This is a genomic window from Streptomyces gottesmaniae (assembly GCF_031845845.1).
GTDB lineage: Bacteria > Actinomycetota > Actinomycetes > Streptomycetales > Streptomycetaceae > Streptomyces > Streptomyces akebiae.
Genome location: NZ_JAVRFJ010000004.1, coordinates 1 through 55308 on the forward strand (window position 1 = coordinate 1; position 55308 = coordinate 55308).

A 55308-nucleotide genomic window follows, 5' to 3' on the forward strand; every position below is an offset into this window, starting at 1 on the left:
CAGACAGCCACCGCCGCACCCAACCCCACACACCGAGGACCCGACCCACCAGGAGGACCCCACCCACAAAACTGAGAAACCCCAGCTCATAGCCACAACAGCCACTCAGAACCACTAGGCGACGACAGTCGCGGGCCGGCTATGGGGTGGGCGGGCTGAGCCGGGAGCGGCGCCGGGCGCTGGAGGAGATCGATCCCGCGTGGTGTCCGGCGTGGCCGGTGGCGTGGCAGCGGTGCTTTCACCTCGCCCGCATGCACCGGCAGGGCGGAGGTTCACTGCCGGAGCGGGAGGGTGTGTTGTTGGTGCAGGGCGAGGACATCGGGCGCTGGGTGCAGGTGCAGCGGCAGGAGTGGAGTGCGCTGAGTGGCGTGCAGCAGTGGCTGCTCCGCGAGGTGTTGCGCATCGAACCCCGTGCGGAGAAGCTGGCTGCGTCTGCGGTCGTCCCTCGGCGCAGCCGGGCCCAGAAGTGGGAAGCGAATCTGGCGGCGGCCCGCCAGTACCGCACCCGAGAAGGGCATCTGAACGTACCCCGATCGCACATCGAAACCGTTGACGGGGCCGAGCTGATGCTTGGTGTGTTCGTCGCCAACTCCCGTGCGCGTAAAGGCATGCTCGCGGTGGAACGCGTCGAGGAGTTGTCGGCTCTCGGTATGCGCTGGGACTGAATGAGCGGATCCGCGTGCCTTCAAGGGATCAGACGGCGCCTGGGGTAGCGAGCCGGTCGACCGACTCGTCAAAGGACCTTCATCAGCTGCCAGGGCGCCGGCCAGGAGACCGGCGCCCCTTCCGGAAGGGGAAGCTTCAGGAAAAGTGGTTGGTCTGGGTATTGCGGTCGCCGACCTGAATACCCTTCGAATCTCTCGCGTCGACGTAGCGGTCGCTGCGGATACCCGGCGGCTCAAGGAGCTCGAGTAGCCGATCCGCGTCAGCGAGCACGGCTTCGTCCTGATCCGCACCGGAGCCGACGAGCGCGGCACTGAGCCGGACCCGCCACAGTTCCGTATCCGCGCTGGTGTCGGGAGCGGGACCGTCCAAGTCTGGCGCGGCGCGTTCCTCCCGTGCGGCAATCCGGTCCCGCAGGCCGTCGCGAAGCCCTCTGTACGCGTCGCCGATGGCACCGCTGGTGGTCTCCGTGATCCCCGCGCTCGCACCGGCCGCGAGTGCGGCCAGGATCAGCTCCACACCTGTCACAAACCCCTCCTACTGCCACATCTTTTGCCGCTTCAGGAAGGTATCCACTTTCCCATAGAACTGAGTGGGTTTCGCCCCCTATTTCGACCCTGTATACCGTGTATGGGGAGCCTGCAGCGTTCCCTAACTCGCATCCAGGGAGGCCGTGTTGCGCAAAATAGGCCTTGTGATTGCTGTGATTCTTGCTATCCGCATCGCCACGTGGGCGGGGCCAGCCTTCGGATCCGGAGTACATCAGACACGAAATTTCATGAGCTCTGTTGCGGTCCACACGGTCAATGGTCTGATCATGTGTGGCGTGTTCCTCGGCATCCTGCTTGGGCTGCTGATCGCAGGGGGCATCGTGCTCTGGATCGCGGTCGTCATCTCCGACACATGGAGCCAACGGCATGCGCCGCATGCGGGGTCCGTCCCGGCTCAGGCCATGGCCGCCACGAACAGGCCCGCTCCAGTCTCGGTGAGGACGCAAGCCGCGCAGAACGGCGGCAGGAAGGTTGCAGAACCCCTACCGCTGAGCCCGCCTCCGCTGCAGTACATCTCCCAGCGGCACGATCCAGTGAGCGACGAGACGATTGTGACTGTCCTTGCCCAGTCGCCGCAACACGCTTCGTCTGGACCTCCTACGATCGAACCACTGCTGGCCTGGGCCCCCACACCACCCAGGCCCAGCACCACCGACACAGACTCCGACCAGCCCGACGTCGAACCACTGCTGACCTGGATCCCCACACCACCCAGGCCCAGCACCACCGACACAGACTCCGACCAGCCCGACGTCGAACCACTGCTGACCTGGATCCCCACACCACCCAGGCCCAGCACCACCGACATCCCAGAGATGGCATCGTCTGCTCCGGCTGAGCCGGCTCTCGAAATAGCTCTGCCGCAGAAGACCGTCCTGATCATTGGTTGCCGCGGGGTGCAGGTGGGAGATGACAACCAGCAGTACAACCGCTACGTCTACCATCTGCGCATCAAAGAACCGGACTTCGCGGCTGTACTCAGCCGCAACGGGGTACGGGAGGCACTGGCCGAGTTGGCACTGGATCCTGCAAATAAAACGCTCCGCGACCGGGCAATGAAGGAACTGTGCGCGACCCAATTCTCTCTGCTGCACAAAGACACGCTGGATCTGGGAAAACTCGAGCGTCAGGCGGCTCGGCCAGCTGGCTCGAGGACTTCCCCGGACAGCGAGGCCCTGCGGCTAGTGCACGGGGAGGACGCAACGATTTTGATCCGACACTGCCAGGGTGTGCAGATCGGGGACCACAATGTGCAGACCAACGAATTCGCCTACACCTGCAAGCGGCCCCAGGTGAACGAACGGGCGCTGCTTCGAGAGCATCCTGCGCTGGCCGAAGCTCTCATCGACGCGGTCGTCGGCCTTGAGGCCCCCAACCGGGACAAGCTGCGCAGCCTAGTCGACAGCGCACTGCAGACAACTGCGTTCAAGCGCCCGAGTGCCGGGCGTATCGAGTATGCGAACGGCGTGAAGACGGTCACGGCCGCCGACGGGGTCACCCATGGCCGCCGCAACAGGGTGGAGGCCACCCATGAGGTCTCTCCCGCGCTGAACGGCAGAAGGCTGACCAACGAGGTCAAGGACCAGGCGCGTCGCGTTAGTGCCGCCCGGCGACGACAGGCCGCGGAGCGTGAGCAAATGGCTGCACCGTATGTCGACGCCCCATACCGGTCTAGCGCGTCAACCTATTCACCTCAGGCAGAGACGCCGCAAGCTGACATGCCAGACCCCTCCGACCGCGGCATCGGGGGGATCAGCTTTCCCTGAAGCACCCAGGCAGGGCGTGCGGGTCCGATGCCTGCTGCCCGCAGGAGCGGCAGAGTCAGTGCACCGAACCAGCCAATCCTTGAGTCGGGGAGTCAGGCTGTGGAACCCAGACGGCCGGAACGAGATCCACCGCATTGAGGTTCCCCCGTCCACAACAGCTTGCCCTCGCACAGGACAGCGGCTCGGCACTGCTGGCCGCCGGGACCGCCAGCGGCCTGAGCCTGTGGGGCTCCCGGACGGGACGGCTGGTCCGCTCCCTGATCACAGCAGCACCCGTTACCAGCATCGTGCACGCCACCTCGGCCGGTCACCGGCTGCACATCGGCGGCCCCGCCGGCGAGGCTGTCGCGTCCAGGGACAGCTCGCCGGTGTCATCGCCATGATCGAGGCCGGCCGCGACTGCAAGGACGTCGTCACTCAGCTCGCCGCCGTTTCCCGCGCCCTGGACCGCGCCGGCTTCAAAATCGTCGCCAGTGGCATGCGCCAGTGAGGACACACCCCCGATGAGCGAAGCCGAACTCGAAAAACTCTTCCTCGCCCTCGCCTGACACACCTCGACCGCACCACGACCATCAGTTCGTCCGCCGTGCAGAGCCGACCGCCGGCGGCGCTGTGGCGTGATGCGCCCGGCGCCCGGGTGAACCGTTCGCCGTGCCGCCCGATACCGGCGGCGGGATACCCATGCGGCAGCTGAGCTGCCCTGCCCGGCAGCCGCTCCCGGCGTTACCCGTCATACCGGGGCGGCTGCCCTCCTCGTCCTGCGGGCTGCGCCGGCCGGGCACCGTCGGCCGGACGGGCAGGTGCGGTTCTTGGCCTGGAGTTCGTGCAGAGGCGGGGCGGGAAGTACAGGGCTGCGAAACGGGCCGGGGGTGTGGCCGCTCAGAGTGCAGGAACCGGTGAGAGCACGGACACCTGCGCGCCCGCTCGGCCAGCCGGCGAGGAGCCCATGGCCCGCGTTGTCGGGCGGGTCCGGCCGTCGGCGAAGACGAACAGGCGCAGCACCAGGAAACGGCCGATACCGGCGAGCCCGGCGGCGCCGAGGTAGACGGCTTGCTCGTAGAGAGTTGCGGCCGACGGTTGCACCAGGTGCAGGACGAACACCGCGGCGGAGGTCACCGCGTAGGCGGCCGTGGCCGACCCCGCCGACTGCCAGTGCTGGCGCCATCCGGCACGCCCTGTCCCGAAGGTGAAGCGTGCGTGGAGCTCCGTGCCGAGCGCAGTGGAGGCGACGGTGATCAGCGCGTTCGCCACAGCCCAAGGCATCAGTCCTGCGAGCACCGCCACGGCGGCGCTGGACGCGACCCCGACACCGCCGCCGAACAGAACGAACCGGGCAAAAGAGGCGAGTGGACCGGAGGCACCCAGGCCATGTCGCGCCGCAGCCGCATCGACCTTCGCCTGCCCCGCCTCCCGCGATTCACCCGCCGTTGCCGGCGTCGGCTTCGATGCGACCAGCGACTTCGCAGGAAGTCCCTTTCGGATGGGGAGGGTGAACCTCCTGGACCGGCGGGGCTCGCACAACTCTGCCGCCCGACCGCTTCCGCTTCTTTGCCTTACGACCATACGACTACAGTTGCCGACCCCTCGGCAAGGGTTTGGCCGATTTTGAATTATGACCGTACTCACACGGGGGACGGGCGGGTAGAACACGGCTCGTCGACCACCGCCTCCATCAGTTGGTGGCGGAAGCAGACGCGGTCGTCCGCTCGTGTGGTGAGCAGGCCCGAGTGCATCGCCTCGTCCCACGCGATTGCGTCGAGGCCGAGCACAAGTGCGGCCTGGCGCATGGTGCTGCGATCGCTGCGGTCATCGGCGGCGGCGAGAAGGAGCGCGGTGCGGGCGGACGCGGACAGCTTCTCGATCCGGGCCCGGAAAGCCGGGCGCAGGCGTGGCCCGACGGCGATCCGAACGTCGGAAGTCTCCGTGACCGATCCGATGACCGATCCGATGACCGATCCGCTTGCGGCTCACTGTCCGTAGCGTCGGGCTGGTCAGCGCACTCGCGCGTACGCGGAAGACGACATGGCGACCGCGATCATCGAAACCGGAAGCGAGGACAGGACGTTGGCGGATCTGGTGGTGCGGGGGTCAAAAGCACCGCTCTTCAGCATTACGTATCTCCGCGACCGGTCCAGGGCCTCGTCCCATCGCCATCCAGCCGGCGAAGCGTCTCGGTGCGAGCGTGGCCACGACCGCGAGCGCGACGAAGACCGCCCTGGTGAAGAGCCTCGGCGCGGATGTCGTCATCGACTGCCGGAAGCAGGCGTTCGGGTCGGGGCGGTACGACTACGACGTCGTCATCGGCACGGTCGGGGACGAAACCCTCGGCACGTCATGGCGGGTGCCGAAGCCGGGCGGGACCGTCATCGGTATCACCGGGCCACCCGACCGCACCTTCGCCCGGGAGATCGGCGCCGATCCCGCCGTCGGGCCGGCCATGGCCGCCCCGAGCCACCGGATGTGCCGACGTGCCCGCCGACACCAGGTGACGTACGGTGCATGAAGGCCAGCGGCGACCAGCTCCGCGAACGAGCCGCCCTCGTCGACGCCGAGGTCATCCGGCCGGTCGTGGACTTCCCGTTTTCGACTTCGGCCAGACCCATGAAGCCATGGCCCGCCCCGAGCAAGGACGCACCAAGCCGGCAACGTCGTCATCCGCGTGACATGACCGCGCCCGACCTGCCGCCCCCGTCACCGGGCCAGCACGCCCCGCCCCCTGCGCACAGAATGCGTCTCCATCTGGTGGGCACGCCCGCGGGCGAACGGCCGGCACTGGTGCGGATCGCACCGTCCGGGCACCGCACGGTGCTGGTCACCGGGCAGAAGGGCGACGGAATCACCGGCAACACTCGCGGCCACGACGGCACCGTCTACTACAACGTGTGGTCCTCCGACGCCTCCCGGAACGGGGTGTGGAAGCTGCCGCCCGGCGGCACTCCTCACCGCATCGCGGCATTGCCCGCGGGCGGAGTCCCCAACGGTCTGGCCATCGATCCGGCCGGACGCACCTTGTACGTCGCCGACAGCCAGAAGGGCGCTGTCTGGGCCGTACCGGTCGCAGGCGGCCCCGCGACCGCGTGGCTGGTCGACCCCGCCCTCGCGATCGAGGAGTCCGCGCCCGTGCCGTACGGCGCGAACGGACTCCGCTTCCACAACGGCGCCGTATGGGTCTCCAACCTCAGCAAGGGCACCCTGCTGCGGGTCCCCGTCACCGCCACCGGAACTCCGGGCCGGATCCACACGGTCGCCGACGGCCTCACTGGCATCGATGACTTCAACTTCCTCAGCGACCACTCCAACGTCGTGTTCGCCGCGCTGAACACACAGAACAAGATCGCGGTCGTCTACCCGAACGGGTCCACCAGGACCGTGCTGACCGCCTCGGACGGCCTCGCCTCGCCCACCGCCACCGCAGTGCGCGGGAAGCGGCTGTACATCACCGACGGCGGACTCAACGAGCCCCACGACGCGCAAGTGCAGAGCGGGAAGATCGACCTCGGCGCGCTGCTCTCACACTGAGCGTCCAGCAGTTCCCAGTGGTGCAAAGGGCGTGGCCTGCGGGGATGCCAGCTGGGGGTCCCTGCAGGTACCCCTCACAACCGAGACTCCCACGTCATCACCATTGCCGGTTGCATGGTCAGTGCCCCACTTCCTCGGGGGATGGGACACCACGGCAAGGGCCCAGTGATCACGCTGGACAGCGCCGCCGAGACGTCCACCCCGAGCCTCGACGCCCGCCACAGCGCGCCCGCCCAGACCAACACCGTGACGACTCCGTGAGGAGAACAACAGCGTGACCACAGCTATGCGCGACGTGCCCCGTACCGGGAACCGGGACGAGCGCCAGGGCGCCGCCATCGTCGTCGGTGCATCTCTCGCGGGTCTGATGAGCGCATTGGCCCTGTCGCACGCCGGAGTCGACGTGACGATGCTGGAGCGATCGGGGGCCGCCCCTCGGGCCCGGAAGGCCCGCCCGGTTCCGGAGCCGATCTCCACGGCGGGTGTGGCGCCCGCCAGCTGGGCCAGTAATCGGATCTGCGCGGCTGGCGGCACGAAGTCGCTGTAGAGGGCGTCGTACTCGTCGGCGGTGCGGTCGCCGTAGGTGTCGCTGCGGTACGTCATGGCATTCCCTTCGTCGGACGGTGGGGAGATGGCGGTCTTCGAGGCCCGTTAGACAGCGCCCCGGCGGCTACTGGGGAAACGCCGCCACGCGCCGGTCACGGTGCACTCTCCTGCGGTGTCTCGCTTCGTGCTTGACGACGGCGGCGCCGCTGAACGGCGTGTGCGCTGCCCTCGCCGTCTTCGACCCGAGCCCGGTAGTCCGCCCAGTCGCGGGCGGTCCAGTCGTCCAGCCCGGCCGGGAAGTCGTCGGTGCCGGCGCGGGTCACTGGTTCGCCTCCATGGCCGGGACTCCGTACATGGACGCGCAGGGGGTGCAGGCGTACAGGGCGTCACCGCGCAGTATCGGCACCGGAAACCTGGGGTCCGGAGTTCCGCTGCACCAGCAGCACGAGCGGCCTGAGATCTGCTGTGTGCTCAGCCGTTCGCGGTGAATCGCCGGGGCGTCCACGTAGGCCCCGGCAACTGGCTTGGGCGGCGTGCTGCGCGTCGTCATGTTGGGGTGCCTCGCGCTCGCGGTCGGGAAGCTTGTGGCGGCCATCTCCCACGGGGGAACGAGAGACGGCCGCCGGCGCCTGTGGCGTTCACCGGGGCGCATGTCCAGTCCAACGCCGGAGCGAGGTCAACGGTTAGGAAAAGTGCGCCCGTTGCTACTCGCGGTGACCGGAAATTTCTGAGGGGCGGGAATCTCCCAACCCCTCCACGCTGCATGATCACGCGGCTACGGTGAGTGTGTGGAAGGAAATTTCCGGTTGCAGGCCCACATGACCGAACACGCCTTCAACCAGGGGGCGTTGGCCGACAGGGTGAACGAGGAGCTGAAGGCGGCCGGTCACAAGGGGACGGTCGGTGACCGCACGGTCCGCAACTGGGTAACCGGAAAATCTCGCTGGCCGCACCAGCGCCAGCGAGACGCCCTGACGGCAGTATTCGGATGCACACCCGTCTGCCTTGGCTTCTATCCCCCCGGCACGCCCGCACCGCCCTACGAGGACCCCTCAGCCATGCTCCGCCGCCGCTTTTGCACCGCCGCCACGTCCGCGCTCGCAGTCACCGCCCTGCCGGCCGCCAGCACCCGTTCCACCACGGTGGGCACCTCCGATGTGATCCGCCTGCGGGACGGCCTGGACCGGCTCACCCTGCTCGATCAGAAACGCGGCGGACACGCCGCTCTCGAACGCGCCGCGCTTGCCGGCGCAGCCGAGGCTGTCGGCCTCCAGGACCACTCCGCCTCGCAGACGATCCGGCAACGGTTATTCGGTGTCGCCGCCGACTACACCACGGCCGCCGCCTGGTCGTGCATCGACGCCCGCCAGCTCGATCGCGCCCGCAGCCACGTGAACGAGGCGCTGAGGCTGGCCGGGCTGTCGCAGGACCCTGTGGCACAGATGCGGGTGTGGAACTCCACCTCGATCCTTGCGCACCAGCTCGGTCACCACGCCGAAGGTGTCGCAGCGGCACAGGCGGCTCAGTCCTGCGCGATCACGCGCCGCGATCCGCTGTTCGGATCCCTCGCGCACGCCCGGGCCGCAATCGGGCACGCCTACCAGGGCGACCGGCAGGCCACCATCCGCTCGATCGGATACGCCGAAGAGGCCCTCGTGCGAGCCGAGGCCCGCCCCCGGCCGTCCTGGATCGCCTTCTACGGGCCCGCAGAGCTCCACGCTCTGACCGGGATCGTCCGCAGCCGTCTCGGTCAGCCCGTGGAGGCGGAAGCGGCCTCGCACCGCGCCCTGTCCGCGCTGCCGGCCTCCTTCCGGCGCAACCGCGCCATGACCACCGTGGACCTCGCCATCGCCCAGCTCCGCCAGGGCGACGCCGAACAAGCCTGCGCCACGACCGAGGACGCCTTCACCCTGATGTCCGGAAGCCCGTTGCCCGGCCGACTGCGCGTCCTGCTGGGCGACTTCTACCGTGATCTCCTCACGCTCGCGCCCTCCACCACCGTGGCGCGCGAGTGGGCCGACCGTTACCGATCCGAATGGAGCCCCGCGTGACCACGGCACCCGCCATCGACCTGCGCCGCTACGGACACGACGACCTGCCCGACATCCGGCCCACCCTGCTCGATGTCCACGCAGACGCCTACTTCGAGCGGCGGCACGAAGAGTTCGTACAGCGCTTCCCCTGGTTCGTGGACCACTGGGGCGGGCGTGAAGGATTCGCGTGCGTGGTCGCCTACGCGGGCGGTGAACCCATCGGGTTCACCTACGGGGCGCCGGGCGAGCCGGGCCGCGAATGGTGGCGTGAGTACCTGGCCGAAGAGCCGGCGGACCCGTCGACGTTCTCCGTCTCGGAGCTGATGCTCAGGCAGAAATGGCGCAAGCAGGGTCTTGGGGAGCGGCTGCACGCCGCGCTGCTCGCCGACCGGCCCGAAGCCCTGGCCGTGCTCACGGTGGACACCAAGCGGCCCCGGCTCCAGGCGATGTACGAGGGCTGGGGATACAAGAAGGTCGGCGAGCGCCAGCCATTCCCAGACTCCCCGCTGTATGCCGTGATGCTGCTCGACCGCACGCACACGGCCTGACCGGGACCACCAGCTTACGGCCCGCTCCCACCCGGAGCGGGCCGTCGTCGTGTACGAGGCGATCCCCGCAAAGCACGACCGGGAGCGTGCCGTACGGGAACTACGCGACGTCCTGGTCGGCTGAGAACGACGGCTTCCACAGCGGGCGGGCCAGGCCCCTCCCGCCGCAGTGAGAGCAGTTCCCCTCTCCGGGGCCGCTGCCCGCGCCGATGGTGCCGATGGCGTCCCGCAGGAGCCGGGTGAGGCCTTCGACGTGGGCGTTGTGCAGCGGCAGTTCCTGCCGCACGCCGATCATGAGCTCCAGCGCGACGTCGGGCACGAGCGCGTACTCGCCGAGCCCGCCGTCCCCGGCGAGGCGGCGCGACACCGATTCGATCACGTCGTGAAGACGGCTTACCGGCTCATCCTCGAACAGTTCCACCCGCGCCGAGCGGAGGGGCGCTGCCTTGAGGCGGGGTGCAGGCACCGGGCCCGGTTCTCGCCTGGCGTGTTCCGCTGCTTCGAGGTGTGGAAGGACGCTATCGATCTGACCGCGTTCGTACGCGCGCTACTCGCGGTTGAGCTGGGTGACACCGGGCTCAGGAACTGCTGAAACTCGACCTCTGCTGAGTGGGAATCCCGCGCTGGAGTACGGAAATCCTCAACGGACCTCCCCTGTTGATCGTGCTCGGCGACTCGTCGACGCCCGGCCACGAGTGGCTCGGCGGGCTCCCCGGGGCGCGGTCCGCGTGCGACTCCTCTACGACGGCACCGACGCGTGCATCGTGATGCAGGACATCGAGGGCAACGAGTTCTGTCTCGACTGAGTCGTTCTCGCCTACCCGGCAGCCCCTTCCGCGAGGGGAACCTCCCAGGGGCGGGGGCCGGTGCCGTCCGTCCATGCGCGCAGGGCCTCCCCGCCCATGCAGACGATCCCGCACTGTTCGGCGTACTCCAGAGCCGGCGCGGTGAAGTCGCTGGTGGTGACCAGTACGGCCACATCGGCCTCGTGGACGGTGAAGCAGGTCCCGCCGAAGCGCTGCAGATCCTGCGAACCGACCCGGTGCGATGCGCCGTACTGCTTGCACTGGACGACGATCCGGCTCCCGTCGGGTGCCGCGGCGACCACGTCGGCGCCGAGGTCTCCTGCCCCGCCGACGACCTCGACGGCGGTGCAGCCGTCACGTTCGCAGAGGGCGGCGACCGCCTCCTCGAACTCCTCGGGTGTCAGGGCGTCGTAGTCGGCATCGACGGTCTCGACGGTGTGGTCGGCGGCCGGACGCGGACGGGGAACCGTCGGCGCCTCGGTCCCGGTTTCGGCCCGGGCTTCGACCTCGGCCTCCAGGCAGTCGGCCGCTTCCCTCGCCGCCCGGTCGAGTGCCGCCGCCGCTCGGCGTGCCGCGCTCGCCACGTGCCACCGGCGCCGCAGGCGCAGGGAACCCGCGAGACCCGCGACAGCCACCACGATTAGGACGAACACCCAGGCGGGGCGCCGCTCCAGAGCGCCGGCCACGGTGTGGACCGCGAAGCCCACCATGCTGACGACCATGGCGAGAAGGACGAAGAATAGGGCGGTGGAGCGGAGGTCGAACCCTCGTCGGCGGTTCGCAGGCGCTGTACGTCGCGCGGGTGTGGTCACGGCATGCCCCCTCGTAGGACCGATGGGAAGATCAACTCACCGTGTGCCCAAGATCGAGAAGTTCACCGTTCCGCCGCCGCACCGGGCGACGGCGGGTGCTCCTCCGGCCTCGTCTCCGAGTCAACTCAGCGCCCATATACGGACGGTGTCGCCGGTGTCGGAGGTAACCGGACGCCGGCCCGCAGGACTGAGCAACCACACTGAGCCGCCGACTGGACTTTTACAAGAACAACGACTTCGGTGACCAGTTCGGCAAGCAGCAAGCCCAGCGCATCCTGCAGGACCTGAGCAGCGCAGGACTGTTGGAGCGGGACGTCATCCTGGGAGCGCTCTGGCAGCCAAGGGCGCCTCCGATCGTGCGGTGCGGAACCGAGCTTGGCTGCATCGTGGCATCGAGCGCCTGCCTGGCTCTGCGGGCCTCCGAGAAGCCCATCAGCTACTGCGAAACGCCCGCCCGGGGACGGCACACACGAGACCGTGGTGGAGGGACCCATCATCCCGGCCTACTGCGAACCGCTCTTCTGCAAGGGGAGACAACCTCGTCACTGATCTGCCGCGTCGCACCAGTTCAGGTGGGCTTCGGAGTGCTGAGGAAGCCGTTCGCTCAGCGCGACCTTTCTGGCCTGGGCCGGATCGGCGCGGTGAAGGCGCCGCGCTTGACCCGAGCGTGACGGGACGGGCCGGGCCGGTCTCCGGGCCCGGGGGCGCGATGCCCCCGACCGGGACGGTGGTCACCGTCCGGGCCGGGGGCGGGCGGTCAGTCGCCCAGGCTGGGCAGGAAGGAGACCATCCTGCTGCCGCTCCGGGCGATCAGTACGTCCCCGTGGAGCAGGGCCTGGGGCATGGCTCCGTGCTTGCCGGCGTCGACGTGACCGCGCCAGATCTGCTCACCCGTGTTCGCGTCGAGGCCGGACAGATCGCCGTCCGGGCCGAAGAAGTACACGACGTTCCGGTGCGGTGACACCACCGGTTTCGCCAGCTCGGGCCAGTTCGCCTCGCTGTCGGGCACCTTGATGCCGACCGGGGCGGTCCACAGGGTCTTTCCTGTCGTGAGCGAGTAGGAGGACGCCTGGCCCGCACGGGACACGGAGATCAGACGGTCGCCGACGAGGGCCTTGGCGGCCGGGGTTCCCCGGACCGGGTAGGACAGCGGGGTCTGCCTGCCCGAGCTGTCGATGACGGTCAGCCTCTCGGTCCTCGCTTTCTGCTCCTCCTTCTCGAAGACCACGCTCGTCCGCTCCGGCGTCCTGGTCAGGACGATCCGGTCCCCCCAGGTCCCGACGATCTGCTGCCTGCCGGGGAGCGCCGTGATCTTGGTGGTCCGTCCGGTGGTGGGGTCGAGACGGAGGACGTCGGTCAAGCCGGGCTTTTTGGTCTCCGGCGCGCACAGCAGGTAGGGGACACCGCTCAGCACCACCCGGTCGCACCAGATGCCCTTGCCCCAGGTGTGGCGCCACTTCACCTTGCCGGTGCCCGGATCGACGGCCGACAGCGTCCGGTCCTTCGGAGCGTTGGCCAGCACCGCGCCGTCGATGAGCAGGACGGCCTGGTCGTCACGGTTGTCGCTCGCCAGCGTCACCGTCCACAGCACTTTGCCGCTGTCGGTGTCCACCGCCATCAGGTCGGTGCCGGGGGCGTAGTTCCCGTTCGGCCCCTTCTCGGCGGTGTGGTTGCGGTAGCCGTAGAACACGCCGTCGCGCACGGCGACCGGATGGTCGGACCCGAAGCCGCCGTCGCCGTTGACCTTGACCGTCCACAGCCGTTCGCCGGTGTTCGCGTCGAACTTCGCGGCGTCGTACTTGGACCCGGCGCAGTACAGCGCCGAGCCGTCCACCAGGCAGCCCCGTTCGACGGCGCCCCGCGCGTCGGTACGCCACGGCTGCCAGCCCTCCGGCGACTGCGCCGGCCGCGCCGGCCGGTCCTGGTCGCCCACCCCGCCGCCCCCGAAACCGAACACCACCCCCACGGTGATCGCGGCCACGGCCGCCGCCGTCCCCGCCACCTGCGAGAAGCGGCGCCGGGCGTGCCGCCGCACCACCTTCTCGACCAGGTCCCCGGGTGCCCGTACGCGATCCAGGTCAACGGCGTGCAGCGTCTCCCGGACCTTCTGCTCCACCTGTTCCGTCGTCATCCCTGAACCCCCTTCGGCGTAAGGCTGAGCTGCTGTGCCTGTCCGTCCGCAGGCCCGGCGGGCCCCAGTTCCGGGACGAGGGCCCGCAGTTTGGCGAGCGATCTGTGTGCCGTGCTGCGCACGGTGCCGACCGGGCATCTCAGCAGCGCGGCGACCTCGGCCTCCGGTAGGTCCTCGAAGTAGCGCAGGACGACCACGGCCCGCTGGCGCTTGGTCAGTCGCGCGAGAGCCGCCCACAGCGCGATCCGCAGCTCGGACTCGGCCCCGGCGTCGGCGTCGGTGCCCGATTCCGGCAGTACGGGCACTGTCGTCTCCGCACGGTGTCCGCGCAGCCGCCAGCGGTTGACCTGCTGGCGGTACATGACCTGGCGCACATACGCCTCGGGCTGCTCGATGCTCGACCAGCGTCCGTAGACCTTCATCAGCGCGATCTGCAGCAGATCCTCGGCTCCATGCCGGTCCCCGCCCGTGAGCAGCACCGCGAGCCGCAGCAGCGCGGTGGAGCGCATCGCTACGAACTCCCGGAACTCGTCGTGACTCGACGCCTTCATCAACCCTCCCCCTTCTCGGCACCCCTCACGACGTGCTGAGCCACGCACTGCTATCCCTCGTCGAGGAAGATTGTGCGTCCACCGCGGGGGAGAGAGGTACGCGGCCGCGACGTACGGGGCGCCGCCGTCGTCAGCATCCGCTCCCAGCGCTGTCGCACCGGCCCGATCAGGCCGCCGCCGACACCGACGACGAGGATGCCGGCGGCCGTGGCGACCGTTGCGTAGAGGACGGGCCGGGCCACTGTTTCCTGTTGCATGAAGGCGTTTCAGGCCACCATGGCGTGACTTCCTGCTCGCCGCTGAGCGGGGCGTTCCGCAATCGGCAGCTATACGACAAGCGGTGGGTCCCGTGAAAACGGGACCCACCGAGCGTGTCCAGCTAGTCAGCGCCGGAAGGCGTCCTTGATCTTCTCCTTCGCCTGACGCATGTCACCCTTCGACTTCTTGGTCTGACCCTCGGCCGCAAGACCTTCGTCGCCAGTCCCCCGGCCCACGGCTCCCTTGGCCTTGCCCTTGGCCTGCTCCACCTTGGCCTTTGCCTTCTGCTCTCGAGCCACCGCTAATCACTCCCAGTCGCATTCGACGTTGGGGCTACTACGTCGAGTAACCTCCTGCGGTTGGTGCAAACAGCGAGGCGTCTGAGCATCTCGCCCCAGTCGGGTACAAGCGCCCAAGCTGCTGGACCACCGAATAGCGCACGCCCGAAATACTGCGCTTCCACCAGTTGGACGGCGGAGTGGAGGCGGCGGAGTACCGGGTGTGGGTCCGCGCACCCGACCACGTACGGCCGTCGACGGCGTCGACTACGACCAGGTCCTCACCGAGAAACTGGAACGGTCACCACGGGCGGTGGTCCGGGAGATCCTCGGGGAGCACCGGCCTTCGGGCTGGGTGCTGGGTGCTGGCGAAGGTGCGCGACGGGCGGGGCCCGGCCCGCTCCGTCCTGCACGCACCGGACTGCGAGGAAGCACCGGCGGGTGCGCCGCTACTCGATGTGGACCGCGCCCTGGACGCGGCAGAGCATCCGGGCACCCGGCTGTGCACGCTGTGCGGAGCTGGCCAGGAGCTGACGCCTCTGCTCCGTGGCTTCGACCACATCACGGACTCCGCCGCCGACGAATCCTGACCCCTGGCCGCCGCACCGTCGGCTGCCCTGGCGCGTCGGCCCTGCCCGGCGCGCAACACCGGGTGAGGGCGCCCCGGTCCCCGGCAGCGTCCGCGCCGCCCATTCCTGCCCTCCCTCTCTTCTGCTCCAGCCAGGGCAATGGGCAAAAGCGGTCGCAACGGGGATGTCAGAGACCAGACCACGCCCGTACGGTGCGGGTGACCTGCACGAATGCGGCAGCGTTGGTGAGGCTCGCCCAAGAGAAGGCGCAAGAGATGCCGCAGGAGAAGGAGCAAGAGTTAGCGCAGGAGATGTCGCCGTGCGGCGAGCCGGAGCACGGTTCGAACAGCAGTACCTTTACTCCGTGGCAGCCTCGTACGACTTCCCCCAGGACCTGACCGACGCGCAGGACGAACTCCGTCAGGTCCGCGCTGAACTGCAGACCCTCTACCAGCGGGTGCCGTGGTCGGTCGAACCGCTGGACGCCTGGGAGACCCACGAGAACGCCTGGCGGCAAGCGTCCCGCCCCGCCTCCCCCGGCTGGGACCCCCAGGACGCGGCGGAGATCGCCCGGCTACGGAAGCGGGAGCTCGGACTTGCCGGATCGATCGTCACGCACACGTACTGGAGCGAGTTGGCACCGGCCGATGTCCTCGCGGCCCGTACCGCGCTCAAACACCACCACGAGCAGCAGATGGCCGACGCCTCCAGCTAGCCGCCGACCGTCTCCCCGGCCGCCGCACCGTCGACGACCCTGGCGCGGCGGCCCCGCCCGGCGCGCAACACCGGCGAGCGCGTTCTGATCCCCGGCAGCGTCCACGCCGCCCATCCCGCCCTCCCGCTCCTCAACTCCAGCCAGGCATGGGCGAAGGGGGTCGCAACGGGGATGTCAGCAGCCCGACGACGCCGTACGACTGTCGTGAGCTGGGCGGACTCCTGGACGCTGTGAGAGGGCGATACGCAAGTTGATGTCCGGTTCGTGATTGCGGGTTGAGCGAGGTTGGCGGGTCGGGTGTCCGCGTCCGGGGTCGGCGGCCGGGCTGGGTGAACGTGTCCGCCGATCCGGAGTGAGTCTGGGCAATGTGAGCCTGTCGATGGCACCATCCCCGTTGTGGATGACCGTACGCATGACGTGGATTGGTCCGGCCTCTTCCATGCCTCGGGGCCCCGCCGACGACACGCCGCGGCATCTGGCTGCTCTCCTCGGCGACGATGCTGAGGCTTTCGTCGACGGGTACTCGCACCTGTGGTCGGCGACGCTTCGTCGCGAGGGCAAGGCCTGGCCTGCGACGGCGCCCACCGCGCTGCTTGTCGCCGAGCTCCTGGACAATCCGCTGCTGGGGCCGGATGATCCCTCGTTGCCCGATGCCATGCTCGCCTATCTGTACGAGGTCGGCGTCGCCGCCGACCTCGGAGACCGGGCTGCAGAGATCCGTGCTCGGGTCAAGGACCGCGCACCGGAGCTGCGGGCCTGGACTGCCGAGTACGTGTCGACCGATGCGGACGGCAGGGCCCGGATGTGGCGGGACGGCACGGGTCTGGGTGAACTTGTTCTCGATCAGGCGGCGCTTGCCTGCTTCGACCTGGTTCCCGCGCTCCTGCGGCGAACACTGCCGTACCTCGCCTCGGAACGCGCCAGGCGCAGGACATGCGCCGCAGCAGCTGTCGGGTCACTGGCGCGGCATCCCGTAGCCTCCGCGCAACGTTCGGAGCTGCTGAACCAGTTGACGTCGATGGCCCGGGCTGCCGATTCCTCGTACGACCTGGCGACGATTGTGATTGCCATTGGCCACCTCGGCGGCGACACGCGCCCCTGGCTGGCTGACCCGCATGCAGGCGTTCGGGCCTGCGCGGCCCTGGCGCCTGACCTTGCCGGCGACGACGCAGCGGACAAGGTGCTGATGGAACTGGCGCGGTCGCCGCAAGCCTTCGGCAAGTCCTTTGGCGACATGGCTCCACCCCTGCAGCTCCAGTCCAAGTCGTACCAGGACCTGCTCACAGGGCGACGCGCGAGCTGATGCCCGGTGCCCGGGACGGGGGTTACGGTCGCGGCAGGGTGAACAGCCCCTGCTCGTTCTCGGTCAGGATTCCCCGCTCGGTGAGCCGCTTGAGTTTCAGGCGGGTGTTGTTGATGTTGTTGGGCGCGATCTCCATGTCCATCGCCTCGCACACCTGCCGTGCCCGCAGCGGGGCGTCGGCCGCGGCGAACACCGCCATGATCTGCTGGTAGGCCGGATGTTCCGGCAGCTTGGGGGCCGGCGGCGAGGGCGGTGCCGGATCGGGCAGCTCCAGGAGCGTCTTGCGGGTGATCCGGATCTCCTCGGCAGCACGACCGAGTTCGTCCAACTGCGCGGTCAGCTGCGCGATCTGCTCCCTCGCCTCCTCGACCTGCGTGGCGATCTCCCGCTCCCGCTCCTCCAGGCGCACCAGCACAGCCCCCAAGGTCAGCTCGCCGCCGGTCATGCGCCGCGCCAGGAGGTGGAGCTGCCGGTCAGCCGGCGGGCCATCACATCGCTTATCGCCCAATACACCCGTGATTCGGCGGTGGCGGGGCGGTGCTCGTAGTCGCGGACCAGCCTGCGGTGCAGCATCAAGATCCCGTTCGTCTGCTCCACGACCCACCGCTTGGGCTGGGGCGTGAACCCGGTGTCCGCCGGGTTGCGCTCGACCACTTCGACCGCGATGCCCACCTGCTCGCCGTGGGCCACGACGGTGTTCTTGAACCCCTGGTCCACCAGGGCTTTTTGGACCGTGTCGGTCTCGGCGGCGACCTTGTCCAGCAGGGCGGCGCCAGCGGCGTTGTCGTGCGCGGAGGCGGCCAACACCACCACCGCGATTACCAAGCCCAACACGTCAACAGCCAGGCCGCGCTTGCGGCCTGGCACTTTTTTTGCCGCGTCCCGTCCGGTCGTCTTCGCGGGCACCCCGGCGGCCGCGTGCAGGCTCTGGGTGTCGAGCGCCACCAGGCTGGGGTCAGCCGGCCGGCCCTTCTTCTCGCGGACCTGCCAGCGCAGCAGGTCGTGGATGACCTGGTCGGTGCCGTCGTCGCGCCACTTGTAGAAGTAGTACTTCACCGCGCCGCTCGGCGGCAGGTCGTGCGGCAGGTAGTCCCACTGGCAGCCGGTGCGGGACTGGTACAGCAGCGCGTTGACGATCTCCCGCATCTCGTAGCGGCCCTCGTGGCCGCTGACGGAGGGGTGCCGGGCCTTCCACGCCGTGATCACCGGTTCGATCAGCGCCCACCGTTCGTCGGATAAGTCGCTCTTGTAGGGCTTGCGGCCGCTCACGCAGCCACTTCAGCACGGCCCCGGTCCAGCGACCGGCCACGGTCCCGCGACACCACACGTTCAGGCGATGGCAAAACGGATATCAGCTCGCATACCGCCCTCTTACAACACGCAAGTTACCCTCCTCATTCGTGGTGGGTGGTGCGTTGCACTGCAACAGTAAATAGAACGCATGTTTCTCACGAGAGTGACAATTAGCCAACCTGTGTCGACCCAATCGCGCCTCCGGCGTTCGCCACGCCCCGAGGTCTCACGGTCGTACCGCAGCGGCCACACGCCGTCCGGGCCGCCTGCTGGCCGTGCAGGAGTACGCCAGCAGGCGGCCGGGGTCCGAAGGCGCAGGCTGATGGTGTGGAGTGGCCCGTGGACGTCGCCCTCGCGCGGCCCGTGACGCAGCTGCCGACAGGCCCGTCGTGGGCGTACGAAATCAAGGTCGACGGCCACCGGACCGTGCTGTGGCGCACCGAGGACGGCGTCCGGCTGCAGTCGCGGACCGGCCGCGACGTCACCGCGCTGTGGATGGACCTGGCCGTGGCCGCCATGCGCCTGCCGCCCGGCGTGATCCTGGACGGCGAGGCCGTGGTGTACCTCGCCGGCGACGACGGCACCGCGCGGATCAGCTTCGCCGCGGCGCAGTCCCGCGCGCTGTCCCGCCCCCGCCGCGCGCGGGAGCTCGCCGACCAGCACCCGGCGACGTACGTGGCGTTCGACATCCTGGCCCACCCCGCGGCGGGCTTCCCCGACCTTCGGCCGCGTCCCTACACGGAGCGCCGCCAGGTCCTCCTGGACGTGCTCGCCGACGTCGGCCAGCCGATCGTGCCGGTGTGGTCGACCACGGACCTCGAGGAGGCCCTGCTCTGGTTCGAGACGCTCGAAGGCACCGGTGTCGAGGGGATCGTGGCCAAGCCACTCCGATCGGCCTACAAAGCCGGCCGTGTGTGGTGTGTTAACTGCACCAGTCGCTCCGATCCGGGGCGGCTGATCGCCGTCTGAAGGAAACTCCTGTTGTTAGACCTGCGTCACGAGTTGATCGAAGGCCGGGCAGATGTGCCCCGTGTCGGTTCGGTCATCGAGCTGGAGACGATTCCCTGGTACACGGTTGTCGACGGTGAGGGCACTGCCGTTGCTCCCGTCGTTCCGTACCTCCGCGGCTTGATCCTGGACGACAACCGTCCGGCAACCGCCAAGAGCTATGCCCATGACCTCCTTCGCTGGCACCGGCTGCTGTGGTTCCTGGGCATCGACTGGGACCGGGCGACCGAGGCCGAAGCCTCCGCCCTCGTAGGCTGGCTCCGCGTCGCCCCGAACCCCCAGCGTCACCGCCGAAGCGCCAATGCGCCGCAGCCGGGCTCGGTCAACCCGCGCACCGGCAAGCCCTACCTCAAGGCCGGCTACGCCCCTTCCACGATCAACCACTGCCTGACCGTGATCAGCGGCTTCTACGCCTACCACCGGCATCACAACCGCGGTCCGCTTCTCAACCCGGTACCGGAGTCCCGGGCACAGCGCCGGGCCCTGGCCCACCGGGCTCTGGACGAAGAGATCCCTCAGTTCCGGCGAGCCCGGCTCCGACAGCGGGTCCGCAGATCCGACCCCCGCTCGATTCCTGACGGGATGTGGGACGAGTTCTTCGCGGCTCTGACCTGCGACCGAGACCGGGCGGCTGTTCTGCTCTACGTCTCCAGTGGATCGCGGGCGAGCGAGCTCCTCGGCGTCACGCCCGGGGACATCAACTGGGCCAAGCAATTGATCCGGGTCGTCACCAAGGGCACGGATGACCGCGAACCCGTCCCGGTCAGCCCGCAGGCCCTAACGGTCCTGGCGGCCTACCTCGACCACATAGGGCTTCCGCAGGCCGGCGAGCCGGTCTTTCGCACCCGCCGGGCCCCGGACCGGCCGCTGACCTACTGGGCGATGCGCCGGGTGATCCAGCGGGTCAACGACAGGCTCGGCACGAACTGGACGCTGCACGATCTGCGGCACACCGCCGCGACCCGGATGGCGAACGATCCGAACCTGACACTCTCCCAAGTCCGGGCGATTCTGCGGCACACCGATCTGGCGACCACAGGCCGCTACCTGAACGCCCGGGTCGAGGACCTCTTCGACGCCCTGCAGCAGCACTACAGCCGGCCGCGCGCCGAGCGGATCATCGCACCCGGCTACGACCCCGACGACTTCAAGGCGGTCTTCGGTGGTTAACCGCACCACGGTCGAGACCTACACGGCCCGCAACCGGCGGCCGCGGCCCCGCGACAGCAGCCGCGAGGCGGGGCGGCCCGGGTTCCAAGGGGCCACCCTTGAGGCGGCACCTGCTCCGCGGCCCAAGCATCCGCCGGCCCCATTCGGGGATCTGACCACGACATCAGTCGAGGATCTCTGCGACCTGGCCGCACAGATCCTGCGAGGGAAGACGAACTCGGTCGCAGAGAAACGCAGCCGCGGGATCCGGAGGCTCTTCGGCCACCTCGCGACGCTGCCCGGCGAGACTTGGCAGGAGCGTTGGGAGGGCAGCGGCTTCAACGACGAGAACGCTCTCTCGGTGACCATCCTGGCCAGGCCGGAGGTCCGCTATGACAGATCCAACCTGATCTCCGCACTGAAGATGGCGTTCGGCATGAGGGTCATCCAGCCGTCGCTGTCCGGGTTCAGAGCGAACAAGTTCCCGGACTACCCGGAGCCGTTCCGCAAGCTCCAGCGCGACCCTCAACTCGATGAGATCTTCCGCGCGATCGACTCCCACCCGGAGTGGAATCCCACGAACCGGCTGCGGGCGAAGTTCGACATCGCCTGCGCACTGACCACCCAGGGCATCACCCTGGCCGACCTCACACCGGCCGCGCTCCTGCACTACGCGATGGAGGTCAAGAGACTGGGGGTCATTCATGGCGGCAGCAGCAGCAACTCCGGACCCGGCGGATACGCCGCCTGGGAGGTGCTGTACAGCACCGGTCACTTCCCGCAGAGCACCCCGCCAACCCTGCGCATGATCGTCTACAACGGGCAAAAGACCGTCGAGGAACTCGTCGACAGCTACCCCGTCAAAAACGCCGGTGTCCGCCAGCTCCTGATCGACTACCTCACCCGGCGCAGGGCGGACACCGACTACATCACCCTCCAGGCCCTGGCCCGCAATCTCGCCAACCTGTTCTGGGTGAGCATCGAGAAGATCAATCCCGGCCAGAAGAACCTCGTGCTCAGTCCAGAGGTCTACGACCAGTGGCGCGCGGACCTTCGGTACTGGACGAACAATAAGACGAAGGTCCGCAAGCACTTCGAGACGATCCTGCTGGCCGTCCGTGCCTTCTACGTCGACCTCCACAGCTGGGCCATCGCAGAGCCCGAGAAGTGGGCCCACTGGGTCGCTCCCTGCCCGGTCCTGCCGCGCGACCTCAAGGGCTTCGGCAAGCGCCAGCGCGAGAACAACCGGAACATGGCCGACCGCACGCGAATCCGTCAGCCCCTGCTGCCCACACTCGTCCAGCATGTCGAGTCACGGCACGAGCACCTCGCCGCCCTCCTCGAAGCCGGCCGCAAGGTTCCGCTGGGCGAAGCGTTCACCCTGGGCGGGCGCCGCTACAACCGCACCGACTCCCTCGCGGACCGGCGCCGGGCCCGGCTCCTGGACGACCCGGCCGTCAGGGTCGTCGAGCACGCCACGGGCAAGACGACCGACGTGACCGTGGCCGAGGACATCGCCTTCTGGGAGTGGGCGATCGTCGAGCTCCTGCGGCACAGCGGCATCCGGGTGGAAGAGCTGACCGAGCTGACCCACCTCAGCGTCCGCCAATACCAGCGGCCGAACGGCGAGGTCATCGCCCTGCTGGTGGTCGCACCCTCCAAGAACGACCGCGAACGCGTGATCCCGATGTCCGCCGAGCTCTTCCACGTCATCGCGCGGATCGTCCGCCGCCAGACCCCAGGCGGGAAGCCGATTCCGCTGGTCAGCCGGTACGACCCACACGAGAAGACGTGGTCCGAGCCCATGCCGTTCCTGCTTCAGCGCAAGATCGGCACCATCCGGGGCGTCATGGCCGCCGGCACGGCCCTCAAGATGCTCCGCCGCACCTGCGAGAGGATCGCCGAGACGAACGAGGCATTCGCCGGGATGACGTTCACCCCGCACGACTTCCGCCGACTCTTCGCCACGGAGATCGTCAACGGCGGACTGCCCATCCACATCGGCGCCGCCCTGCTCGGACACCTGAACCTCCAGACGACCCAGGGCTACGTCGCCGTCTTCGCCGAAGACGTCGTCACCTCCTACCAGGAGTTCCTCAACCACCGCCGGACACAGAGGCCCGACGGCGAATACACCGACGTCACCCCCAAGGAGTGGGAGGAGTTCGAGGAGCACTTCGACAAGCGCAAGGTCGAACTCGGCAACTGCGCCCGGCCCTACGGATCTTCCTGCCAGCATGAGCATGCCTGCATCCGCTGCCCGATGCTCCAGGTCAATCCGAAGATGCTGCCCAGGCTCGCGGAGATCGAGAAGGACCTGGTCCTCCGCCGCAAGCGGGCCGAGGAAGAACAGTGGCTCGGTGAGATCGAAGGCATCGACATGACCTTGACATTCGTCCGCACCAAGCAAGCAGACGCCGCGCGACTCGCCCACCGCACCCCCGTTGCCCTCGGCATCCCGGCCCTCCCTCCACGGCCCGACTGAGCCCCTGACACTCGGAGATCCGGAGGAATCCCCGGCGGCCACCCGGAGCCGGTTTCTGCCCTGGCGGGCAGGAACCGGCTCCGGCGAGGGTGCCCGGCATGGCCCCCGGCCAGGACCACAACCTCGCTCCACTGTGCCGGAGCGCGTTACTTGCCGTGCCACACGCCGCCCCGACCTGCGAGTTCCCTCCAGCGGTACACGACATCTGTCGGGAGACTCGAGAGTTTCTCGCAGGTCAGTCTCTACGGGCGGCGGGCCAGCAAGTGTGTGTCGAGGAAGCCGCGCTCGGTTGCTGGGTCGTGGAGCAACCGAGCCACCGTGACGAGCCCAGCCTCGGCCAGCAACTCGGCAAACTGCTCCGCCGGCCAGCTGTAGGCGGGCGCCACCTTGTGATCGAAGCGGACCGGCTCCGGCCCTTCGGTGCCGAAGAAGGACACCAGGAGCAGACCCCCTGGCGCCAGAACACGCACCTGCTCAGCGAGTAGCGCGGGCAGTTCTTCAGGTGGGGTATGGATCATCGAGTAGTGGGCCAGCACTCCACCGAGCGTGCCGTCCTCGATCGGCAGGGCCTCCATTCGTGCTTCGTCGAACCGCAGCGTCGGCTCGGCCCGCCGAGCGTGGTCGACCATGGCCGGGGAGAGGTCGATCCCGAAGGCATCCAGCCCCAAGTCGTGCAGCATGGCCGTGAGATGACCGGGTCCGCACCCGACGTCGGCTACCCGCAAGTTCCCCGTATCACGCACGAGCTCGGCGAAGGTGCCGATCATGTTCCGAGCGAACGGCCGCGTCTCCAACCGACTAGTGAACATCGACGCATAGAGCTCGACGACCCCGTCGTAGGCCGTCCTGGTCTCATCCTGGTGTTCTAACACGGGCAGGAAGCTACACCCCGCCGTTCACCGGCCCGGGCCGCGAGGCAGGAAAGGTCAGGACTGCGTGGTCCGGAACGCGAGATACCGGCTGAAGGCTTCGTGGCTGTCGGGGGTGAAGCGCCACTCGATCAGGGCCGACCGCAGCTCCGGCTCGGTCAGCCAGCCATGCCAGGCGACCTCATCAGGATCGGCGGCCACGGTGTCAGACACCAGGGCTTCATGCACGCCGAGCCAGTGAGGGCTCAAACCGCTGCGATTGATGAACGTGAACAGCAAGCGCGGCAGTACACGAATCCCCAGCTCTTCGGTCAGCTCCCGCGCAGCAGCCTGTTCGTAGGACTCACCGACATCCACGGCGCCACCGACCACGACTTCGTGGAACCCAGGGAAGCGCAACAGCTGCTCCGACCGCCGGTGAACGAGGACCCGACCACGCTCATCACGACACACTGTCACGGCGACCCGGTGCAGCCACCCCTCCCGGATGGCCTGACGGCGGCTGACCACCACCCCCAGCACACGATCTTGATCGTCGACACGCTCCACCAGTTCGTCCACGACGCACACCCTGGCAGAGCCCACCGACAACGCCGCTTCCCGGCGACCCGCGGAACCAGACCAAGAGCACCTGCGTAAGGAAGCCGGACGAGAATGACGACAGTTGTCCTGCGAATAGGACACCTCAGGCTATCCACACCGTCCCACGCACTCTGCGCCCGTCGTCTTCGGTGCCGGCGCCGAAGATCGGAGTGCTGGGCGGGGTGATCGGCCCCCAACTGAACTTGACTTGGTGCAGAGAAGGGCCAAGGTCAGGCACGCGGACACCGTCGACGCCACCGTGGTCGGCTTCACCGGCACGGCCCGCCATCCGAAAGCCCTCGCCGTACGGCTCCCTGACGGACGAGTGACGCTGTCCCAGCGGCTGACCACGGCACTCGCGTCCGTCGTCGGCCCGCGCCTGGTCCCCGAGACCGGGCGGGCGTTCACGGAGGCCGGCGACTCCTACACGCCCGCCGTCGGCGACGTGGTGGTGGAGGTCGTGGCGGGCACGACCCGGCACGCGGTGGTCACGGTGATGCGGCTGCGCTGACCGGTGTCAGGGCTTCGTCCGGCGCGGCCGGGCTGATCGGCTGGCGCAGGTCCAGGTAGCAGCGCAGCCGTACGCCGGGCTCCCCTGCATCCCGCGTCGTCCGCTCGGCTGTCGCCGTTGCCCACCGTTCGGCGAGCAGCTGCTGGAAGGCGAGCGCGGTGTCGTCGTCGGCGACCGCGACGTCGACGACCAGGAGGCCGGGCGCGCTCACGTGCGCCTCGTTCCGCACGGGCCGTGTTCGCGCAGCAGCTCCAGCGTGGTCGCCACGATCGGCATCTTCCCCTTGTAGAGGTGGAAGCCGTCGGCCCCCTGGCCCTGCCAGTGCTCGCGGGTGAGGGCGGCGAGCTTCTTCATCTGGTTCAGCGCGGGCCGCTTGCCGACCTGGTTGAAGACGAGCAGGACCGGCGGGTGCGTCGCGTCGCCCCACTGGGGATCGGGAGCGGACCAGCGGGTGCGCCACATCGGTTTGTCCTGGCCGTCGGTGTCCTTCACCGTGCGGTGGAAGTGGCGCATGTACTTGTCGAACTTCGCGGCTATCTTCGCGGCGTCCTCGGTGCAGTTGTCGGCCTCGATGAACAACAGCGGCAGCCCCACCTCCGGGGCGATGAGGACGAGGTCGGCCCACGCACATCCCACGCCGGGGTTCTTCCACGTGCCCGTCGCCGGGAGAGCGACCTCGGTGGCGTAGGAGGTGATGCTGCCGGTCCCGTCGGGCGCGTCGATCCAGGCTTGGGCGGCCTCGATGGCTTCGGCCGGCTCACCGGCCACCAGGTGGAGGTCTGGCTTCGGTCGTATCAGGGCGATGACCGTCTCGTTGACCGTCATCGCGTGCGAAGCCCCCGAGCGGCCCGCGCTCTTGGGCATGCCGCCCATCTCCTCCGGCCCCCGGTCCAACTCGAGTCCGGCGGCGGCCAGCCCGTCCTTGGTGAGCAGGCGCACCTCCTCTCCCCCTCGGGTGCGGCCGCCGTCGACGGACAGGCCATGGCGTCGCAGATCGTTGAGCGCGCCGCGATGGGAGGCGGTGCGCGCCTCCTTCCGCGCGGCTGCCGTCTCCTTCGTCGTGTGCCGGAAGGGCAGGTGCGGTGAGGACAGGCGCTGGATCTGGTCCGCCGTCGCGGCTTTGAGCACCCCGAGCACGCACAGCACATCGGCGCGCAGGTTGTTCGTCGATCCCGCCTCGTTCGTCTTGCGCTTGCCCGCCATCAGATGCGCCCTCCCGTGCGTCGCGACCGGCCACCGGCCGGGCGCCGGCCCCCGGCCGCAGAGGGCACCAGGCGCGCCCTGAACCCGAGGATCGCCTCCACCACTGACACCCCACCCCCACCTATTTCCCAGGGCTTGGTCAGTGAGAGGAGGAGAGAAAAGGGTTGTGACGACGCTCCGGGGCACCGAAAAGCCGTGGCGTGCTGGGCAAATGCGGTCCGCGTTGGGGTCGGGCACGGAAGTGGGTACGGCAGTGGGATCGCAAGCGCCGACGGCAGGAGACTGCGGCGGCCTGCCCGGCCGACCGGCCCGGCCGGTGCTGGGTGCGCGGCTCGCCGTGCGACGGCTCGGTCAGGGTACGGCGGGCGCCTGTGTTCGGTCATCATCGGCGGTCTCTCCCTTGCGTCGTGGCGTCCTCCACCGGCCTTGTGACGGCCGGTGGGCGCCCGCGTGAGGAAAGCCTTCGTCCGCCCGCTGCTGGGCGCGGGCATGGACGCGGCACTGCGGGCAGTACGCGACTGGCCCGCCGACCGTCCGCTGCTCGAAGCGATGAAGCAGGTCAGCTCGCTCGGCGCCGACAGCCCGGAAGCGCTCGGTTATCTACGGACACTCGTCCGCATGACCCGCACCGAGCCCGGACTGCGGGCGGTCTGGCTGGACGTCTACTACGAAACGGCGACGGCCCTCACGGAGATCATCCAGGAACGCACCGGTCTGCCACCGGGCAGCCTGCAGGCCAGGACCCAGGCCTTTGCCCTGAACGCAGCCCTGCTGAGCGCCGTCGAGGCCTGGGCGTGCGACGACACGGCGGAGTACACGACCGGGCCCTCCGCCGCCATCCGCGAGGCACTGAGCATCGTCGCCGACGGCCTGCCCACGCAGCACACCGACGCCGAACAGAACCGACACTGACGGTCGACGTATGAGCGTGCCCCCGTACGGCTCGGCCGGCTGAGGCGGGCACAACTCGAGGACGTGCCCGCCTACCTTCCCCGCGCGCAGATTCACACCTTGGGTTCCGCGGCTCGGTGGCGCGGCCACGCCATCTCGTGCAACTCCTAGGGCCTGTTGTGAAAGTCCTGTTCACGCGGGGTCTGGCGTTCATCGTGGGCGTTGTCAGTGGGGCTGTGCATGATCGACGCGTCAGCTTTTCGTGGAGTAGGGAGTGCCATGCCGATCACAAACCAGCAGGTAGCGGAACACGAGTTCCTTCGGCAGATGTACGACGACTCGTACTTCCCTAATCATGTGGTCGATCAGGGGAAGTTGATCCTGCTGCGGCTGTGTGAGCACATTGAGGATGAGCAGCCGTCGGGCCTGGATGCCTTGTATGTGCTCACCGAGGCTGCGACGGAGGAGTTCAACCTGCTGGACAGGGAGTTCGTGGCAGCCGGCAGCGAGATCGAGACGGTTGCGCGGGAGTCGATCTGCGACGAGTTTCGATTCGTCGCGTCGGCGTATGGGTTCACGGACGCGGATGCGGAGGAGCTGACCGCAGGTCGGGACTGGTGAACGAAATCGGGAAGGCCCTCGCTGGTCAAAGCCATTCGTTGAGAGCTGCGATCAACACGGTCGCCTCGTAGCGGACGGCGAGCTTGTCGTATCGCGTGGCGACGGCGCGGTGTCTCTTGAGCCGGTTGATCCCACACTCGACCGCATGGCGCTGGCGGTAGTCGGCCGGGGCGAAATGCGGTGGCCCGCCGCCGGTGAACCGAGCTTCTGGCGGTTGCGGGCCTGGTCGGCCTTGTCCGGGATGGTGCAGCGGATCCCGCGGCGGCGCAGGTAGGCGCGGTTCTTGCGGGAGGCGTACGCCCTGTCGGCCCGGACTCAGTCGGGGCGGACGCGTGTGCGCCCCGGTCCGATGCGGGGCACGTGGACCTTCGCCAGCACGGGTTCGAACTGCGGCGAGTCGCCGCGCTGCCCCGCCGTCACCACGATCGACATGGGCTTTTGCCCCTGCTCGACGGCCAGGTGGAGCTTGGTGGTGGACCCGCCGCGTGATCTTCCCAGCCCGTGATCATGGGGCTCGATGAAGATGCCCCCGGCGGTTCTTTCTGCAGGTCGCCTCGCTTGCGGGCCCCGGCCGCATGCTGATGGGCGCGGCACACTGTGGAGTCGCCGCTCAGATCCCACGTGATCGCACCCTTCGTATCGGTCAGGGACTGGAGTTGGGTGAGGATCCGCTGTCAGGTGCCGTTCCGCTGCCACCGGCGGAACAGATGGATTCTCCCGTCAGTTCGCGGGACATTCTGTTAGCCATCGCCCAGTGGATCATTGCTCGAGATCTCTGAGGTAGGGCTTCGTAGTCCCGGGCCAGGCGGCGGTGCTGCATCAGCCAGCCGAAGGTCCGCTCGATCACCCACCGTTTCGGCAGGGGCTCGAACCCCTTCGCTCGAGGTCGCTGCACGACCTCCACGTCGATGCCGAGGAGGGCGCCGTGGTTGAAGACGCTGTTCTGGTATCCGCCGTCGGCCCAGACCTTGGACACGCTTGGGTGGTTCGCAGCCACGTCGTTGAGCAGGAGCTTGCCGCCGGTGGTGTCCTGTACGTTCGCGGCGGTGATGACGACGGCCAGCACGAGACCGAGCGTGTCCGTGAGCAGGTGCCGTTTGCGTCCTTTGATCTTCTTGCCGGCGTCGATGCCCTGGCTGGTCTCGGCCACGTTTGTCGAGGTCTTCACGCTCTGCGCGTCGATCACGGCCGCGGTCGGCTCGGTACTGCGGCCGTGGGCTCGTCGGGTCTTGTCACGTAACAGGTCATGCACCTGCTGGGTGGTGCCGTCCGCTTCCCACTTCGCGTAGTAGTCGTAGACGGTCTTGTACGGCGGGAAGTCGTGGGGCAGGTACTCCCACGGGATGCCGGTGCGGTTGACGTACAGGATCGCGTTGACGATCTCCCGCAAGTCGTGCACCCGGGCCGCCGTGCCGGGACCGGTCCGTCTCGCCCGCCAGGCGGCGAAGACCGGCTCGATCAGAGCCCAGCGGGCATCGGACACATCACTGCGATACGGACGGCGAGAACTCACGCACCGTGCAACGACCACCGACGTAGCCAGTCACAAAAGCATCCCAGAACACCAACTACCTATTGATCCGAGACGGTAGGTGTTCTGGGTCGTTGATCCCTGCGTGAGTGAACTGGTGCGGGACGCGCGGCAGTTGTCGCCGTCGGCGCAGGAGGCCCTTCGGCTGCGGGCGGTGGCCGCGTTGGTGGCAGGCCGGACTCGCGAGGATGTCGCGGCGGTGTTCCAGGTCTCGCTCAAGGCCGTGGACAACTGGTGGGCGAAGTGGCTGGCAGGCGGACGCGAGGCGCTCGTGGCCCAGCCGCGAGGACGCCGGGTCGGCGAACACCAGGTTCTCGACGCGGTCGAGCAGCAGGCGGTCCGGCAGGCCGTGCTGGACCACCGTCCCTGTGACCTGGGGCTGGCCGGGCAGCTGTGGACGCGCGCCGGTGTGGGGGACCTGATCGCGAAGCTGTACCGGGTGAAGCTGACCGAGCAGGGCGTGGGCAAGTACCTGCGCCGCTGGGGCCTGTCGTTCCAGCGCCCGGACAAGCGTGCCGTCGAGCAGAACCCGGAGGCGGTGCGCGTCTGGCGGGAGGAGACCTGGCCGGCGATCCGGGCGAAGGCCGAGGGCGGCGAGGTCCTCTTCGCCGACCAGGTCGGCATCCGCTCCGACCAGGTCACCGGCCGCACCTGGGGCGCCAAGGGGTGCACCCCCGTCGTGCGCCGCTCGGGCAACCGGTTCTCGGTGAACGCGATGTCCGCGATCAGCACGAAGGGCCGCATGCACTTCATGGTGTTCACCGAGACCTTCGACGCCGACGTCATGTGCCGCTTCCTCGACCGGCTCGCAGGCCACTTCGACCACAAGGTCCACCTCGTCGTGGACGGCCACTCCGCCCACCGATCCCGCAAGGTCCGCACCTGGCTCGCCGACCACCCGGACCGCATCGAGCTGCACTTCCTGCCGTCGTACTCGCCGGAGCTGAACCCCGACGAGCTGGTCAACGCCGACCTCAAACGGAGCCTGCCGATGCACAGCCGGGCCCGCGACCAGGCCCAACTCGCCGCCGAGGCCCGCCGGTTCTTCCACCGACGCCAACGCCAGCCACACATCGTCCGCGGCTACTTCGGCGGCCCGCACGTCCGCTTCATCCTCGAATAGAACCCTTTGAGTTTCGGCTCAATAGATCAGATGCCCTCTTATCGACAGGGTTTTATGTTGTCCGTTGTCCATCGCGAGCCGGTTGTCGGTGCCCTCGGGGTGAGGGTCCCGCGATGTCCGTCAGGAAGGGCGGCTTGGGTCCTCCCTTCCCGGATCCTTGCGCGCAACCGGTCGTGGAACTCCTTGACCAGCCAGTGGTCGCGCCAGCGGCGGAAGAACGCATAAACCCGGTCCCACGGCGGGAAGTCGGCAGGCATCGCCCGCCACTTGATCCCGTTGTCGACGAGATAGCGCATCGCGTCCAACATCGCGCGGTGGTAGTACGCCTCCGGCCGGCCGCCCCTGCCACGCATCCAGCCCGGCACTGGCAGCAGCGGGCTGACCACCGCCCACTCCCCGTCCGCAGGACGCAGTATGGCCAGCGGCACCGTGAAGTGGTTCAACTCCGAGAAGGGCTTCGGTTTCATCGCCCAGGACGGCGGCGGACCGGACGTCTTCGCCCATTACTCCAACATCTCCGGCAACGGGTACCGCGAGTTGGTCGAGGGTGAGACGGTCACGTTCGATGTCACCCAGGGGCAGAAGGGCCCCCAGGCGGAGAACATCGTCCGCGGCTGACGTCCCCTGGCCTACGGAGCCATGCGTGAAGAGGCACTACCGACGAGGGACAACTCAGTAGCTCGCTGACTCATAACCCAGACGTCGAAGGTTCAAATCTGGTGGCGCGGGTCATGGCGACCTCGGCCTCGGTCGGTCGTGCCACCGGCTGTGGGAGGCCAGACCCCGGTTGACCGGCAGGCACCATCTTTCCGTCACACGGATGGTTCTCGCCCCATACGGGGAGGGGCCGATCCCGACAGGATCGGCCCCTCTCGTCGGCTGGCGTCGACGGTCAGCACAGCCCGTCCGGGAGTCCGTCGGCCTGTTCAACTCCGGTCAGGTGCTCAACTCCCCCAATCGCTCGCATGCGTGGCGTGGGTGCGCGCTCTCGGACCGTCCGGGACGGGACCGGGCGCCCGCCGTGACGACCTCGTCAGCACCGGACGGGCACCATCGGCAGGGCCTCCTCACCGGGGTCAGAAGGACATGCGGCCACGGGTGCGGCGGCCGGCCGAGCCGCTGCGGCTCACGGCGCGGGAACTCGTCCGGAACGGCTTGCTGAAGAGCCTGCCCAGGACGCCGGGCGCCTTGCCGCCGGCCCTCGCACCGGCGCCGAGCGAACGCTGGGTGCCGCGTTCAGGGTGGCGGGACAGACGCGGGACGAGGAAGGCCAGCACGGCCAGAACCACACACACTCCGACAACAACTGCAATGATCACGACGGCTCCCTTGGTCGGCAGGGAGGAGTCGGGTGCCCCACTCCGTTCTCCCTATGCGGGAGTCAGTCGCATGCGTGGTGTCCGCCCCGAAGTCAGCAGCGGCCAGGAAGTCCGCTTCGCGCGGCGACGGCAGACGTCGCCGCCTCCACGGGGCCGTCGGCCGGCGCCGACGAGCTGTGTGGTGGCGCAACCAGGGCCGCGGAGGACCGCTCCCCCGTCGGCGGATCGCGCGAGGCGACATCCGTGTCGGCGAGACCTTCGGCATCGAAACGCTGATGGCAGCGGGTTCCGTACCCTGGGCGGCATGCGCATGCGCCCCACCTTGAGCTGGTCCCCAGCGGAGGACCTACCGCCGGGCACCACGGAGCTCGGACCGGTTGTCAGTGCCCTGGGCTCCGGCGGTGTGCTGGTGCTCAGTGGGGCGGGTATCTCCACGGAGTCGGGCATCCCCGACTACCGGGGCGAGGGCGGGAGCCTGAGCCGGCACACCCCGATGACGTACCAGGACTTCACCGCAAGCGCCCAGGCCCGGCGCCGGTACTGGGCGCGCAGCCACCTCGGCTGGCGCACCTTCGGCCGCGCCCGCCCCAACGCCGGGCACCGGGCTGTGGCCGCGTTCGGGCGGCACGGTCTGCTCGCGGGAGTGATCACCCAGAACGTCGACGGGTTGCACCAGGCCGCCGGCAGCGAGGGCGTCGTGGAACTGCACGGAAGCCTGGGGCGGGTCGTCTGTCTGTCCTGCGGCGTGTTCAGCCCGCGCCGTGAACTCGCCCGGCGGCTGGAGGAGGCCAACGCCGGCTTCGAGCCGGTGGCCGCCGGAATCAACCCGGACGGCGACGCCGACCTCACCGACGAGCAGGTCGCGAACTTCCGGGTGGTGCCCTGCGCGGACTGCGGCGGCATCCTCAAACCGGACGTGGTGTTCTTCGGCGAAGCCGTTCCGCCGTCGCGGGTCGAGCACTGCCGCTCCCTGGTTCGTCAGGCGGCCTCGCTGCTGGTTCTGGGCTCCTCATTGACGGTGATGTCCGGGCTGCGGTTCGTCCGTCAGGCTGCCGAGGCCGGGACGCCGGTGCTGATCGTCAACCGGGACGCCACCCGGGGCGACCGGCACGCCGTCACCCGGGTCGCGCTCCCGTTGGGTACGGCCCTCACCACCGCGGCCGGCCGGCTCGGCATCCCCGTCGCCGACGAGGTGACGGCCCGGGCGAGGTAGCGCCCCCCGCGGGTGCCGGGTCACCGCATCGCCGCGCGCCTCGGGCCCTGAGTCCGGAGCGCCGCCGGTGCTCGGCCCCGGACAGCACATTTAGCGCGAGGGACTCATGCTCCACCTGATCGCCCGGGTCAGGACATGGCCGGTGAGCGGTATCGCGACGTCCTCCAGACCCGGGAAACGGGGAAGGCCCAACAGCCCGCGCGCCCAGTCCGGGAGGGACGTCACCGCGTTGGCGGCGAGCAGGGCGTAGGCCGGCCGGGCGGCAAGCGGCAGCGGCGGGTGTACCAGCAGGAAGCGCGCGGCCGCCCTGCTCTCCGGGGTGGCACGGAGTTCCGGACGGTACGCGGCCAGGCGCGAGTCCAGCTGCGCCCGCGTCCGGGGCGGGTCCGGCACCCCGAGGGCCGTCGCCACCTTCGCCGTGTCCGCCACGTAGGCGTCGTAGTCGCTGGAGGCGAGGGTCTGGGCCCCGAAGCGCTCATGGGCGCGCAGGAAACTGTCCGTCTCGGTGACGTGCACCCATTCGAGCAGGTGGGGGTCGGCGGCCCGGTAGGGCTCACCTTGCGCTGTTCTCCCCCTGACCCGCTCATGGATCGCGCGGACCCGTTCGACGGCGCTCCGGGCGTCGTCGGCGGTTCCGAAGGTCGTCACGGCGAGGAATGTGCTGGTGCGCTGCAACCGCCCCCAGGGGTCGCCGCGGTACCCGGAGTGAGCGGCCACCGCGGCCATGGCCAGCGGGTGCAGGGATTGCAGCAGCAGGGCGCGCAGCCCGCCGATGAACATGGAGGCGTCCCCGTGCACGACACGGATGGGCCGCTCCGGACCGAACCACCGCGGCCCCGGAGTGTCGTGGATGCGGGCACGGTTCGCGGGGCCGTCCGGCCCCGCGACACGGCGGAAGAGCGCCTTGCCGAGCCTGTCCCGCACGCCGGAGACGGTGAGGACGTCCCTGTCCATGGTCCCATTCTGCGGCGTCGTCCTTTGCGACGGAAACGGGCCCGGGTTGTCGTCGGGGCGTCCGCCGAATGTCGGAGTGCCTCGTGTGAGGGGGCGGACGACGTGGCAGCGATCCTGTATGTCCCCGGTGATCGCGTGTGCAACGGGAAGCATCGGTGAGGGCGCCCGGATCTCTGTAGGGTCGGCATGATGCCCCTGCCCCGTTGGATGGTCCGCACCCGGCTCCTCCAGCGTGCGGGGGGGTCGGTTCGGCTCCCCCGCGGGTGGTCTGTTCGGACCTGCCGTCAGCACGCCCGTCAACCCGGTGGCGTCGCGGACATGGTCGGCGTCAGGCCGCTGGTCCGCGCGGTGCGGCTCGGTATGGGTTCCGCGCGAAGGCCGGACCGTACGGCCAGGGCGCGAAGCTCAGCTCGCTCTCGATGGCGGCCCCGGCCAGTGCGGGCAGCACAGTCCGGTGGAGGTGCTGCGATGCCCGTGACGGCCCGCGCGGTCCCGACGCATGTGGGATCGCCGTCCGTGCCCGCGCTGCTCGTCGCCGCCTACGGCGGGCCCGCCCTGGCGGTCACCGCCGTCGCGGCTCTGCTCGCGCTACGCGCCGACCTGCACCCGCTCGACGCCCTCGCCGTCACCGCGGCGGTGGTCACCGGCCAGCTCACGATCGGCTGGGGCAACGGCCTGCTGGACCCCCGGCGCGACCGTGCCGTCGGTCGCACCGACAAGCCGTTGGCCACCGGAGCCCTCCCGGTCGGCCGGGTGGTGCCTGCCCTGGTCGTGGCGGCATTCGCCTGCCTCGTGCTGTCCGCGCTGGCCGACTGGCGCAGCGCGCTGGTCAACACCACTCTCGCCACCGGCGCGGGTCACGCCTACAACATCTGACTCAAGGCGACCGTGTGGTCCTGAGTGCCGTACGCCTGCGCGTTCGGGACGCTGCCCTCGGTGGTCACCCTCGCCGACCCCGCCCAGGGCTGGGCCCCGCTGTGGATGACCGGCGCCGGCGCCACGCTCGGTGTCGGGGCGCACCTGCTCAACACGCTGCCCGACCTCGCCGACGACGAACGTACCGGCGTCCGCGGCCTCCCTCAGCGGATCGGCGAACGGCGCTCACGCCTCCTTGCCGCCGTGCTGCTGCCCGCCGCCTCGCTGGTCACCGTGCTCGGCCCCGCAGGACCGCCCCCGACCTGGGCGTGGGCGGTCTAGCACTGGTGACGGTCCTGCCCCCGGTCACGCTGTTCGCCCGCGCCCGTGCTCCCTTCCGTGCCGCAGTGGCCATCGCCCTGCTCGACGTGGTCCTGCTCGTGGCGGCCGGCTGATGACCTGCTCAGCCGGCCCCTAAGGCCTCCAGGTGACGGGCTCCCGGCCGCCCGGCGCCGCCCTCGCCCAGGGCCGGACCCGGCTCCGTGGCACTCGGCCACTCCTGGGCCGACGCGCCCCGACCTTCGCGCTCGGCCCTGGCCGAGCACTCGCAGCGCCCACCCGCTCGACCAGCCGGCCGGAGGAACCCATGACCATGCGCATCATCAGCGTTCGCCCGCCCTGCCCGAGCACCGCCACCGGCAGGAGGACATCACCGAGTTACTGACCTTGGCGGTTTAGCTTCGGGTGTCGGTGTTGAGGGTCAGGCCGGTTTCGGTGAGGCAGCCGTCGATGAGTTCCGGATGGCGCTGAATGTGAGCGAGGTCGCGGCGGAGGGTGCGGGTGAGGTGGTCAGGGTCGGTGAATGCGGTGTTGGCCATCGGGCCTTGCCGTAACAGGGACCAGACGCCTTCCACCGGGTTCAAGTCCGGGCTGTAGGAGGGGAGCTGGACGATCGTGAGCCAGTCGTGGCCTGCGGCGTAGTCACGCAGGCCAGCGGTGCGATGAGTGTTGAGATGGTCCAGACGACGATGATCGGAGCGCCGAGCTGCAGGTGCGCGCGGACCAGGAGATCGTGGTAGTCCTGCCAGGCGAAGCTCTTGCGTGCACCCTTCAGCAAGGAGTGGAATCGGGGCCGGTAGATCAGCCGGGACCTCTCGCCGGGCCGGTAGCAGCACATCGCGGCGACCGAGATCCGCCGCCGGGACCGGCCCCGCACTCTCACCACGGGAGTCTGTCCGCGCCGGTCCCAGGTGCGGGCGCGTGGCGGCCTCATCGCGAACCCGGCCTCGTCCTCGAAGACGATCCATGCCCCGAGCGCCGCCGCGGTGCCTCCACCTGCGGCCGCACGTCCTTCTTCCAGAGCTCGACCGCGTGCTCGTCACGTTCCTGCGCACAGCGGGCCGGGCTCGGCCAGGACCAGCCGTGGCGGTGCAGGAGCCGCCACACTCCCGCGATCGAGCACCTGACCTCGAACTGGCGGCCGATCAGCGTTCTGACACGCTCCAGAGTCCACCGCTGATCTTCCCAGCCATGCGCACCCGGACCTTTGGCCAGCTCCTTTTCCAGCACGGCGAACCGCTCGTCCGACAGCTTCGGCACTTTCGAGGGTCCCTTCGACTTCAGACCCTCCATACCGCCTTCACGCCAGTTGCGGCGCCATTGCTCCACCGAACGCTCGCTCACCCACAGGTTTTTGGCGATGACCGAATTCCTGTCACCTCGAGCGAACTTCCGCCCGGCCTCCAGCCGGATCCCTTCACGCGCAGCCCGCCGCTCAGCAGTCAGGCCCCCACCATCCGCGTACCGCATAGCACCGGCAATACCGCAGGGATCACCCAACGTCACCACCCGAAGGCAACCCGAAAAGGTCAGTACAGTGACGGGTCCGCCGAACTCAGCGAGCGATGATGCCAACGACACAGGTGGCCAGCAGGGTCACGCCAGCCATAGCAACCGTGAGAGGAACCGCGAGATTTGGGTGTGTGTGGACTACGTAGAACAGCGCCCCGCCCAGCAGCAGGGTGAACAGCAGAAGCAGGAGGACGATCAGCGCGACAGTGGTAGTCATGGGGCCCCTTGGTCGGTCCAGTGCAGGTGACCGATCATGGACGGCAGACGCGCGTTTCGGCACGCGCACACTGTTGCGACTTCACGCAACGGCACCGTGGGGTCGACGGAGGAGAGCGGATGTCGCAAGGGGAGCTGGTTCCGAGGGGGCCCCGCACGATGGTCTTTCAGAAGGACATCGACAAAGCCAAGGTCGGACCAGAGCGTTATGAACTGGCCATCGCCCTGCGCGATTTGGCCCAGCGACTTGGAGTGTCCCTGAGTCGCTACGCGGTGCGCGTCTCGTGGGACCGATCCACCCTCTCCCGGTTCTTCAGCGGCGCGTTGGTACCTCCCGCCGACTTCGTCGAACAACTCCTCGAGAACGGAGACCGGGAGACCGGTACCGAGTTGACGCCGGCCGCCAAGGACGTGGTGCGCAAACTGCACCGGACCGCCCTGCGTGCCACGAGTCCGGCAAGTGGCGCCCTGCAGGACCTACGCGACCAGCTGGCAGGGGTCGACCGGGAGAGCCGCCATTTCCAGCAGGAGGCCCGACTCCTGCGGGAGGTGATCCGCCGTACCCAAGAGCAGCTCGACGAGCAGCAATTCCAGCTCCGGCAGCTGGAGAACACAGGGGCCGCCGAGCGCCTGGCCCACCGCATCGAACTCGAGCAACGGTCTGACGCCTTCGAGGTCTTGCGCACCGAGCGGGACGTCCTGCGGGAGTCACTCGCTCGGTACAAAGCGGAACTGAAGAAAGCCCAGCACCGCGCCCACGAAGCCGAACTGCGGTGTGCCGCGCTGGAACGCCAACTGGAGACCGCCGAGACCGAAGCCGAGGAGGACGAGGCGCGGGGTGAGTCCTCAAGCGCCCTGTCTCCCCGGACCCTCCGCGCAGCGAATCCGACCAGACAGTCCACTGCCGGTGACGGCGTCAGCTTTCATCTCGGCTTCGATGCGGCGCTGGGCGCCCGGCTCTGGCGGGCTCTTGACGAGCAGGCACCTCTACCGCTGTCCGAGGAGGAACTGCGTAAGATCGTCCCGCGCCCCGGAATCTTCCAGTTGATCCGCAAGGTGCCGTACCTGTCACCAGAACTTGTCTATGTGGGCAAATCCGAGCGGGCCCTACCGGACCAGCTCGACGCCCTCCGCCGGAAGATCCTGGGCCGAAGAGGGATTCTCCCGCAGGAGATGTGCTTCACTTCCATGTACATTGAGGACGACATGTCGGCAGTCGCCCCCGAGCGGCTCGTCATCAGGTATCTCATGGAGGAGCACGGCGCCCAACTCCCCTGGAACTTCAACGGGTTCGACAACAGGGACGGGGGCCGGGAACGGGACCATTCTGAACTCAGCACCCAGCATTTCAACATGGTCCACCCGATCGATCTGGACTGGGCCCTGCATGACGACGGAACGCGTCGAACGTGGCCTCCGAAGGACTTCGCCGATTTCATCAAGGCGGGGCTCCCCTACCGTTTCAGGCACAAGCTGGGATCCGACCACCTGGAAGCCGCTCCGCTGGTAGTCCCGGAGGGCCCGTTGTCCGCAGACACGGCGTTCCGGCTCCTCGCTCGGAGCCTCGGCGATACGTGGCAGATCAGCGCGCTCAAGGGACACGTACTCCTGTACCAGGAGCGCACGCAGTACCCTAATGCCGTCCGCTACTATCGCGGCAAGAGCGTGCAGAACGCCTGAAGTCATGGAGCACTCGCCCCGAAAAGGCCAGGTCAGAACGCTGACCGGGATTCGGGAGAGGCAGCATCCGTAAGTCCGGATCTCATATCGATTAGTGGCTCAGAGGGTTCTACTCGAAGGTTTACTGGCTCTAACAAAAGCTGTTGATCATATGACCTGTTGGCTTGTCCGCTCGTTGGTCTTGTCGCGGGGAAACGCCAGTCGCGACCGTGGATCGCCTCGAATGAACTCTGGTCACTCATCGAGCCATTGCTCCCCGAGCCGGCGCCGAACCTGGTCGAGGGGCGACCGCGGGTGCCGGACCGCCAGGCCCTGTGCGGGATCCTCTTCGTCCGGCACACCGGGATCCAGTGGGAGTACCTGCCCCAGGAGCTGGGCTTCGGCTCGGGCATGACCTCTTGACGGCGTCTGGCGGCCTGGAACGAGGCCGGCGTCTGGGACCGGCTGCACGTGCTGCTGGAGAAGCTGCGGTCGAAGGACCAGCTGGCCTGGTCCCGGGCGCTGATCGACTCCTCGCACGTCCGCGCGGCCCGACGGGGCCCAATAAAGCGGACCCAGCCCGGTCGACCGAGCACGCCCGGGCAGCAAACACCACCTCATCGTCGACGGACAGGGCACCCCGCTCGCGGTGTCGCTGACCGGCGGAAGCCGCAACGACGTCGCCCAACTCCTGCCTCTGCTCGACAGCACCTCGCACCCCGCCAGGACCAACCTCCGGCGGAAGGGCGGCCTGGGGAAGAACCCGGATCGGGCCGCGGAGCGCGCAAAGCAGCTGGCCGCGATCGACCCGGACTGGAACTGCCCCTGGCCGCTCGACTGGCAACGCCACTACCGCGTCCTCGCCGACCTCGCCGCCGACGAACCCCACAGCGCCCTGCCCGAAATCCAGCCCGGTGTGACCTTCGAGGGCGACGACCTCGGGCGGTGGCTCCAACGGCAGGCGAATTTCTGGGTGGAGCTGTCGGAAGAACAGCAGGAACGGCTGTCCAGGCTGGGTGTGAAGCCCGCTGAGATGCCGCCTCCGGCCCCTGCGGCCACGCGTGCGACGAAGGGCCCGAACAAGGCACAGCAGGCCTTCCGCCGCGGCCTGGCAGCCCTCGCCCAGTACATCCAGCGGGAAGGCAGAACCGCCGTTGGAAGGGCGCACATCGAGGTGCTGTCGGACGGTTCGGCGATCAGGCTGGGTGTGTTTCTGAGTAACCAGAAGGCCAGGCGCGACCGGCTGGATGCGAAACAGCGGGCCGCCCTCGCCGAGCTGGGCTACACCTGGGCTGCAGAACAGCCCGGGCGCAGCTGACGTTCACCGATGACCCGCACGCACGCCCAATACCGGATGGGCCGATATCTGAATCCCCCACCGCCCGTCTCCGGCCGGAGGAGCGTGGAAGCTCCACACCTGGTGCTGGGTGTGGAGCCCAGCTCACTCAGCGAAGGGACCGTCGGTGGCGAAGGCGTGGGCTGCAAAGCGCTTGCCCATTCGACGGTATGCGGCGGCGGTGGGGTGAAGGCCGTCGGCCAGGTCATCTGCCTCGTCCGGGCCGAGCAGCTCGCGTCCGTCGAGATAGTGGAGGTGGGGATCGGACGCCTGTCGTACCGCAGCGATCCGGGCCAGCTCGGCACGGACCACCGCCAGCGACAATGCCCCGCCGGCCACATCGGCCGGGTCACCCAGGGCAGCGAGCCTGCCGTCCGGGCCGGTCGCGGTCGGGCCGGGGGCCTCCTCCAGGGCCGGACAGCTCACCGGAGAGATCAACAGCAGCGGGGTGTCCGGGTGCCCGTCCCGGATCGTGTCCAGGAATCCGTGTACCGCCGGGCCGAACGTCCGCAGCCGGAAGGCGGACAGGCTCACGATGTTGATGCCCACCTTGAGGCTGATCAGGTCGGATGGCGTATCGCGGATCGTCCGGGCGACATAGGGATCCAGCAGCGCGTTGCCCGCCTGGCTGAGGTTGATCACCTCTACCCCGCCGAGCGCAGCTGCCACCACTGGCCAGGTCCCGGTCGGGCCGTCGGCCTCGATGCAGTGGCTGATGGAACTGCCGTAGTGCACCCAGTGGCGCCTCCCGTCCGGCAGCGGTGCCAGCACCTCGCCGTCAGCGCGCAGTGCCACCAGCTCCGTTGGGGTCTGCTGTGGCAGCCACACCTCGACGCCCTTCATGCCGACCGGCAGCCCGGCGAACCGTACGGTTGCTGGTTCGCCCGGGATGAGCCGTTGAGCGGCCCCGGGGCCCGCCATCCGCAGCACGTTGCCCACCGGTGCCCGCTGACGCCCGGCCAGGTGGCCGTCCACCAGCAGCTCCAGCATCCCGGTCGGGCGAGGGTGGAGGTCGGAGTCGAGCTGGCCGGTGGAGGTGAGTACCTCCAGCTCCAATGCGCGCGCATCGGTGCGGAACACCAGCCGCACCCCCGAAGGCATCACGGTCACTCCGTAGACCGACGGGTCCTGGTACTGCTCCTTGGTCCACGCGGGCAACCGGCGCGGCATCACCCCTGCCTGTGTGGTCTCCAGGTCCAGCGCGCCCCGTAACTCCACCGGCCCGCCCACCAGCGGAACCTCCCGCAGCGTCGCCACCTTCACCGCTCCTGTCCCAGGTCAATGTGGACCGCAGATGACATCGACCCGGCGCATTCGTGGCTCATCGGCGCCCGCCGAACTCGAAGTCGTGGACCTCGATGTCCGCGTACCGGTCCGCAGTCAGGACGGCTCGTGCCGTGTCCGGATCCGCAGCCCTGAGCAGCACTGCCGTACCCAGCCAGGTGTCGCCGTCGTCGGACAGCAGCGGCCCGTACGCGACCAGCTCGTCCCGGTCGCGCGGCAGGGCAAGGTCGGCGGCCGGGCCCTCGCCGAGGCCGAGCACCAGGTACCGGTTGCCACCGGTCCGGCCGCCGGGGAAATCCCACATGGTGCGCCCCAGCACGTTGCGCCACCGGCGCAGCAGCACGTCCCGGTACGCGCCGGCCTGGTAGTTGGGCTCGTCGAAGGCGAACGCGCGGGCGGCGGCGGGATCGGGCAGGTCGACGATGTGCACGCTGCCGGTGGGTGTTTCACCATCATCGGCGAAGGTCGGACCGCGCGCGATCAGCTCCTTCACGTACCCGTCCATGTAGGACCAGTGCTCCTCCAGCAACTCCTCGCGTAACGCAAGGGAGCCGGGCCGGTCACGGTGGTAGCAGAAGAACTCCATGACCACAGACCCTTCCCCATCAAAGGCGCCCTCTCAACTGGCTTTTGGCAACGATGACCAGCACTCGAAGCCAGGCAGCATCCCGTCAAACGGCGTAGCCGTCACGGCCGCGCGGTCACAACCAAGTGAGTTGCGAACACGGCTGCTCCGCAGCCAAGTGACAGAAGCAGCATTCGGCGCCGACATCCCCACCTCAAGACGGCCCGCAGCCGCCCAAAGATCACGCACCGGAACTTCGAAAGCGGGCACTCAGCAGTCGTAGCGGTGGGTGTATGGGGTGTCGGGGCCGTTGCGACAGACGAAGAAGTACATGCCGCCAAAGTCGCCCAGGGCCATGTCGTGCCCAAACGCGTCGAGGGCAGCGGGATCGGCCTCACTCAGCCGGTCGGCGTCGGCGAGAGGAGAGCGGGCGGGGACGACCACGACCCAGGGCATGGTCAGGGCGTGCTCGAAGACGAGCACGTCGACGGGGCCGACGTACTGGACGATGCCCACGTCGACGCGGTGGCTGCGGACCGCCTCGTACTGGTCGGCAAGGTCCAGTGCGGCGTAGGAGAAGGTGATGCCTGGTTCTTGGCCGCGCACCGCCGCGGTCAGGTCCGTCTAGGCGGATTTCTCGGCACACCACGGCCGGCAGGCGGATCCCAGGATCCTCGGTGGCGTCACAGGGCTTCGGTCCGTACCCACGATGAGAGTCCACGAACGAGAGGAACCCCAGCCGACGCGCGGCTGGGGTTCCTCGAGGCGGTGAGTAATCGGTCAGCAGGTGGAGTTGCCCACGCCGTAGACAGATCGTCCACGCGTCGGCGGACCGCACCACATCGCGATCACCGTGGATCAGGCGGGTCAGCGCTGCAGGGTGAGCAGGCCCGGCCGGTACGGCAGGGTGCCGTAGTCCCCGCCGTCGGTGCTGGGGTCGCGCCCTTGGTAGAGGAACTGCAGATTGCAGGGGTCAATGGTCTTGGTCTGGTCGGGGTTGGTGCGAACCAGATCGCCGTGGCTGATGTCCCTGGTCCAGGCCGTCGCGCCGCTGTTGGCACTGCCGGCGAAGGGGCTGGTCACGGTGTTGGCCTGCGGCTGCGGTGTCCACGTGCCGCCGAGGCTGGTGGCCGTGAACGAGCGGAAGTAGCGACCATACCCCGTGTAGTTCTGAGCCTCGACGATCATGAGGTACTGGTTCTGGCCCTGGACCTTGTAGACCTCCGGCGCCTCGAACAGGTTGAGCGCCGTGTCGCTCATGATCTTCGTGAACGAACCGAAGGTGCCCGGGAAGTTGCCGATGGGCATGCTGGCGCGGTAGATGCCGCCCTCGTCGTCGGCGAAGAACATGTACATGTTCGTGTCGTCGCCGATGAGGGTCACGTCGAGGGGGCCCCTCTTCCGGCTCGTGCCGTCGGGATCTACAACGTCCGGGAGGGTGGTCGTGAAGAGATCCTGCTGCGGGCCCCAGCCGTTGGGGTTGGTGGGGTCGCTAGAGGTGCGGTAGGAGAAGCTGTAGGGCCAACCCCCGTTGTAGGCGAGCACCCAGAGGTTCTTAGGGGCGAAGTAGAACAGCGTCGGCGCGATGCCGTCGAAGGGGATCGTGTTCTGGGTGGCGGTGGCCATGTCGGACCAGTTCGTGAAGGGGCTGAAGGCCGTCAATCCCCAGCGCCCGTCGTTACCGGCGAGGGTGTTGTGCGTCGTGGCATAGACGATGTGCTTGCCGTTGTGCTTCACGGTGGTGAAGTCCTTGAGCGCGACCCACCCCGCCTTCGGCTCCGCCAGCGGGCCGGTCGAGGTCCAGCGGTAGGTCGACGGAAGAGCACACGCGTTGCTCTCCCCGGACAGGCCGGTCCACTTCTGGTTGGCGCCGCCGTGGCACGACCAGATCTGCACTCCCGTGCCGTTGGCCTTGCCCCAGCCCGCGACCTCCAGGCACAGCCCGGACCGCACGCCGACGATCGTGCCGTCGGGGTTCACGCGCCACTGCTGGTTGTCACTGCCGTTGCACGTCCAGATCTGCACCGGGGTCCCGGACGTGGTAGCGCCGCCCCGGACATCCAGGCACTTGTTGCCGTACACGGTCAGCTGGTTGCTGTCCGTCAACGTCCACTGCTGGTTGATTCCGCCGTGGCAGTCCCAGATGTGCATGTTCGCGCCATCGGTCTGGCTGAAGCCCGACACATCGAGACAGCGGCCGGAATCAACACCGCGCACGTCGCTGGTGGTGGCCGCCTGAGCCGGGCTGGCGACGAGCAGCGCCGCCAACGCGGCCAGGGCCGCGACCGCGGCGGCGAGCACCGCGGACGGGCGTCTGCGGCTGAAAATACGTCTGTGCATAAGGACCTCGTCATCCTTGAGCAAGCGGCTCCGGTTGGCCCGTCAGAGGCTGCCCGGAGGCGGTGTGGTGCAGCCCTGCCTGTTCGCTATGCCGAACAAAGATCGAAGTGTCGAGCAAACTGGATAATAGGGTTCCGGTGATCAGCGTCAATACCTCGCGCAAAACTCGCGGGCAGAGACGTTCGCAGGCCGAAATTAGGCGGCTTCAATTGGCTCACGATCGTCCAGCTCCCCTCCTACAGCCCCGACTTGAACCCGGTGGAAGGGGTTTGGTCCCTGTTACGAAGAGACCCGATGGCCAACACCGCATTCACCGACCCTGACCACCTCACCCGCACCCTCCGTCAAGGCCTCGCCCACATCCAGCGCCGCCCGGGACTCATCGACGGCTGCCCCACCGAAACCGGCCTGACCCTCAACCCCGGCACCCGAAGCCAATCCGCCAAGGTCAGTAGTCATCCACCGCTCTGGCGAGCGGCTTTGCGAAGCAAGTCCCACAGGGTGTCGATGTGGTCGGGCAGCGTCGTCGTCGCGCCGATGGCGACGCGAATCGCGAAGTGACCGTTGACCGATGTGTGCGTGAGGAAGGAATACCCTTCGGCGTTGACCGCCTCCATTGCTGCCTTGGTAGCGGCGTCGTCGGGGCGCCCTTCCCGGTCGACGAGGTACAGACATACGAGTGCCAGTGATGGCGGGGTGGCCAGGGCGAAGCCCGACTCGCTCTCAATCCGGCCGGCCAAGGAGTTAGCCATAGCGACGTGGCCGCGGATGCTTTCGCGCAGGCCTTCCAGTCCGGCGCCGTGCACCACCGACCAGATCTTCAACGCACGCATACGACGGCCCAACGGGACCTGCCAGTCTCGGTAGTCGATGACTTCGCCCGATTCGGTCGCAGCGTTACGCAGGTACTCCGGCGTGATGGACAGCGCTGTGGGCAGCGCTCGGGCATCCCTCACCCACATGAACGAGGCGTCGAAGGCGGTGTAGAACCACTTGTGTGCGTCGGCGGCACACCCCGAGCGGGCCAGCCCCGAAGGGCGGCAGGAACCTCACGAGCCATCCAGCCCAGCGTCCTACGGAACGCTACGAGCGGCCAACCCGACCGCGCTCCGCTACGGCCAATACAAGTCGGGAACTTCAGCGCGAGGCGTCGGCTCGATGATCAGTGCCTCCATGGGTTTGCTGCGGTGAGGGCGCAGCACTTCCAGCCAGGCCACTCCGTCGTCCAGGAGACGTCCCATGTCTCCGAAGGCGTTCCGCCCCAGATCGACGTAGCAGCGTTCAGCCGGCTGGTCCCGACCGAACAGCCGTTGACCGTGCAACCTGACGTCTCCGAGGTCAACACCCCGCTGTTCCAACGCGACCAGGGCGCACGTCGCCGCCCGGCGTGACGGGATCGTCGGCGTACGCCTCCGGGGTCAGCGGCACGTAACGGATGTCGCGGTCGGCGGCCCGGGATCCAACACCGCGTCGCCGAAGGTCATCAGCCTGGGGCCGCTGAGTTCGTAGCACCGTCCGGCGTGGCCGTCCTCCGTGAGGGCGTCCACCGCCGGTTCCGCCATGTCCTCGGCGTCGATGAACGCCTCTTGCACGCACCCCTTCAACTCCCGTCTTGCAACTGGGGCTTGAAGAACGCGCCGGGCCGTTTTGTCAGGCTGCCGTGAGAGCCGGCCGGTGGGCGGCTCCGTCGCGGCCTGTTACGCGGGACGCGTTCGCAGGTAAAGCGCGTGCGACGAAAGCGTTGACGGAACCACGGCCCCCGCTTATCTTCTGATCGAATTTACGAACTACGTTCGTAATTACGGACAGGGACGGTCCCGCATGCCCCAGATGTCAGAGCAGCCCTCCGCCAGACGCCACAGGTCCCTGATCCTGTGTGTGCTCGCCGTACTGATCGCCATGGTGTCGGCGACGACACCGGCCACCGCCGCCGAGGGCCGCCCGTACACCAACCCGGTCAAGTCGCAGAAGGGCGCCGACCCCTGGCTCGAGTACTACAACGGCAACTACTACCTGGTCACCACATCCTTCACGGGTGTGCTGACCATGCGGAAGTCACCGACCCTGGCCGGACTCTCCACCGCCGCCAGCGTCCAGATCTGGAGCGACACCACCCCCACCCGCAACACCAACATCTGGGCACCCGAGATCCACTTCTTCGACGGCCACTGGTACCTGTACTACTCCGCGGCGCAGAGCGGTGTCGCCTGCTGCGACTCCCAGCGCACCCACGTCCTGGAAAGCGCGGGCACCGACCCCATGGGCCCGTACACCTATAAGAACCAGCTCAGCGGCTCCAACCTCAGCTCCGGCGGCTGGCTCATCGACGCCACGGTCCTGAAGACGAACAACAGCCTGTACCTGGTCGGCAGCGGCTACATCAACGGCAGTCCGCAGAGCCTGGTCATCGCGCCGATGAGCAACCCGTACACGCTGGCCAGCAGCACCTTCACCATCATCTCCAGCCCCACCGCGAGCTGGGAGACCTCGGGGGCCGCGGTCAACGAGGGACCCGAGCCGCTGTACCACGACGGCCGCACCTTCCTCACCTTCTCCGCCAGCTACTGCATGACCCCGGACTACAAGCTGGGCCAGCTGGAACTGACTGGTACCAACCCGCTGAACCCCGCTTCCTGGACGAAGAAGTCCACGCCGGTCTTCCAGCGCAACGACGCGGCGAGTGTCTACGGCCCCGGCCACAACGGCTTCTTCTCCTCGCCGGACGGCACCGAGAACTGGATCGTCTACCACGCCAACACCTCCGCGAGCGACGGCTGCGGCAACGAACGTACGACGCGGGCGCAGAAGTTCACCTGGAACGCGGACGGCACGCCGAACTTCGGCACCCCGGTCGCGCTCGGCACCACGCTGCCCGGCCCGTCGGGCGAGACGGCGACGACCCCGACCGCGTACACCCTGGTGAACCGCAACAGCGGCAAGTGCCTGGACGTCGAGGGCGGCAGCACCTTGGACGGCGCCCCCATCTTCCAGTGGAGCTGCCACGGCGGCGCCAACCAGAAGTGGCGCGTCGAGGACCTCGGCGACGACACCAGTCGGCTCGTCAACGTCGCGACCGGCAAGGTCGCGGACACCGCGAACTGCACCACGACCGACGGCACGGACATCGCGCAGTGGTCCTGGCTGAACAACAACTGCCAGAAGTTCCGACTGGTCCACACGGCCACCGGCGACTACGTGCGGATCGTGAACGAGAACAGCGGCAAGGTCGCCGACGTGGCCAACTGCGGCACCGCCGACGGGACCGACGTACGGCTGTGGACCTGGCTGAACAACAACTGCCAGCAGTGGCGCCTCGTCCCCACGACCTGACCTCCCTGCGCACCCCGTGATCTATGCGGACCGCTTCGTCCGTTCTACAAGCGGGGGCGTCCGACTCGGCCGGCGTCTCGCTCCTCCTCGGCCTGTTGCGAGGGGCAGCGGTGGCGGTCCCCTGCGGGCGCGAGGCGCCTGGGCACCTCGCGCCCCCCCAGAACGCGTGCCTGATTCCATCATTTCTCTGAGCACGTCACCATCAACGTCCGGCTGTACTTCACGGGTTTCACCCACCCCCCCACTCCTGCCGTACATCAACGCCGCTCCCACGCCGTCCGCGCACACGGCTTCCCCGCACTCGGCGACATGACCGGCGCCACCGTCCACCTCGCCGACTCCGGGGCCCCGACTCGGCCTCCGCCGACGGGGCCGCGCTGGTCCAGTAGACCTGCGGAAGCCGGCTCGACCAGCAGTTGACGCTGCGGAGCGTCACCTCCTGAGCGCCTCAGCCCCCTCGACCCGCACGTCTCCACGAAGAAGACGCGCACGTCCCCACGCGGAAGAGCCGCACGTCCCCACCCAGGAAGAAGGGCCGCATGCACACCGTCCGAAGACTCTCTGCCAGACTCACGGCCACGGCATCCGCCACCTGCCTGGCCGCTGTCGGACTCGCGCTCGTCCCGGCGGCAGACGCCTCGGCCGCGGGCGCGCCGCAGGGCGGCCACGTCTACGCGCTGACAGCGGCGCACAGCGGCAAGAACGCCGCCGTGCTGTCGGACTCCCTGGGCAACGGCGCGACGGTCGTGCAGAAGACCGCCTCCGGGGGCCCCGGCCAGTTGTGGGAGGCGGTCGACCACGGCGACGGCACCTTCTCGCTGGTCAACATCAACAGCGGCAAGTGCATGGAAGTCAAGAGCGGCTCCACAACCGCGGGAACCGCGATCGTCCAGGGGGCCTGCACCGGCGCCAGCAACCAGAGCTGGACCTTCAGCGGTTCGGCGATCGTCTCCGCCCGCAGCGGCCTGTGCCTGGACGTCTCCAGCAACTCCACCGCGGAGGACCGCGCGCTCATCCAGTGGACCTGCAAGAACACGACCAACCAGCAGTGGAGCCTGACCGAGCGCCCGCGCTCGGCGACCTGGGGCCCGGCCATGGTCAGCGGCGGCCAGAGCTTCAACGCGCAGACCATCCGGATGGTCGTCCACAACAACACCTCCGGCGCGGGGCTGCGCATCCGGCTGTCCAACCTGCGCAGCACGACCGCCCTCTCGGTCGGTGCCGTCACGGTGGCGGTCCAGTCCAGCGGCGCCGCCGCGGTCGCCGGCACCACGCGAACCGTGACCTTCGGCCGTTCGGCCACGCCGACCATCCCCGCCTGGCAGGAACTGACCAGCGACGTCATCGCGATGCCGGTCGTCGCGGAGCAGAACCTGCTGGTGAGCGTCTATCTCCCGGGCACCACCGGTGCCTCCACCTACCACTACGACGCCCACCAGACGTCGTACCTATCCGCTGCGGGCACCGGCAACCGCGCGGCCGAGGAGGCCGCGGCGAGCTTCACCACCACCACGGCCCGCTGGTTCTACGTCGCGGGACTCGACGTGGTGTCACCCACGGCCAAGGGAACCGTCGTGGCCATCGGCGACTCCATCACCGACGGCTCCAGCGCCACCGACAACGCCAACCGGCGCTGGCCCGACTACCTCGCCCGGCGGCTGCAGGCCGAGTCCGGCGGCCAGCGCCTCGGCGTGGTCAACGCGGGCATCGGCGGCAACCGCGTGGTCACCAACAGTCCGAGCGCGCAGCAGGGTATCGCGGCCATGACTCGGTTCTCCCATGACGTCCTGACCCAGCCGGGCGTGAAGAACGCCATCGTGCTGGAGGGCATCAACGACATCAACAACAGCAGCGTCACCGCCGCCCAGATCATCGCCGGCTACCAGACCATGATCGACCAGGCGCACCAGGCCGGTGTCCGGATCATCGGCGGGACCATCCTGCCGAACTCCACGCAGACCGCCGCCAAGGCCGCCATCCGCGCCCAGGTCAACGACTGGATCCGCACCAGCGGCGCCTTCGACGCGGTGATCGACTTCGACGCGGCGCTCCGGGACCCGGCCAACCCGGCGCAGCTGCTCCCCGCCTACGACAGCGGCGACCATCTGCACCCCAACAGCGCCGGCATGCAGGCCATCGCCAACACGGTGGACCTCTCGCTGCTCACCTCCTGAGCGGTACCCACCTCCCGGGCGGCGTAGTTCCGTCCGGTGCCCCCTCTTCCCCTACGGGGCACCGGACGGAACTGCCTCGAAGTTGCGCACAATATCCGATATTTCGAACATGCCCGAAACCTCTGGGCACTTCACGCAGAAATGGGACAAGCAGCGTTGGACAGAACCCTCAGGGCGGTCCTCGCCCTCCTCACCTCGGTGGCCGCCCTGCTGGGCCTCACCACTGCCCTCGGCGGCACGGCCGGAGCCGCGGCCCCGCCCGCCGGGCAGGCGACGCGGTACACGATGACCGCGTTCACCAACAACAGCGAGTCGAACATGTACGTGTACGACTCGCCTGACGCCACCGCGTTCACCCTGCGAAAGGGCCCGGCCTACGTTCCGCCGTCCGGGATGATCCGGGATCCCAGCATCTTCAAGCACACCGACGGCTTCTACTACCTCACCTACACCACTCGTACCTGGTCCGCGCTGAGCACCACCATCGGCTTCGCCCGCTCCACCGACCGCCTCAACTGGACCTTCCTGTACGACTACACGGTCCCGATCAGCGGCCTGGCCCGCGCCTGGGCGCCGGAGTGGTTCGTCGACACCGACGGCAGCGTCAACATCATCCTGTCGGCGTCCACGACCGCTGGTGGCGAGTTCACCTTCAAGCCGTACAAGCTCACCGCCACAAACTCCGCGCTCACGGCCTGGAGCACCCCCACCGCGCTGAGCGGCATCAGCCCCAACTACATCGACACCTTCATCGTCAAGATCGGCTCCACCTACCACGCGTTCACCAAGAACGAGACGACGAAGTACATCGAGTACGCCACCGCCTCCAACCTCACGGGTCCGTACACCTTCCAGAAGACCGGCAACTGGACGGGCTTCGGCGACTTCGTGGAGGGCCCCGCGCTCGTCCAGCTCGACAACGGCGGCTGGCGGATCTACTACGACGCTTACCGCGACACCAAGTACTGGTACAGCGACAGCTACGACAACTTCGCCACCTGGTCCGCGCCCACCGAACTGCCCGGCCTGAGCGGCACCGTCCGCCACCTGACCGTGCTCAAGGAAACGGTGTCCGGCGGCGCCACCCTGCCGACCAACACGACCCGTTCGCTCCAGTCCGTCAACTTCACCGGCCGCTACGGCGTCGTCCGCTCCGACAGCCTCGCCTACGCCGACCCGGTGACCGCCTCCAGCACCACCGCCGTCAAGCAGAGCGCCACCTGGACGATCGTCCCGGGCCTGGCCGACGCGAACTGCTACTCCTTCCGCGACTCCTCCGGCCGCTACCTGCGCCACTGGGACTTCCGGGTCCGGTTCGACGCGAGCAACGGAACGGACATCTTCAAGAAGGACGCCACGTACTGCGCCCGACCGGGTACGAACTCCGGCTCCGTCCGCCTGGAGTCGTACAACTACCCCGGCCGCTACATCCGGCACTACAACTACGCGCTGCGCGTGGACCCGTACCAGGCCACGGACACCTTCCGCGCCGACAGTTCCTTCACGGCGGTGAACCCCTGGGCCTGACCAGATCGCCTTCCGCAGGCTCTGAATGACGAGGGTCCCGCCCGTACCCGGGCGGGACCCTCCTGCTTCTCGCCGGTCGCCGGCCGCCGCGTCGGGAGCGCCGTACGCGGTGCTTCGGCCACCCGGCGCCCCTGCTGGTACGCGCCGACGACACGATCGCCTGGCACGAGCCTTCCTCCTACGCGCTCCCCCTCGGCTTGGCGGCACATGGTACGGAACCGCCGGAGCCGTTCCGTGCCGACTTGCCCCGGCGATCAGCTCCTGCTCTACACCGACGGGATCACCGAGGCACGCGACGCCGAGGGCCGCTTCTACCCGCTCGCCGAACGCGCTCACCGACGCGTCTCGTCGCCTTCCGCGGGTAAGCCCTGGTGCCGCCGCTGTCAGCAGCGCGGCAGCGGCACCAATAGTCACGCCGGCCGCACCAGCCCCCTCGCCCGGAAAGCGAGCAGCACGGTCGCCGGGCTACTCGCCCCGGCGCGGCGCGGTCATTCATGGACAGGCTGGTCGTTTCCGCCGGGTGGGGCAGCCGGGGGACGCTGGACGTCATGCTGGGGAACCGGAGCTGGTGCTGAAAGTCGGGGTCGATGTCGCCCGCGATGCCTCCGGGCTGTGGCGCCACCCCGCACACTGGCACCGCGCACGCCCTGACCCTCCCCCGCCGAGGTGCCCGGCCTGACGTCGCCGCACTGACGGCGGCCCGGACCCGGTGGCGACGCTGCGCCAGGGTGCATGACATGTGCACTACGCCGTTCGGCCCCCTCCTGAGAAGCGACACCATCGGCTCCACAGGCCCGACCACCTCCGGGAGGCCCTGTGATCCTGCTCGCCCTGCTCTTGCCCGCCCGGATGCTGGCATTCCTCTGCGCCATGGACGCCTTCGAGGACCACCTGTTCCCCCGCCCGACAACCGCGGACGACGCGAGACGCCCAGCCGACGACATACAAACCCGCTCCCCCTGACCGCCTCCAAGAGATCGGTCAGTCAGCCAAGGCGGGTGTCGAAGCCGACTCAAGGACGCGACTACGGCGCCCACGCCGCTCAGTCCAAAGCGCAGCAGGAAGATACGCCCCCGGGCCAACCGCCGCTGCGGGCCGTGACTGAGGCGCAGGGTGGGGCACACGCTTCAGACGCCCTCATGGACCGGCTCCCCGAGGGCGAGCGGTCGGACACGGGGACACCCGCCTCGCCCACGTCAGCCGGAAGCGCGCCCTGGAGCTGTCCGCGCCGACCAGCACCATGACCCGCACCCTGCTGAACATCGACGCGGCGGCGTGTTCCCACCACGACGGCGACACCGAGCAGGCGTGCCGCCGTACAGTCACCGGCCTGGTCCGCCGCCGCGCCCTGAACCTGTACGAGGCGATCCCCGCTCAGCACCACCACGAGCGCGCCGTACGCGAGTTGCGGGACGCCCTGGCCGCCTGAACCCGTGACCACACGTTGAGGGACGCCTGCGCGTGGCACGTCCTGGATACGGAGGTGCTATCGGTCGCCCAGGTCCGAATCCCAGCCCTCGGGACTCGGATGCTGGGACGGGACGACGGTGGTCGTGGCCGCCAGGATGTTGCCGTCTTGGTCCTACTGAATGGCCTGGTAGACCACGACTGGAGACATGGCGTACCTGGGCAAGCCGAGGGCTTCGAGTTCATCCGCATTCGCGCCGCGCGCTGTGACCTGTCGTTCGACACGCGTGCATCCGGGAAGCACTGGTGCCGGGAAGTCCTCTCCTCCGCGACTGACGGCGGGGTTGTGATCCGAGCGTACGCGGGAACACCAACATCCCGGCCCTGTCCGGACAACAGGGCGGCCCGAGCGGCGGGCGCGTCCGACCCTGACCGGACTGCCCGGCGACTACCGCGCTGGCCTGGTCCGCCGCCGCGCCCTGGACGGTGGTGCTGGGCGGGATCGCCCAGCACCACCGCGAGCGCGCTGACGGGAACTACGAGACGTCGATGTCGACTGTCCGCGACCGCTCCCACAGCGGGCGGGCATGCCCGGTCCCCTCGCAGTGGAAACACTGGCCGGCCACGGGTGTGCGGGCGCCGAGAGTGCTGATGCCGAGGGTGCCGATGGACTCCCGCAGGAGCTTGGTGATGCCTGCGATATGGCCGGTGTGCAGCGCCAGTTCCTGCCGCCTGCCGACCATGACCTCCAGCACGAGGTCGGGCACGAGAGCGGACTCGCCGATCCGACTGCCCCCGGAGAGGCCGCGCGTCACCGTAGCGATCAGGTCGTGAAGGTGGCCCATCGTCTCTGTCCCGGACAGTCCCACCCGCGCCGCGAGGACAATGTCGTCCGGCTCCGTGAACGACAGCAGCGCCGACGGCCGCTCGAACGGCACGCTGCGGCCGACCGGCTCGGGGTGGGCTGCGTGGAGACGGGACATCGCGTACCACAGGGCTCCCGGGTAGCCGTCAAAGTTTGCCCGCGCCGATTCCTTCTCCTGCTGCCTGCTGATCCCTGCCTTCCGGTTGATGACATCGGAGTACCTGAGTACGCCGTGACCAGGGCGCAATGCGCCGTGGCCTTCCTCATCCCGCCGGGTGGCGCGGCGACTTCGGAAGCCGTCCCGGCGGGCGGGCTGATCCGGGCGCTGGCCCATGCCGGTCAGGTTCGTCGGCGGAACAGGCCGCGGAGCTTGCCCGGCTCCTGGTCGTGGTCGTCTTCCGGCTCCGGCGGTGCGGCGGCCTGGAGGCGGGCGGCCTCGGCGGCGGCTTCCTTGCCTGCGAGGTAGTTGGTCCAGCAGTTGCGGCACATGTACGGGTTGCCGGTCTTCCAGGGATCCCGTGTGGTGCTCTCCTCCCAGCGCTGATCGGTGAACTTCTGGCCGCACTCCTGGCAGACCGGCCCCCGTGCCTCCCGCTCAGCAGCCCGGCGCTGTTTCTCTTCCGCGTGGGCGCGGGCGGCCTGGAGGTGGTAAAGGTCGTCGCCGTCGGGGTTGCCGAGAGCGACGGTCAGCGTCTGGTTGCCCGTCCGTCCCAGCCGCCGCCACACGGCCGTGTCCGCGCCGTGCTCCTGGAGTTGCTCCAGGGTGGTGACGCGGACGGGCACGGCCTGGCCGTAGTCGAGGGCGGTGATGCCCGGGTGGTAGGTGTCGTACCGGCGTGGTGCCCAGTAGGGTCGGCCGGCCTCCTCCAGCACGGCGACCGTGTTGGCGACCTTCGTGTCCGTGGTGTCCGCGAACACGAACGCCACCGGCGCCAGGCCCTCCCGGCCGGTCGGCGGGTAGATGCGGCGCCACAGCCGCTTGTCGTGGTCGATGTGCTCGATCGCGTCCGGCCGGGAGCGGGCTAGGACCTGTGTGATGTCGTGATCAATCGGCTGCTGGGCGGAGAACTGGGGAGTCTCCTTCGAGAAACTCAACAGGGAGGCAATTGCAGAGGATCACCTGGCAGCGGCTGGTTCGCCGGTTCCTGCTCGCTGCGGCCGGCCTTCCACGATCCGCCGCATCGACCCCGATGCTGGACGGATCACCGCGCAGCCCACGGAACCAACACGCAGCACAGTATGAGTCGAAGTCCCCTGAGTCGACCTGTCCTTGAAGCACATTCTGGGCTTTCCACGAAGACGGGCAGGGCACATGATGGCGGAATGGCTGCCAGCGAGGATCTGCTGTGGGACGCGGACGACAAGAGCATGCAGATGGTTCCGCGGCTCCGGCGCATCGGGGTGACGGCCGGCTGCCTCGGCTTCTTCGGCCTGCTGATGTGGACGGACTCGGACGCCACATGGGTCCTCTACGCAGGTGCCGTCTACCTGCTCGGGGAGATCGCGTACTGGGGGTGGGACCGACGGCGCCTGGTCGAGGCGCGCATCGTCCCGGGTGGAGCCGACGGTCCTGCCAGAGTCCGCCTCCGCCGCGTCGGCGGACGGACCACCGAACACGACCCCCAGCACGTCACCCGCGTCGTCCTCATTCACGACAACGTGCACGACCTGGCAACACTCCGCCTGAACGTGCACGGCAGGCAGCGCCTCTTCGGCCGCCCGGCCCGCCCCCCGGCACTCACGACCTTGCGCCATACCTGCCCGAAAGCCGAAGTCAGCGACAGAGCCGCCCGATGGGGCATGCCAGGAATCCCCGACTAGGGCCTGCGTGATGTCGTGATCAGGCGGTTGCCTTCAGCAGGTCATTGATCCAGATCATCGAGGCGCGGAGGTGGAGGCCGGCGAGGTAGCTCTCGGGTGTCTTGTCGTATCGAGTCGCGATGCCCCGCCAGGCCTTCAGCTTGTTGATCAGGCGCTCGACGGTGTTCCGCTCCTTGTAGAGATCGACGTCGTGACATGTGGGCCGACCGCCCCGGCTGCCCTTCTTCTTTCGGTTGGCTGCCTGGTCCTTCTTCTCCGGGATGACTGCTTTGATATT

At 68.7% G+C, this 55308-nt stretch carries 59 protein-coding genes and 7 pseudogenes (1 of these 66 only partly in view); 35 read left to right on the plus strand and 31 right to left on the minus strand.

Annotated features, from left to right (window positions below; translation table 11 throughout):
* Nucleotides 1-251: 251 nt before the first annotated feature.
* Nucleotides 252-665, plus strand: coding sequence for a helicase associated domain-containing protein (locus RM704_RS05715; RefSeq protein ID WP_311589857.1), 414 nt, complete (start codon nucleotides 252-254; stop codon nucleotides 663-665).
* Nucleotides 666-801: 136 nt separating this feature from the next.
* Here the strand turns inward: RM704_RS05715 and RM704_RS05720 are convergent, their stop codons facing one another.
* A complete protein-coding gene (locus tag RM704_RS05720) occupies nucleotides 802-1182 on the minus strand; it encodes a hypothetical protein (RefSeq protein WP_311589860.1) in 381 nt (126 codons plus the stop codon).
* 259 nt (nucleotides 1183-1441) lie between these two features.
* On the opposite strand from RM704_RS05720, the gene RM704_RS05725 reads away from it, so the two are divergent.
* A complete protein-coding gene (locus RM704_RS05725; RefSeq protein WP_311589863.1) occupies nucleotides 1442-2980 on the plus strand; it encodes an RIP homotypic interaction motif-containing protein in 1539 nt (512 codons plus the stop codon).
* A gap of 346 nt (nucleotides 2981-3326) precedes the next feature.
* Nucleotides 3327-3528, plus strand: a pseudogene (locus RM704_RS05730) (metal-sensitive transcriptional regulator); the annotation flags it as partial.
* A 331-nt stretch (nucleotides 3529-3859) separates the two neighbouring features.
* Here RM704_RS05730 and RM704_RS05735 read toward each other — a convergent pair.
* Both RM704_RS05735 and RM704_RS05740 read right to left on the minus strand, forming a co-directional pair.
* Nucleotides 3860-4243: a GtrA domain-containing protein gene (locus RM704_RS05735; protein WP_438828890.1), complete on the minus strand. Its 384-nt coding sequence runs from the start codon at nucleotides 4241-4243 to the stop codon at nucleotides 3860-3862.
* 359 nt (nucleotides 4244-4602) lie between these two features.
* A complete protein-coding gene (locus RM704_RS05740; RefSeq protein WP_157856834.1) occupies nucleotides 4603-4767 on the minus strand; it encodes a hypothetical protein in 165 nt (54 codons plus the stop codon).
* A gap of 173 nt (nucleotides 4768-4940) precedes the next feature.
* Between RM704_RS05740 and RM704_RS45445 the strand changes: the two genes are divergently transcribed.
* The 3 genes from RM704_RS45445 (at nucleotide 4941) to RM704_RS05755 (ending at nucleotide 7046) form a co-directional block, all read left to right on the plus strand.
* The gene (locus RM704_RS45445; protein WP_399346592.1) at nucleotides 4941-5483 is read left to right on the plus strand and encodes a zinc-binding dehydrogenase; all 543 of its coding nucleotides are present in this window, start codon (nucleotides 4941-4943) and stop codon (nucleotides 5481-5483) included.
* A 161-nt stretch (nucleotides 5484-5644) separates the two neighbouring features.
* Nucleotides 5645-6499 (plus strand): SMP-30/gluconolactonase/LRE family protein, encoded by an 855-nt coding sequence (locus RM704_RS05750; protein WP_311589866.1) that lies wholly within the window; start codon nucleotides 5645-5647, stop codon nucleotides 6497-6499.
* A gap of 274 nt (nucleotides 6500-6773) precedes the next feature.
* Nucleotides 6774-7046: an FAD-dependent monooxygenase gene (locus RM704_RS05755; protein WP_078937536.1), complete on the plus strand. Its 273-nt coding sequence runs from the start codon at nucleotides 6774-6776 to the stop codon at nucleotides 7044-7046.
* Between the two features lie 151 nt (nucleotides 7047-7197).
* Here RM704_RS05755 and RM704_RS05760 read toward each other — a convergent pair whose 3' ends face one another.
* On the minus strand, nucleotides 7198-7368 hold the full coding sequence (locus tag RM704_RS05760) for a hypothetical protein (RefSeq protein ID WP_157856833.1): 171 nt from the start codon (nucleotides 7366-7368) through the stop codon (nucleotides 7198-7200).
* 465 nt (nucleotides 7369-7833) lie between these two features.
* Here RM704_RS05760 and RM704_RS05765 point away from each other — a divergent pair, with 465 nt between their 5' ends.
* On the plus strand, nucleotides 7834-9096 hold the full coding sequence (locus RM704_RS05765) for an NsdA family TPR-like regulatory protein (RefSeq protein ID WP_311589870.1): 1263 nt from the start codon (nucleotides 7834-7836) through the stop codon (nucleotides 9094-9096).
* Nucleotides 9081-9626, plus strand: coding sequence for a GNAT family N-acetyltransferase (locus RM704_RS05770; protein WP_033532231.1), 546 nt, complete (start codon nucleotides 9081-9083; stop codon nucleotides 9624-9626). The genes RM704_RS05765 and RM704_RS05770 overlap by 16 nt, the downstream gene beginning before the upstream one ends.
* A gap of 100 nt (nucleotides 9627-9726) precedes the next feature.
* On the opposite strand, the gene RM704_RS05775 is transcribed toward RM704_RS05770, so the two are convergent.
* Nucleotides 9727-10005: a hypothetical protein gene (locus RM704_RS05775; RefSeq protein WP_052146563.1), complete on the minus strand. Its 279-nt coding sequence runs from the start codon at nucleotides 10003-10005 to the stop codon at nucleotides 9727-9729.
* 108 nt (nucleotides 10006-10113) lie between these two features.
* Between RM704_RS05775 and RM704_RS05780 the strand changes: the two genes are divergently transcribed.
* Together RM704_RS05780 and RM704_RS05785 are read left to right on the plus strand one after the other, a co-directional pair.
* Nucleotides 10114-10218 (plus strand): DUF6420 family protein, encoded by a 105-nt coding sequence (locus RM704_RS05780; RefSeq protein ID WP_311590235.1) that lies wholly within the window; start codon nucleotides 10114-10116, stop codon nucleotides 10216-10218.
* Between the two features lie 106 nt (nucleotides 10219-10324).
* Nucleotides 10325-10432, plus strand: a pseudogene (locus RM704_RS05785) (VOC family protein); the annotation flags it as partial.
* Nucleotides 10433-10443: 11 nt separating this feature from the next.
* Here RM704_RS05785 and RM704_RS05790 read toward each other — a convergent pair.
* The 5 genes from RM704_RS05790 to RM704_RS05810 all read right to left on the minus strand — a co-directional run bounded on the left by RM704_RS05790 (nucleotide 10444) and on the right by RM704_RS05810 (nucleotide 14483).
* Nucleotides 10444-11244 carry a restriction endonuclease gene (locus RM704_RS05790; protein ID WP_033532230.1) on the minus strand — a complete coding sequence of 267 codons (801 nt, stop codon included), beginning with the start codon at nucleotides 11242-11244 and terminating at the stop codon, nucleotides 10444-10446.
* Between the two features lie 757 nt (nucleotides 11245-12001).
* Nucleotides 12002-13375, minus strand: a complete 1374-nt coding sequence (locus RM704_RS05795) for an outer membrane protein assembly factor BamB family protein (RefSeq protein WP_033532229.1) — start codon at nucleotides 13373-13375, stop codon at nucleotides 12002-12004.
* On the minus strand, nucleotides 13372-13926 hold the full coding sequence (locus tag RM704_RS05800) for a SigE family RNA polymerase sigma factor (protein WP_033532228.1): 555 nt from the start codon (nucleotides 13924-13926) through the stop codon (nucleotides 13372-13374). Before RM704_RS05800 ends, RM704_RS05795 begins: the two co-directional genes overlap by 4 nt.
* A gap of 50 nt (nucleotides 13927-13976) precedes the next feature.
* Nucleotides 13977-14183 carry a hypothetical protein gene (locus RM704_RS05805; protein ID WP_078937535.1) on the minus strand — a complete coding sequence of 69 codons (207 nt, stop codon included), beginning with the start codon at nucleotides 14181-14183 and terminating at the stop codon, nucleotides 13977-13979.
* A 126-nt stretch (nucleotides 14184-14309) separates the two neighbouring features.
* Nucleotides 14310-14483 carry a CsbD family protein gene (locus RM704_RS05810; RefSeq protein ID WP_078937534.1) on the minus strand — a complete coding sequence of 58 codons (174 nt, stop codon included), beginning with the start codon at nucleotides 14481-14483 and terminating at the stop codon, nucleotides 14310-14312.
* Between the two features lie 341 nt (nucleotides 14484-14824).
* Here RM704_RS05810 and RM704_RS45450 point away from each other — a divergent pair, with 341 nt between their 5' ends.
* The 3 genes from RM704_RS45450 to RM704_RS05825 all read left to right on the plus strand — a co-directional run bounded on the left by RM704_RS45450 (nucleotide 14825) and on the right by RM704_RS05825 (nucleotide 17049).
* A complete protein-coding gene (locus RM704_RS45450) occupies nucleotides 14825-15052 on the plus strand; it encodes a DUF6233 domain-containing protein (protein WP_438828891.1) in 228 nt (75 codons plus the stop codon).
* A 343-nt stretch (nucleotides 15053-15395) separates the two neighbouring features.
* On the plus strand, nucleotides 15396-15746 hold the full coding sequence (locus RM704_RS05820) for a DUF8825 domain-containing protein (protein ID WP_033532324.1): 351 nt from the start codon (nucleotides 15396-15398) through the stop codon (nucleotides 15744-15746).
* A 400-nt stretch (nucleotides 15747-16146) separates the two neighbouring features.
* Nucleotides 16147-17049, plus strand: a complete 903-nt coding sequence (locus RM704_RS05825) for a hypothetical protein (protein ID WP_157856831.1) — start codon at nucleotides 16147-16149, stop codon at nucleotides 17047-17049.
* Between the two features lie 22 nt (nucleotides 17050-17071).
* Here the strand turns inward: RM704_RS05825 and RM704_RS05830 are convergent, their stop codons facing one another.
* Entirely contained in the window at nucleotides 17072-17494 is a 423-nt protein-coding gene (locus tag RM704_RS05830) for a hypothetical protein (RefSeq protein WP_033532225.1), read from the minus strand.
* Entirely contained in the window at nucleotides 17491-18318 is an 828-nt protein-coding gene (locus RM704_RS05835; protein ID WP_033532224.1) for an IS5 family transposase, read from the minus strand. Before RM704_RS05835 ends, RM704_RS05830 begins: the two co-directional genes overlap by 4 nt.
* 363 nt (nucleotides 18319-18681) lie before the next feature.
* Here RM704_RS05835 and RM704_RS05840 point away from each other — a divergent pair, with 363 nt between their 5' ends.
* Genes RM704_RS05840 through RM704_RS05850 form a run of 3 tightly spaced genes read left to right on the plus strand, consistent with a single transcriptional unit; the run spans nucleotide 18682 to nucleotide 22984 of the window.
* On the plus strand, nucleotides 18682-19311 hold the full coding sequence (locus RM704_RS05840) for an ATP-dependent DNA ligase (RefSeq protein WP_052146561.1): 630 nt from the start codon (nucleotides 18682-18684) through the stop codon (nucleotides 19309-19311).
* Between the two features lie 12 nt (nucleotides 19312-19323).
* Nucleotides 19324-20520 carry a tyrosine-type recombinase/integrase gene (locus RM704_RS05845; protein WP_052146560.1) on the plus strand — a complete coding sequence of 399 codons (1197 nt, stop codon included), beginning with the start codon at nucleotides 19324-19326 and terminating at the stop codon, nucleotides 20518-20520.
* Nucleotides 20513-22984 carry a tyrosine-type recombinase/integrase gene (locus tag RM704_RS05850; RefSeq protein ID WP_311589885.1) on the plus strand — a complete coding sequence of 824 codons (2472 nt, stop codon included), beginning with the start codon at nucleotides 20513-20515 and terminating at the stop codon, nucleotides 22982-22984. The genes RM704_RS05845 and RM704_RS05850 overlap by 8 nt, the downstream gene beginning before the upstream one ends.
* Nucleotides 22985-23226: 242 nt before the next feature.
* Here the strand turns inward: RM704_RS05850 and RM704_RS05855 are convergent, their stop codons facing one another.
* Nucleotides 23227-23856: a class I SAM-dependent methyltransferase gene (locus RM704_RS05855; protein ID WP_033532223.1), complete on the minus strand. Its 630-nt coding sequence runs from the start codon at nucleotides 23854-23856 to the stop codon at nucleotides 23227-23229.
* A gap of 54 nt (nucleotides 23857-23910) precedes the next feature.
* Nucleotides 23911-24414 (minus strand): NUDIX domain-containing protein, encoded by a 504-nt coding sequence (locus tag RM704_RS05860; RefSeq protein ID WP_438828892.1) that lies wholly within the window; start codon nucleotides 24412-24414, stop codon nucleotides 23911-23913.
* 229 nt (nucleotides 24415-24643) lie between these two features.
* Here RM704_RS05860 and RM704_RS05865 point away from each other — a divergent pair, with 229 nt between their 5' ends.
* The gene (locus RM704_RS05865; protein WP_157856830.1) at nucleotides 24644-24946 is read left to right on the plus strand and encodes a hypothetical protein; all 303 of its coding nucleotides are present in this window, start codon (nucleotides 24644-24646) and stop codon (nucleotides 24944-24946) included.
* Here RM704_RS05865 and RM704_RS05870 read toward each other — a convergent pair.
* A complete protein-coding gene (locus RM704_RS05870) occupies nucleotides 24924-25157 on the minus strand; it encodes a DUF6207 family protein (protein ID WP_157856829.1) in 234 nt (77 codons plus the stop codon). The two genes, RM704_RS05865 and RM704_RS05870, sit on opposite strands and share 23 nt — an antisense overlap.
* Complete coding sequence (locus RM704_RS05875; protein WP_078937533.1) at nucleotides 25154-26149, minus strand: replication-relaxation family protein; 996 nt, start codon at nucleotides 26147-26149, stop codon at nucleotides 25154-25156. Before RM704_RS05875 ends, RM704_RS05870 begins: the two co-directional genes overlap by 4 nt.
* A gap of 450 nt (nucleotides 26150-26599) precedes the next feature.
* Between RM704_RS05875 and RM704_RS05880 the strand changes: the two genes are divergently transcribed.
* Complete coding sequence (locus tag RM704_RS05880; protein ID WP_157856828.1) at nucleotides 26600-27061, plus strand: acyl-CoA-like ligand-binding transcription factor; 462 nt, start codon at nucleotides 26600-26602, stop codon at nucleotides 27059-27061.
* A gap of 258 nt (nucleotides 27062-27319) precedes the next feature.
* Nucleotides 27320-27661, plus strand: coding sequence for a DUF5713 family protein (locus RM704_RS05885; protein ID WP_033532220.1), 342 nt, complete (start codon nucleotides 27320-27322; stop codon nucleotides 27659-27661).
* Between the two features lie 643 nt (nucleotides 27662-28304).
* Here the strand turns inward: RM704_RS05885 and RM704_RS05890 are convergent.
* On the minus strand, nucleotides 28305-29174 hold the full coding sequence (locus RM704_RS05890; RefSeq protein ID WP_052146556.1) for an IS5 family transposase: 870 nt from the start codon (nucleotides 29172-29174) through the stop codon (nucleotides 28305-28307).
* A gap of 103 nt (nucleotides 29175-29277) precedes the next feature.
* Here RM704_RS05890 and RM704_RS05895 point away from each other — a divergent pair, with 103 nt between their 5' ends.
* Nucleotides 29278-30315 carry an IS630 family transposase gene (locus RM704_RS05895; RefSeq protein ID WP_202808167.1) on the plus strand — a complete coding sequence of 346 codons (1038 nt, stop codon included), beginning with the start codon at nucleotides 29278-29280 and terminating at the stop codon, nucleotides 30313-30315.
* Between the two features lie 38 nt (nucleotides 30316-30353).
* On the opposite strand, the gene RM704_RS05900 is transcribed toward RM704_RS05895, so the two are convergent.
* Entirely contained in the window at nucleotides 30354-30782 is a 429-nt protein-coding gene (locus tag RM704_RS05900) for a transposase (RefSeq protein ID WP_311589901.1), read from the minus strand.
* Here RM704_RS05900 and RM704_RS05905 point away from each other — a divergent pair.
* Entirely contained in the window at nucleotides 30730-30933 is a 204-nt protein-coding gene (locus RM704_RS05905) for a cold-shock protein (RefSeq protein WP_014677112.1), read from the plus strand. The genes RM704_RS05900 and RM704_RS05905 overlap by 53 nt on opposite strands.
* Nucleotides 30934-31391: 458 nt before the next feature.
* Here RM704_RS05905 and RM704_RS05910 read toward each other — a convergent pair whose 3' ends face one another.
* Nucleotides 31392-31634 carry a DUF6411 family protein gene (locus RM704_RS05910; RefSeq protein WP_033532219.1) on the minus strand — a complete coding sequence of 81 codons (243 nt, stop codon included), beginning with the start codon at nucleotides 31632-31634 and terminating at the stop codon, nucleotides 31392-31394.
* 304 nt (nucleotides 31635-31938) lie between these two features.
* Between RM704_RS05910 and RM704_RS05915 the strand changes: the two genes are divergently transcribed.
* Nucleotides 31939-32847, plus strand: a complete 909-nt coding sequence (locus RM704_RS05915; protein ID WP_033532218.1) for an NAD-dependent protein deacetylase — start codon at nucleotides 31939-31941, stop codon at nucleotides 32845-32847.
* A 90-nt stretch (nucleotides 32848-32937) separates the two neighbouring features.
* Here the strand turns inward: RM704_RS05915 and RM704_RS05920 are convergent, their stop codons facing one another.
* Nucleotides 32938-33801, minus strand: coding sequence for an oxygenase MpaB family protein (locus RM704_RS05920; protein ID WP_033532217.1), 864 nt, complete (start codon nucleotides 33799-33801; stop codon nucleotides 32938-32940).
* A 468-nt stretch (nucleotides 33802-34269) separates the two neighbouring features.
* Here RM704_RS05920 and RM704_RS05925 point away from each other — a divergent pair, with 468 nt between their 5' ends.
* Together RM704_RS05925 and RM704_RS05930 are read left to right on the plus strand one after the other, a co-directional pair.
* A complete protein-coding gene (locus RM704_RS05925; protein ID WP_311589909.1) occupies nucleotides 34270-34677 on the plus strand; it encodes a hypothetical protein in 408 nt (135 codons plus the stop codon).
* Between the two features lie 24 nt (nucleotides 34678-34701).
* Nucleotides 34702-34998 carry a UbiA family prenyltransferase gene (locus RM704_RS05930; RefSeq protein ID WP_311589912.1) on the plus strand — a complete coding sequence of 99 codons (297 nt, stop codon included), beginning with the start codon at nucleotides 34702-34704 and terminating at the stop codon, nucleotides 34996-34998.
* Between the two features lie 392 nt (nucleotides 34999-35390).
* On the opposite strand, the pseudogene RM704_RS45455 reads toward RM704_RS05930, so the two are convergent.
* Nucleotides 35391-36465: pseudogene (locus tag RM704_RS45455) on the minus strand (IS630 family transposase).
* A gap of 85 nt (nucleotides 36466-36550) precedes the next feature.
* On the minus strand, nucleotides 36551-36724 hold the full coding sequence (locus RM704_RS05945; RefSeq protein WP_192829863.1) for a hypothetical protein: 174 nt from the start codon (nucleotides 36722-36724) through the stop codon (nucleotides 36551-36553).
* A 158-nt stretch (nucleotides 36725-36882) separates the two neighbouring features.
* Here RM704_RS05945 and RM704_RS05950 point away from each other — a divergent pair, with 158 nt between their 5' ends.
* From RM704_RS05950 to RM704_RS05960, 3 genes and pseudogenes are all read left to right on the plus strand, one after another.
* Nucleotides 36883-38403, plus strand: a complete 1521-nt coding sequence (locus tag RM704_RS05950; RefSeq protein WP_157856827.1) for a helix-turn-helix domain-containing protein — start codon at nucleotides 36883-36885, stop codon at nucleotides 38401-38403.
* A gap of 159 nt (nucleotides 38404-38562) precedes the next feature.
* Nucleotides 38563-39091 (plus strand): annotated as a pseudogene (locus RM704_RS05955) (IS5 family transposase); the annotation flags it as partial.
* 93 nt (nucleotides 39092-39184) lie between these two features.
* Nucleotides 39185-39700: a helicase associated domain-containing protein gene (locus tag RM704_RS05960; RefSeq protein ID WP_438828897.1), complete on the plus strand. Its 516-nt coding sequence runs from the start codon at nucleotides 39185-39187 to the stop codon at nucleotides 39698-39700.
* Between the two features lie 123 nt (nucleotides 39701-39823).
* On the opposite strand, the gene RM704_RS05965 is transcribed toward RM704_RS05960, so the two are convergent.
* The 4 genes from RM704_RS05965 to RM704_RS05980 form a co-directional block, all read right to left on the minus strand.
* Nucleotides 39824-40966, minus strand: a complete 1143-nt coding sequence (locus RM704_RS05965) for a GDSL-type esterase/lipase family protein (RefSeq protein WP_033532313.1) — start codon at nucleotides 40964-40966, stop codon at nucleotides 39824-39826.
* Between the two features lie 73 nt (nucleotides 40967-41039).
* Nucleotides 41040-41588: a YciI family protein gene (locus tag RM704_RS05970; RefSeq protein WP_033532214.1), complete on the minus strand. Its 549-nt coding sequence runs from the start codon at nucleotides 41586-41588 to the stop codon at nucleotides 41040-41042.
* 249 nt (nucleotides 41589-41837) lie between these two features.
* The gene (locus tag RM704_RS05975; protein ID WP_033532213.1) at nucleotides 41838-42173 is read right to left on the minus strand and encodes a LysR substrate-binding domain-containing protein; all 336 of its coding nucleotides are present in this window, start codon (nucleotides 42171-42173) and stop codon (nucleotides 41838-41840) included.
* 261 nt (nucleotides 42174-42434) lie between these two features.
* Nucleotides 42435-43907: a non-reducing end alpha-L-arabinofuranosidase family hydrolase gene (locus RM704_RS05980; protein WP_192829861.1), complete on the minus strand. Its 1473-nt coding sequence runs from the start codon at nucleotides 43905-43907 to the stop codon at nucleotides 42435-42437.
* A 207-nt stretch (nucleotides 43908-44114) separates the two neighbouring features.
* Here RM704_RS05980 and RM704_RS05985 point away from each other — a divergent pair.
* Nucleotides 44115-44324, plus strand: a pseudogene (locus tag RM704_RS05985) (transposase); the annotation flags it as partial.
* Nucleotides 44325-44362: 38 nt separating this feature from the next.
* Here RM704_RS05985 and RM704_RS05990 read toward each other — a convergent pair.
* Nucleotides 44363-44935, minus strand: a complete 573-nt coding sequence (locus RM704_RS05990; protein ID WP_311590236.1) for a pyridoxal-dependent decarboxylase — start codon at nucleotides 44933-44935, stop codon at nucleotides 44363-44365.
* A 159-nt stretch (nucleotides 44936-45094) separates the two neighbouring features.
* On the opposite strand from RM704_RS05990, the gene RM704_RS05995 reads away from it, so the two are divergent.
* Nucleotides 45095-45298, plus strand: coding sequence for a hypothetical protein (locus tag RM704_RS05995; RefSeq protein WP_033532211.1), 204 nt, complete (start codon nucleotides 45095-45097; stop codon nucleotides 45296-45298).
* Nucleotides 45299-45325: 27 nt separating this feature from the next.
* Here the strand turns inward: RM704_RS05995 and RM704_RS06000 are convergent, their stop codons facing one another.
* Entirely contained in the window at nucleotides 45326-45499 is a 174-nt protein-coding gene (locus RM704_RS06000) for a Rossmann-fold NAD(P)-binding domain-containing protein (RefSeq protein WP_157856825.1), read from the minus strand.
* Between the two features lie 307 nt (nucleotides 45500-45806).
* Here RM704_RS06000 and RM704_RS06005 point away from each other — a divergent pair, with 307 nt between their 5' ends.
* From RM704_RS06005 to RM704_RS06025, 5 genes and pseudogenes are all read left to right on the plus strand, one after another.
* A complete protein-coding gene (locus RM704_RS06005) occupies nucleotides 45807-47237 on the plus strand; it encodes a family 43 glycosylhydrolase (RefSeq protein WP_438828898.1) in 1431 nt (476 codons plus the stop codon).
* Nucleotides 47238-47776: 539 nt separating this feature from the next.
* Nucleotides 47777-49411 carry a GDSL-type esterase/lipase family protein gene (locus RM704_RS06010; protein ID WP_033532210.1) on the plus strand — a complete coding sequence of 545 codons (1635 nt, stop codon included), beginning with the start codon at nucleotides 47777-47779 and terminating at the stop codon, nucleotides 49409-49411.
* 156 nt (nucleotides 49412-49567) lie between these two features.
* On the plus strand, nucleotides 49568-50938 hold the full coding sequence (locus tag RM704_RS06015) for a glycoside hydrolase family 43 protein (RefSeq protein ID WP_078937531.1): 1371 nt from the start codon (nucleotides 49568-49570) through the stop codon (nucleotides 50936-50938).
* A gap of 113 nt (nucleotides 50939-51051) precedes the next feature.
* Nucleotides 51052-51274 (plus strand): annotated as a pseudogene (locus RM704_RS06020) (SpoIIE family protein phosphatase); the annotation flags it as partial.
* Between the two features lie 904 nt (nucleotides 51275-52178).
* The gene (locus RM704_RS06025; RefSeq protein WP_311589925.1) at nucleotides 52179-52367 is read left to right on the plus strand and encodes a hypothetical protein; all 189 of its coding nucleotides are present in this window, start codon (nucleotides 52179-52181) and stop codon (nucleotides 52365-52367) included.
* Between the two features lie 514 nt (nucleotides 52368-52881).
* Here RM704_RS06025 and RM704_RS06030 read toward each other — a convergent pair.
* Nucleotides 52882-53328, minus strand: a complete 447-nt coding sequence (locus RM704_RS06030; protein WP_311589926.1) for a hypothetical protein — start codon at nucleotides 53326-53328, stop codon at nucleotides 52882-52884.
* Nucleotides 53329-53549: 221 nt separating this feature from the next.
* A complete protein-coding gene (locus RM704_RS06035; protein WP_311589929.1) occupies nucleotides 53550-54305 on the minus strand; it encodes a hypothetical protein in 756 nt (251 codons plus the stop codon).
* Nucleotides 54306-54533: 228 nt separating this feature from the next.
* Here RM704_RS06035 and RM704_RS06040 point away from each other — a divergent pair, with 228 nt between their 5' ends.
* The gene (locus tag RM704_RS06040; RefSeq protein WP_033532207.1) at nucleotides 54534-55031 is read left to right on the plus strand and encodes a hypothetical protein; all 498 of its coding nucleotides are present in this window, start codon (nucleotides 54534-54536) and stop codon (nucleotides 55029-55031) included.
* 19 nt (nucleotides 55032-55050) lie between these two features.
* On the opposite strand, the pseudogene RM704_RS06045 reads toward RM704_RS06040, so the two are convergent.
* Nucleotides 55051-55308: pseudogene (locus tag RM704_RS06045) on the minus strand (IS5 family transposase) (it continues 746 nt past the right edge of the window).

What these genes read in the sequence shown, in the direction of transcription:
- RM704_RS05830 (WP_033532225.1), bottom strand. Translation starts at nt 17,494, where the DNA reads ATGACCGGCGGCGAGCTGACCTTGGGGGCTGTGCTGGTGCGCCTGGAG.
- RM704_RS05950 (WP_157856827.1), top strand. Translation starts at nt 36,883, where the DNA reads ATGGTCTTTCAGAAGGACATCGACAAAGCCAAGGTCGGACCAGAGCGT.
- RM704_RS05905 (WP_014677112.1), top strand. Translation starts at nt 30,730, where the DNA reads ATGGCCAGCGGCACCGTGAAGTGGTTCAACTCCGAGAAGGGCTTCGGT.
- RM704_RS06025 (WP_311589925.1), top strand. Translation starts at nt 52,179, where the DNA reads ATGACCCGCACCCTGCTGAACATCGACGCGGCGGCGTGTTCCCACCAC.
- RM704_RS05875 (WP_078937533.1), bottom strand. Translation starts at nt 26,149, where the DNA reads ATGGCGGGCAAGCGCAAGACGAACGAGGCGGGATCGACGAACAACCTG.
- RM704_RS05740 (WP_157856834.1), bottom strand. Translation starts at nt 4,767, where the DNA reads ATGCGCCAGGCCGCACTTGTGCTCGGCCTCGACGCAATCGCGTGGGAC.
- RM704_RS06010 (WP_033532210.1), top strand. Translation starts at nt 47,777, where the DNA reads ATGCACACCGTCCGAAGACTCTCTGCCAGACTCACGGCCACGGCATCC.
- RM704_RS05920 (WP_033532217.1), bottom strand. Translation starts at nt 33,801, where the DNA reads ATGGACAGGGACGTCCTCACCGTCTCCGGCGTGCGGGACAGGCTCGGC.
- RM704_RS05750 (WP_311589866.1), top strand. Translation starts at nt 5,645, where the DNA reads ATGACCGCGCCCGACCTGCCGCCCCCGTCACCGGGCCAGCACGCCCCG.
- RM704_RS06030 (WP_311589926.1), bottom strand. Translation starts at nt 53,328, where the DNA reads ATGTCCCGTCTCCACGCAGCCCACCCCGAGCCGGTCGGCCGCAGCGTG.
- RM704_RS05725 (WP_311589863.1), top strand. Translation starts at nt 1,442, where the DNA reads ATGAGCTCTGTTGCGGTCCACACGGTCAATGGTCTGATCATGTGTGGC.
- RM704_RS05915 (WP_033532218.1), top strand. Translation starts at nt 31,939, where the DNA reads ATGCGCATGCGCCCCACCTTGAGCTGGTCCCCAGCGGAGGACCTACCG.
- RM704_RS06005 (WP_438828898.1), top strand. Translation starts at nt 45,807, where the DNA reads ATGGTGTCGGCGACGACACCGGCCACCGCCGCCGAGGGCCGCCCGTAC.
- RM704_RS05800 (WP_033532228.1), bottom strand. Translation starts at nt 13,926, where the DNA reads ATGAAGGCGTCGAGTCACGACGAGTTCCGGGAGTTCGTAGCGATGCGC.
- RM704_RS05825 (WP_157856831.1), top strand. Translation starts at nt 16,147, where the DNA reads ATGACCGTACGCATGACGTGGATTGGTCCGGCCTCTTCCATGCCTCGG.
- RM704_RS05945 (WP_192829863.1), bottom strand. Translation starts at nt 36,724, where the DNA reads ATGACTACCACTGTCGCGCTGATCGTCCTCCTGCTTCTGCTGTTCACC.
- RM704_RS05735 (WP_438828890.1), bottom strand. Translation starts at nt 4,243, where the DNA reads ATGCCTTGGGCTGTGGCGAACGCGCTGATCACCGTCGCCTCCACTGCG.
- RM704_RS05715 (WP_311589857.1), top strand. Translation starts at nt 252, where the DNA reads ATGCACCGGCAGGGCGGAGGTTCACTGCCGGAGCGGGAGGGTGTGTTG.
- RM704_RS05980 (WP_192829861.1), bottom strand. Translation starts at nt 43,907, where the DNA reads ATGCACAGACGTATTTTCAGCCGCAGACGCCCGTCCGCGGTGCTCGCC.
- RM704_RS05805 (WP_078937535.1), bottom strand. Translation starts at nt 14,183, where the DNA reads ATGCAACAGGAAACAGTGGCCCGGCCCGTCCTCTACGCAACGGTCGCC.
- RM704_RS05770 (WP_033532231.1), top strand. Translation starts at nt 9,081, where the DNA reads ATGGAGCCCCGCGTGACCACGGCACCCGCCATCGACCTGCGCCGCTAC.
- RM704_RS05795 (WP_033532229.1), bottom strand. Translation starts at nt 13,375, where the DNA reads ATGACGACGGAACAGGTGGAGCAGAAGGTCCGGGAGACGCTGCACGCC.
- RM704_RS05900 (WP_311589901.1), bottom strand. Translation starts at nt 30,782, where the DNA reads ATGAAACCGAAGCCCTTCTCGGAGTTGAACCACTTCACGGTGCCGCTG.
- RM704_RS05925 (WP_311589909.1), top strand. Translation starts at nt 34,270, where the DNA reads ATGCCCGTGACGGCCCGCGCGGTCCCGACGCATGTGGGATCGCCGTCC.
- RM704_RS05970 (WP_033532214.1), bottom strand. Translation starts at nt 41,588, where the DNA reads ATGGAGTTCTTCTGCTACCACCGTGACCGGCCCGGCTCCCTTGCGTTA.
- RM704_RS06040 (WP_033532207.1), top strand. Translation starts at nt 54,534, where the DNA reads ATGGCTGCCAGCGAGGATCTGCTGTGGGACGCGGACGACAAGAGCATG.
- RM704_RS05885 (WP_033532220.1), top strand. Translation starts at nt 27,320, where the DNA reads ATGCCGATCACAAACCAGCAGGTAGCGGAACACGAGTTCCTTCGGCAG.